This is a genomic window from Stenotrophomonas sp. TWI1151 (genome assembly GCF_039673135.1).
Taxonomy (GTDB): domain Bacteria; phylum Pseudomonadota; class Gammaproteobacteria; order Xanthomonadales; family Xanthomonadaceae; genus Stenotrophomonas.
This window is the reverse complement of sequence record NZ_JBDJLA010000008.1, coordinates 108940-163816: the sequence shown is the minus strand read 5'-3', so window position 1 is coordinate 163816 and position 54877 is coordinate 108940. Positions and strand designations below refer to the sequence as shown.

General features: G+C 66.3%; 59 protein-coding genes and 1 tRNA gene (2 of these 60 running past the window's edge). 13 read left to right on the top strand and 47 right to left on the bottom strand.

The features are described 5' to 3' along the window. The 15 genes from csrA to rlmE form a co-directional block, all read right to left on the bottom strand. Window positions 1–129 carry the 5' portion of a carbon storage regulator CsrA gene (csrA, locus tag ABE422_RS11890; protein ID WP_019183311.1) on the bottom strand. The gene continues 75 nt to the left of window position 1, outside the view, so 129 of the gene's 204 nt are visible here — the first part of the coding sequence; it begins with the start codon at window positions 127–129; its stop codon lies off the left edge, out of view. Between the two features lie 145 nt (window positions 130–274). Beyond that, window positions 275–2923: an alanine--tRNA ligase gene (gene alaS / locus ABE422_RS11885; protein WP_313212551.1), complete on the bottom strand. Its 2649-nt coding sequence runs from the start codon at window positions 2921–2923 to the stop codon at window positions 275–277. Window positions 2924–3030: 107 nt separating this feature from the next. Then, on the bottom strand, window positions 3031–3522 hold the full coding sequence (recX, locus tag ABE422_RS11880) for a recombination regulator RecX (RefSeq protein WP_123728918.1): 492 nt from the start codon (window positions 3520–3522) through the stop codon (window positions 3031–3033). 110 nt (window positions 3523–3632) lie between these two features. Continuing rightward, window positions 3633–4673, bottom strand: a complete 1041-nt coding sequence (gene recA, locus ABE422_RS11875; RefSeq protein WP_123728917.1) for a recombinase RecA — start codon at window positions 4671–4673, stop codon at window positions 3633–3635. A gap of 202 nt (window positions 4674–4875) precedes the next feature. Beyond that, window positions 4876–5526: a transcriptional repressor LexA gene (lexA, locus tag ABE422_RS11870; RefSeq protein WP_121041795.1), complete on the bottom strand. Its 651-nt coding sequence runs from the start codon at window positions 5524–5526 to the stop codon at window positions 4876–4878. Between the two features lie 392 nt (window positions 5527–5918). Next, the gene (gene ubiB, locus ABE422_RS11865) at window positions 5919–7598 is read right to left on the bottom strand and encodes a 2-polyprenylphenol 6-hydroxylase (protein WP_346483031.1); all 1680 of its coding nucleotides are present in this window, start codon (window positions 7596–7598) and stop codon (window positions 5919–5921) included. Between the two features lie 36 nt (window positions 7599–7634). Further along, entirely contained in the window at window positions 7635–8129 is a 495-nt protein-coding gene (locus tag ABE422_RS11860) for a CinA family protein (protein ID WP_019183317.1), read from the bottom strand. Window positions 8130–8269: 140 nt separating this feature from the next. Continuing rightward, the gene (gene hflX, locus ABE422_RS11855; RefSeq protein WP_313217881.1) at window positions 8270–9580 is read right to left on the bottom strand and encodes a ribosome rescue GTPase HflX; all 1311 of its coding nucleotides are present in this window, start codon (window positions 9578–9580) and stop codon (window positions 8270–8272) included. Between the two features lie 26 nt (window positions 9581–9606). Beyond that, on the bottom strand, window positions 9607–9888 hold the full coding sequence (gene hfq / locus ABE422_RS11850; RefSeq protein WP_123728913.1) for an RNA chaperone Hfq: 282 nt from the start codon (window positions 9886–9888) through the stop codon (window positions 9607–9609). A gap of 107 nt (window positions 9889–9995) precedes the next feature. Beyond that, window positions 9996–10949 (bottom strand): tRNA (adenosine(37)-N6)-dimethylallyltransferase MiaA, encoded by a 954-nt coding sequence (gene miaA, locus ABE422_RS11845; protein ID WP_346465505.1) that lies wholly within the window; start codon window positions 10947–10949, stop codon window positions 9996–9998. Continuing rightward, a complete protein-coding gene (folP, locus tag ABE422_RS11840; protein WP_346465503.1) occupies window positions 10949–11848 on the bottom strand; it encodes a dihydropteroate synthase in 900 nt (299 codons plus the stop codon). Before folP ends, miaA begins: the two co-directional genes overlap by 1 nt. 57 nt (window positions 11849–11905) lie before the next feature. Continuing rightward, window positions 11906–12397 (bottom strand): hypothetical protein, encoded by a 492-nt coding sequence (locus ABE422_RS11835; RefSeq protein WP_313217875.1) that lies wholly within the window; start codon window positions 12395–12397, stop codon window positions 11906–11908. A gap of 119 nt (window positions 12398–12516) precedes the next feature. Beyond that, window positions 12517–12702 (bottom strand): hypothetical protein, encoded by a 186-nt coding sequence (locus tag ABE422_RS11830; RefSeq protein ID WP_019183322.1) that lies wholly within the window; start codon window positions 12700–12702, stop codon window positions 12517–12519. Between the two features lie 103 nt (window positions 12703–12805). Then, window positions 12806–14752 carry an ATP-dependent zinc metalloprotease FtsH gene (gene ftsH, locus ABE422_RS11825; RefSeq protein ID WP_313211994.1) on the bottom strand — a complete coding sequence of 649 codons (1947 nt, stop codon included), beginning with the start codon at window positions 14750–14752 and terminating at the stop codon, window positions 12806–12808. Window positions 14753–14805: 53 nt separating this feature from the next. Continuing rightward, entirely contained in the window at window positions 14806–15438 is a 633-nt protein-coding gene (rlmE, locus tag ABE422_RS11820; RefSeq protein WP_346483030.1) for a 23S rRNA (uridine(2552)-2'-O)-methyltransferase RlmE, read from the bottom strand. A 65-nt stretch (window positions 15439–15503) separates the two neighbouring features. Here rlmE and yhbY point away from each other — a divergent pair, with 65 nt between their 5' ends. Together yhbY and ABE422_RS11810 are read left to right on the top strand one after the other, a co-directional pair. Then, window positions 15504–15809 carry a ribosome assembly RNA-binding protein YhbY gene (yhbY, locus tag ABE422_RS11815; protein ID WP_019183325.1) on the top strand — a complete coding sequence of 102 codons (306 nt, stop codon included), beginning with the start codon at window positions 15504–15506 and terminating at the stop codon, window positions 15807–15809. 13 nt (window positions 15810–15822) lie between these two features. Further along, a complete protein-coding gene (locus ABE422_RS11810) occupies window positions 15823–16197 on the top strand; it encodes an Mth938-like domain-containing protein (protein ID WP_123728906.1) in 375 nt (124 codons plus the stop codon). Window positions 16198–16249: 52 nt separating this feature from the next. Here the strand turns inward: ABE422_RS11810 and ABE422_RS11805 are convergent, their stop codons facing one another. Genes ABE422_RS11805 through surE form a run of 4 tightly spaced genes read right to left on the bottom strand, consistent with a single transcriptional unit; the run spans window position 16250 to window position 19113 of the window. Then, window positions 16250–17029, bottom strand: a complete 780-nt coding sequence (locus ABE422_RS11805; RefSeq protein WP_313211998.1) for a peptidoglycan DD-metalloendopeptidase family protein — start codon at window positions 17027–17029, stop codon at window positions 16250–16252. Continuing rightward, a complete protein-coding gene (locus ABE422_RS11800; RefSeq protein ID WP_121041774.1) occupies window positions 17026–17640 on the bottom strand; it encodes a YqaA family protein in 615 nt (204 codons plus the stop codon). Before ABE422_RS11800 ends, ABE422_RS11805 begins: the two co-directional genes overlap by 4 nt. Window positions 17641–17659: 19 nt before the next feature. After that, entirely contained in the window at window positions 17660–18337 is a 678-nt protein-coding gene (locus tag ABE422_RS11795) for a protein-L-isoaspartate(D-aspartate) O-methyltransferase (protein WP_121041772.1), read from the bottom strand. After that, a complete protein-coding gene (gene surE / locus ABE422_RS11790; RefSeq protein WP_313217870.1) occupies window positions 18334–19113 on the bottom strand; it encodes a 5'/3'-nucleotidase SurE in 780 nt (259 codons plus the stop codon). Before surE ends, ABE422_RS11795 begins: the two co-directional genes overlap by 4 nt. Before the next feature lie 186 nt (window positions 19114–19299). Between surE and ABE422_RS11785 the strand changes: the two genes are divergently transcribed. Beyond that, window positions 19300–19839: a Smr/MutS family protein gene (locus ABE422_RS11785; protein WP_346465499.1), complete on the top strand. Its 540-nt coding sequence runs from the start codon at window positions 19300–19302 to the stop codon at window positions 19837–19839. A gap of 250 nt (window positions 19840–20089) precedes the next feature. Here the strand turns inward: ABE422_RS11785 and truD are convergent, their stop codons facing one another. From truD to ABE422_RS11735, 10 genes are all read right to left on the bottom strand, one after another. Then, entirely contained in the window at window positions 20090–21127 is a 1038-nt protein-coding gene (truD, locus tag ABE422_RS11780; RefSeq protein ID WP_313217866.1) for a tRNA pseudouridine(13) synthase TruD, read from the bottom strand. Further along, window positions 21124–21621 carry a 2-C-methyl-D-erythritol 2,4-cyclodiphosphate synthase gene (gene ispF, locus ABE422_RS11775; RefSeq protein ID WP_123728899.1) on the bottom strand — a complete coding sequence of 166 codons (498 nt, stop codon included), beginning with the start codon at window positions 21619–21621 and terminating at the stop codon, window positions 21124–21126. Before ispF ends, truD begins: the two co-directional genes overlap by 4 nt. Before the next feature lie 37 nt (window positions 21622–21658). Next, complete coding sequence (gene ispD / locus ABE422_RS11770; RefSeq protein ID WP_313212036.1) at window positions 21659–22357, bottom strand: 2-C-methyl-D-erythritol 4-phosphate cytidylyltransferase; 699 nt, start codon at window positions 22355–22357, stop codon at window positions 21659–21661. Further along, on the bottom strand, window positions 22354–22704 hold the full coding sequence (gene ftsB / locus ABE422_RS11765) for a cell division protein FtsB (protein ID WP_121041759.1): 351 nt from the start codon (window positions 22702–22704) through the stop codon (window positions 22354–22356). Before ftsB ends, ispD begins: the two co-directional genes overlap by 4 nt. Window positions 22705–22708: 4 nt before the next feature. Next, complete coding sequence (eno, locus tag ABE422_RS11760) at window positions 22709–23995, bottom strand: phosphopyruvate hydratase (RefSeq protein ID WP_121041757.1); 1287 nt, start codon at window positions 23993–23995, stop codon at window positions 22709–22711. A 71-nt stretch (window positions 23996–24066) separates the two neighbouring features. Beyond that, window positions 24067–24483 (bottom strand): hypothetical protein, encoded by a 417-nt coding sequence (locus ABE422_RS11755; protein WP_346483029.1) that lies wholly within the window; start codon window positions 24481–24483, stop codon window positions 24067–24069. Further along, window positions 24480–25310, bottom strand: coding sequence for a 3-deoxy-8-phosphooctulonate synthase (gene kdsA / locus ABE422_RS11750; protein WP_088433181.1), 831 nt, complete (start codon window positions 25308–25310; stop codon window positions 24480–24482). The genes ABE422_RS11755 and kdsA overlap by 4 nt, the downstream gene beginning before the upstream one ends. Before the next feature lie 105 nt (window positions 25311–25415). Then, entirely contained in the window at window positions 25416–27080 is a 1665-nt protein-coding gene (locus tag ABE422_RS11745) for a CTP synthase (protein WP_313212006.1), read from the bottom strand. Continuing rightward, the gene (locus ABE422_RS11740) at window positions 27077–27337 is read right to left on the bottom strand and encodes a hypothetical protein (protein ID WP_313212007.1); all 261 of its coding nucleotides are present in this window, start codon (window positions 27335–27337) and stop codon (window positions 27077–27079) included. Before ABE422_RS11740 ends, ABE422_RS11745 begins: the two co-directional genes overlap by 4 nt. A 261-nt stretch (window positions 27338–27598) precedes the next feature. Then, window positions 27599–27838 (bottom strand): hypothetical protein, encoded by a 240-nt coding sequence (locus ABE422_RS11735; protein ID WP_313217859.1) that lies wholly within the window; start codon window positions 27836–27838, stop codon window positions 27599–27601. Between the two features lie 163 nt (window positions 27839–28001). On the opposite strand from ABE422_RS11735, the gene parE reads away from it, so the two are divergent. From parE to ABE422_RS11720, 3 genes are all read left to right on the top strand, one after another. Continuing rightward, a complete protein-coding gene (gene parE / locus ABE422_RS11730; protein ID WP_313212009.1) occupies window positions 28002–29891 on the top strand; it encodes a DNA topoisomerase IV subunit B in 1890 nt (629 codons plus the stop codon). A 107-nt stretch (window positions 29892–29998) separates the two neighbouring features. Further along, complete coding sequence (locus ABE422_RS11725; protein WP_346483028.1) at window positions 29999–30442, top strand: GNAT family N-acetyltransferase; 444 nt, start codon at window positions 29999–30001, stop codon at window positions 30440–30442. Between the two features lie 41 nt (window positions 30443–30483). Beyond that, on the top strand, window positions 30484–31056 hold the full coding sequence (locus tag ABE422_RS11720) for a GNAT family protein (protein ID WP_313212011.1): 573 nt from the start codon (window positions 30484–30486) through the stop codon (window positions 31054–31056). A 105-nt stretch (window positions 31057–31161) separates the two neighbouring features. Here ABE422_RS11720 and ABE422_RS11715 read toward each other — a convergent pair whose 3' ends face one another. Next, window positions 31162–32283 (bottom strand): inorganic phosphate transporter, encoded by a 1122-nt coding sequence (locus ABE422_RS11715; RefSeq protein WP_121041745.1) that lies wholly within the window; start codon window positions 32281–32283, stop codon window positions 31162–31164. 13 nt (window positions 32284–32296) lie between these two features. Beyond that, window positions 32297–32923: a DUF47 family protein gene (locus ABE422_RS11710; protein ID WP_121041743.1), complete on the bottom strand. Its 627-nt coding sequence runs from the start codon at window positions 32921–32923 to the stop codon at window positions 32297–32299. Window positions 32924–33205: 282 nt separating this feature from the next. Here ABE422_RS11710 and ABE422_RS11705 point away from each other — a divergent pair, with 282 nt between their 5' ends. Both ABE422_RS11705 and ABE422_RS11700 read left to right on the top strand, forming a co-directional pair. After that, a complete protein-coding gene (locus tag ABE422_RS11705) occupies window positions 33206–34516 on the top strand; it encodes a hemolysin family protein (RefSeq protein WP_346481855.1) in 1311 nt (436 codons plus the stop codon). Beyond that, entirely contained in the window at window positions 34500–35156 is a 657-nt protein-coding gene (locus ABE422_RS11700) for an exopolysaccharide biosynthesis protein (protein ID WP_313212015.1), read from the top strand. The genes ABE422_RS11705 and ABE422_RS11700 overlap by 17 nt, the downstream gene beginning before the upstream one ends. Window positions 35157–35318: 162 nt before the next feature. Here ABE422_RS11700 and ABE422_RS11695 read toward each other — a convergent pair whose 3' ends face one another. From ABE422_RS11695 to ABE422_RS11680, 4 genes are all read right to left on the bottom strand, one after another. Continuing rightward, window positions 35319–35828, bottom strand: a complete 510-nt coding sequence (locus ABE422_RS11695; RefSeq protein ID WP_121041737.1) for a pyridoxamine 5'-phosphate oxidase family protein — start codon at window positions 35826–35828, stop codon at window positions 35319–35321. A 97-nt stretch (window positions 35829–35925) separates the two neighbouring features. After that, the gene (locus tag ABE422_RS11690) at window positions 35926–36918 is read right to left on the bottom strand and encodes an LLM class flavin-dependent oxidoreductase (protein WP_346465493.1); all 993 of its coding nucleotides are present in this window, start codon (window positions 36916–36918) and stop codon (window positions 35926–35928) included. Window positions 36919–37056: 138 nt separating this feature from the next. Next, window positions 37057–37809 (bottom strand): sulfurtransferase, encoded by a 753-nt coding sequence (locus ABE422_RS11685; protein ID WP_346463723.1) that lies wholly within the window; start codon window positions 37807–37809, stop codon window positions 37057–37059. A 49-nt stretch (window positions 37810–37858) separates the two neighbouring features. Next, window positions 37859–38224, bottom strand: a complete 366-nt coding sequence (locus ABE422_RS11680) for a DUF6164 family protein (RefSeq protein WP_313212019.1) — start codon at window positions 38222–38224, stop codon at window positions 37859–37861. A 67-nt stretch (window positions 38225–38291) separates the two neighbouring features. Here ABE422_RS11680 and ABE422_RS11675 point away from each other — a divergent pair, with 67 nt between their 5' ends. Together ABE422_RS11675 and ABE422_RS11670 are read left to right on the top strand one after the other, a co-directional pair. Then, window positions 38292–38732 (top strand): FKBP-type peptidyl-prolyl cis-trans isomerase, encoded by a 441-nt coding sequence (locus tag ABE422_RS11675; protein WP_346463725.1) that lies wholly within the window; start codon window positions 38292–38294, stop codon window positions 38730–38732. Between the two features lie 10 nt (window positions 38733–38742). Further along, window positions 38743–39990, top strand: coding sequence for a TIGR03862 family flavoprotein (locus tag ABE422_RS11670; RefSeq protein ID WP_313217849.1), 1248 nt, complete (start codon window positions 38743–38745; stop codon window positions 39988–39990). 107 nt (window positions 39991–40097) lie between these two features. On the opposite strand, the gene ABE422_RS11665 is transcribed toward ABE422_RS11670, so the two are convergent. The 8 genes from ABE422_RS11665 to ABE422_RS11630 all read right to left on the bottom strand — a co-directional run bounded on the left by ABE422_RS11665 (window position 40098) and on the right by ABE422_RS11630 (window position 47551). Continuing rightward, window positions 40098–40577: a GNAT family N-acetyltransferase gene (locus ABE422_RS11665; RefSeq protein WP_313217848.1), complete on the bottom strand. Its 480-nt coding sequence runs from the start codon at window positions 40575–40577 to the stop codon at window positions 40098–40100. Then, complete coding sequence (locus tag ABE422_RS11660) at window positions 40574–42196, bottom strand: FMN-binding glutamate synthase family protein (protein ID WP_346483027.1); 1623 nt, start codon at window positions 42194–42196, stop codon at window positions 40574–40576. Before ABE422_RS11660 ends, ABE422_RS11665 begins: the two co-directional genes overlap by 4 nt. A gap of 31 nt (window positions 42197–42227) precedes the next feature. Then, entirely contained in the window at window positions 42228–43514 is a 1287-nt protein-coding gene (locus tag ABE422_RS11655) for a nucleotide sugar dehydrogenase (protein ID WP_313212025.1), read from the bottom strand. A 303-nt stretch (window positions 43515–43817) separates the two neighbouring features. Beyond that, window positions 43818–44273 (bottom strand): BLUF domain-containing protein, encoded by a 456-nt coding sequence (locus tag ABE422_RS11650; RefSeq protein WP_313212027.1) that lies wholly within the window; start codon window positions 44271–44273, stop codon window positions 43818–43820. 107 nt (window positions 44274–44380) lie between these two features. Then, on the bottom strand, window positions 44381–45412 hold the full coding sequence (locus tag ABE422_RS11645; protein ID WP_346483026.1) for a TraB/GumN family protein: 1032 nt from the start codon (window positions 45410–45412) through the stop codon (window positions 44381–44383). Window positions 45413–45508: 96 nt separating this feature from the next. Continuing rightward, a tRNA-Leu gene (locus ABE422_RS11640) sits at window positions 45509–45595 on the bottom strand. A gap of 64 nt (window positions 45596–45659) precedes the next feature. Further along, on the bottom strand, window positions 45660–47069 hold the full coding sequence (hemN, locus tag ABE422_RS11635; protein ID WP_313217843.1) for an oxygen-independent coproporphyrinogen III oxidase: 1410 nt from the start codon (window positions 47067–47069) through the stop codon (window positions 45660–45662). Between the two features lie 44 nt (window positions 47070–47113). Continuing rightward, complete coding sequence (locus ABE422_RS11630; protein ID WP_313212030.1) at window positions 47114–47551, bottom strand: group III truncated hemoglobin; 438 nt, start codon at window positions 47549–47551, stop codon at window positions 47114–47116. Window positions 47552–47739: 188 nt separating this feature from the next. On the opposite strand from ABE422_RS11630, the gene ABE422_RS11625 reads away from it, so the two are divergent. Then, window positions 47740–48033, top strand: a complete 294-nt coding sequence (locus ABE422_RS11625; protein ID WP_121041710.1) for a hypothetical protein — start codon at window positions 47740–47742, stop codon at window positions 48031–48033. A gap of 2 nt (window positions 48034–48035) precedes the next feature. Beyond that, the gene (locus ABE422_RS11620) at window positions 48036–49124 is read left to right on the top strand and encodes a 4Fe-4S dicluster domain-containing protein (protein WP_346483025.1); all 1089 of its coding nucleotides are present in this window, start codon (window positions 48036–48038) and stop codon (window positions 49122–49124) included. Between the two features lie 55 nt (window positions 49125–49179). Here ABE422_RS11620 and ABE422_RS11615 read toward each other — a convergent pair whose 3' ends face one another. From ABE422_RS11615 to ABE422_RS11600, 4 genes are all read right to left on the bottom strand, one after another. Then, entirely contained in the window at window positions 49180–49428 is a 249-nt protein-coding gene (locus ABE422_RS11615; protein WP_019183363.1) for a hypothetical protein, read from the bottom strand. Window positions 49429–49698: 270 nt separating this feature from the next. Then, on the bottom strand, window positions 49699–50160 hold the full coding sequence (locus ABE422_RS11610) for a BLUF domain-containing protein (protein ID WP_313217838.1): 462 nt from the start codon (window positions 50158–50160) through the stop codon (window positions 49699–49701). A gap of 149 nt (window positions 50161–50309) precedes the next feature. Then, a complete protein-coding gene (locus ABE422_RS11605; RefSeq protein ID WP_313212034.1) occupies window positions 50310–52364 on the bottom strand; it encodes an ATP-binding protein in 2055 nt (684 codons plus the stop codon). After that, a complete protein-coding gene (locus ABE422_RS11600) occupies window positions 52354–53943 on the bottom strand; it encodes an ATPase domain-containing protein (protein WP_346481859.1) in 1590 nt (529 codons plus the stop codon). Before ABE422_RS11600 ends, ABE422_RS11605 begins: the two co-directional genes overlap by 11 nt. A 432-nt stretch (window positions 53944–54375) precedes the next feature. On the opposite strand from ABE422_RS11600, the gene ABE422_RS11595 reads away from it, so the two are divergent. Next, window positions 54376–54877: the 5' portion of a hypothetical protein gene (locus ABE422_RS11595; protein WP_346483024.1), read on the top strand. Its footprint extends 20 nt past the window's final position; only the first 502 of its 522 coding nucleotides appear in the window; it begins with the start codon at window positions 54376–54378; its stop codon lies beyond the right edge, outside the window.

Here is a 54877-nt window from a genome sequence, read left to right as displayed (position 1 = left end):
GTGCACGGCCACGTCCTTCGGAGCGGTGATACCGATACGCACCTGGTTGCCCTTGACGCCGAGCACGGTCACGCTGACCGAGTCACCGATCATCAGGGTTTCGCCTACACGGCGAGTCAGGATCAACATTTGTTCAAGTCTCCAGGGGAACCGGTGGTGGCATTTCCCCACCGGCTTGGCGCCCCGGCAAGAGCGCCCCACGACAACGGGAAAAGATTCGCCATAGTACCGTCAGGCCTCCCGACCCATCAAGGAGCAGGAGGCTTCAGGCTGTTCAGATACGGGGGGTGACCCAGTCGACGACGGCGGCCAGTGCAGAAGCAAGGGCGGGCCCGTCCTCACCACCACCCTGGGCGAGGTCCGGGCGGCCGCCGCCCTTGCCCCCGATCTGACTGGCGATATGGGCCAACAGTTCCCCGGCCTTGACCTTGCCCATTGCGCTGCCGTTCACACCGGCGACCAGGGCCGCCTTGCCGTCCTGGGTGCCGGCCAGCACGATCACCGCATCGCCGAGCTGCTGCTTGAGCCGGTCGATCGCATCGCGCAGCGCCTTGGCATCGAAGCCTTCCAGACGCGCGGCCAGGATCTTGATGCCGTTGACCTCGACCGCGGCGCCACCAAGATCGGCGGTCGCACCGGCCGCCTGCTTGGCCTTGAGCGCCTCGAGCTCGCGCTCGAGCTTCTTCTGGCGCTCGCCGAGCTGGCGGATCTTGTCGACCACGTCGCCGGCGTTGCCGCCGAGCAGTGCCGCCGCTTCGCTCAGCTGGGCTTCTTCATGGGCCACATAATCCAACGCGCCCTGCCCGGTCACCGCTTCGATACGGCGCACGCCCGAGGACACGCCACCTTCGGACGTGATCTTGAACAGACCAATGTCGCCGGTGCGCGAGACATGCGTACCGCCACACAGTTCGGTGGAGTAGTCGCCCATCTTCAGCACGCGCACGTGCTCGCCGTACTTCTCGCCGAACAGCGCCATCGCGCCGAAGTCGAGCGCTTCCTGCATGCCCATGTTGTGGACTTCAGCGGCGTTGTTGGCACGCACCTGCTCGTTGACCTTGCGCTCGATGATCGCCAGGTCCTCGGCGCTGATCGGCGCGAAGTGCGAGAAATCGAAGCGCAGGCGATCGGGGGCGACCAGCGAGCCCTTCTGCTGCACATGGGTGCCCAGTACTTCGCGCAGGGCGGCGTGCAGCAGATGGGTGGCCGAGTGGTTGAGGATGGTCGCGCCACGGCGCTGGCCATCGACCTGACCGGACAGCACGTCGCCGACCTTCAGGCTGCCCGCGGTGAGCTTGCCCACGTGCCCATGGAACTGGCCCGCGAACTTCTGGGTATCGCTGACGTCCACCTGCACGCCGGCGCCAGACAGGGTGCCGTTGTCGCCGACCTGGCCACCGGATTCGGCATAGAACGGGGTCTGGTTGGTCAGCACGATGACGTCGTCGCCGGCCTTGGCGCTCTCCACCGGGCGGCCGTCCTTGAGGATGGCGACCACGGTGAGATCGTCGGCCTGCAGGCGGTCATACCCGAGGAACACGGTCGGCTTGAGCGTGGCGACCAGATCGGCCGACAGGGTCACGCCGCCGCCGAACTTGCCGGCCGCGCGCGCGGTCTCGCGCTGGGTGTCCATCGCGGCGTTGAAGCCCTCGATGTCCACGATCAGGTCACGCTCGCGCGCGATGTCCTGGGTGAGATCGAGCGGGAAGCCGTAGGTGTCGTAGAGGCGGAACGCATCCACGCCCGGGATCACGCCGTTGCTGACCTTTGCGGCCACGTCGTCGAAGATCTTCATGCCCGAATCCAGCGTTTCCGCGAAACGCTCTTCTTCGGCCTGCAGCGCGCGCACCACCGTGTCTGCCTGCGCCGGCAGTTCCGGATAGGCCACGCCCATCTGCTCGACCAGGGTCGGCACCAGCTTGCTGAAGAACGGCTGGCGCACGCCCAGCATCCAGCCATGGCGCAGGGCGCGGCGGATGATCCGGCGCAGCACGTAGCCGCGGCCTTCGTTGGACGGCAGCACGCCATCGACGATCAGGAACGAGCAGGCGCGGATGTGATCGGCGATCACGCGCAGCGACTTGTTCTCCAGATCGGCCATGCCGGTCAGCTCGCTGGCCTTGCGGATCAGCGCCTGGAACAGGTCGATTTCGTAATTGGTGTGGACGTGCTGCAGGATCGCGGCCAGACGCTCCAGACCCATGCCGGTATCCACGCACGGGGCCGGCAGCGGCACCAGGGTGCCATCGGGCTGGCGGTCGAACTGCATGAAGACCAGGTTCCAGATCTCGATGAAACGGTCACCGTCTTCATCCGGCGAGCCCGGCGGGCCACCGGCGATGTGGTCACCATGGTCATAGAAGATTTCGGTACACGGGCCGCACGGACCGGTCTCGGCCATCTGCCAGAAATTGTCCGACGCGAACGGCGCACCCTTGTTGTCGCCGATGCGCACGATCCGCTCTTCCGGAATGCCCACCATGTCGCGCCACAGCGCGTAGGCCTCGTCATCGGTCTGGTAGACGGTGACGAGCAGGCGCTCGGCCGGCAGCTTCCAGACCTGGGTCAGCAGCTCCCAGGCCCAAGCGATGGCGTCCTTCTTGAAGTAATCGCCGAACGACCAGTTGCCCAGCATTTCAAAGAAGGTGTGGTGGCGGGCGGTGTAACCGACCTGGTCCAGATCGTTGTGCTTGCCACCGGCGCGCAGGCAGCGCTGGACGTCGGCCGCGCGCACGTAGCTGCGCTTCTCGGCGCCAAGGAACACGTCCTTGAACTGCACCATGCCGGAGTTGGTGAACAGCAGGGTCGGATCATTGCCCGGCACCAGGGGCGCCGACGGCACGATCGTGTGGCCTTTGCCCTTGAAGAACTCAAGGAAATCGCTGCGGATCTGGGAGGTAGTGAATTTGACGGATGCGTTCATGGGGGGCTGGCTTTGTGCGGGCCGGTCAGTCCCTGGCACGCAGCCCCAATGGCCGGGTGTCAACTGCAGGACCGCCGAAACCACAAAGGGTATCAGGCCCGGGCCGCTCAGTCCTCAGGGTCGTACCGGGTGGCCTGGCGGATGCTGTCGCCGGGGAACCCCCGGCGGGCCAGAAGATCGGCGGCTTTACGCCGTGCAGGCAGTTCCTGCGGGCCGGCCTCGCCAAAACGGCGGCAGACCAGGTCGCGGGCATTCTCGGTCCAATCGCCTTCGAAGGTGTCCATGGCCGCAGCGATCTGGTCGCTGTCCAGGCCATGCGTGCCCAGTTCGGCGCGGATATGGATCGGTCCATAGCCGGTGTTGGCCCGGATCCGGACCAGATTCTCGGCAAAGCGGGTGTCATCCTGCCAGCCGGCCTCGGCCAGCTTGCTGACCGCGGCTTCGGCGGCCTCGTTCTCGATGCCGCGGGCCTGCAGTTTGCGGGTCAGCTCTTTACGCGAGTGTTCGCGGCGCACCAGCAGCCCCAACGCCCGCTGGACCGGCGTCTGTTCCTGGACACGGCGCTTGCGCCGGGGTGCGGGGGCTTCGGAGTCTTGCATGGCAGCGGTCCATTACAGTGCGCCATCCTTGGCGCCATCCCGTCGGGGATTCTTGAAACTGCAGGACAGGGCGAGCGTCACTGACGGCGCTGCCCTGCCCCGCAGGAAACTCACTCGGCGTCGTCTTCAGCCTCGTCGCCGCCTTCACGCACGGCTTCTTCCGGCTGGAACTTCTCGCGCAGCTCGGCTTCCAGACGCTGGGCGATCTGCGGGTTGTCGCGCAGGTAGCCGCGGGCGTTGTCCTTGCCCTGGCCGATGCGCTCTTCGCCGTAGCTGTACCAGGCGCCGGCCTTCTCGACCAGCTTGGCTTCCACGCCCATGTCGATCAGTTCGCCTTCGCGGCTGATGCCTTCGCCGTACAGGATCTCGGTGATGACCTGCTTGAACGGGGGCGCCAGCTTGTTCTTGACCACCTTGATCTTGGTCTGGTTGCCGATGATCTCGTCGCCCTTCTTGATGGCGCCGATACGGCGGATGTCCAGGCGGACCGAGGCGTAGAACTTCAGCGCGTTGCCGCCGGTGGTCACTTCCGGGCTCTGGCCCGGCATCATCACGCCGATCTTGTGGCGCAGCTGGTTGATGAAGACCACCAGGGTGTTGGAGCGCTTGATGTTGCCGGTCAGCTTGCGCAGCGCCTGGCTCATCAGGCGAGCCTGCAGGCCCGGCAGCTGGTCGCCCATTTCGCCTTCGATTTCGGCCTTCGGGGTCAGCGCGGCGACCGAGTCGACCACCACGATGTCCACCGAGCTGGAGCGCACCAGCATGTCGGCGATTTCCAGCGCCTGCTCACCGGTATCGGGCTGCGAGAGCAGCAGGTCGTCCACGTTGACGCCCAGCTTGGCGGCATAGATCGGATCCAGCGCGTGCTCGGCATCGATGAAGGCCGCGGTACCGCCCTTCTTCTGGCACTCGGCGATCGCCTGCAGGGTCAGGGTGGTCTTGCCCGAGGATTCCGGACCGTAGATCTCCACGACGCGACCCTTGGGCAGGCCACCGATACCGAGGGCGATATCCAGCATCAGCGAACCGGTGGGGATGACCTCGACCGCTTCGACGACGCGGTCGCCCATGCGCATCACGGCGCCCTTGCCGAACTGCTTTTCGATCTGGCTCAGCGCGGCGGTGAGGGCGCGCTTTTTGTTTTCGTCCATCGGAGTGGTCCTTGCAGAGGTCGTATCGGTGGAGGTGCTGTCTTTGGAAGTCTTCTTGGCCATGGGTTCACTTTAAGGCTGGCGTATCGCACGGGCTGAGATTCTGCCCGGCGTTCGGAAAAAATTATCGGACATCCGTACCAACCTCAGCAAAACCAGAGATGTGCCACAAAAGACCGCGCGTGATTCAATGGGGAACAGGTCAGCGGTTGGGCCGCAGCAACCCGCAATAGAGGCCTTCGATGGCGAAGTCCTGGTCGGGCAGCACTTCGATCGGCTTGTAATCGGGGTTGCGCGGCAGCAGGCGGATCCGGTCCTTGCCCATCTTCAGCAGCTTGACCGTGATCTCGTCATCGATGCGGGCCACCACGATCTGCCCGGAGCGGGCGTCGCGGGTGCGGTGCACACCGATCAGGTCGCCGTCGAAGATGCCCTCGTCGATCATCGAGTCGCCCTGCACCTTCAGCAGGTAGTCCGGCGCGGGCGAGAAGAACACCCGGTCCAGCACCACGAAATCATCCGAGCCGATATCCGCGCCGATCGGCAGACCGGCCGCGACCCGGCCCAGCACCGGCAGGCGCAGGACGTGGTCCGGCAACGCCGACGCAGGCAGTGATTCGGGCAGGCCGTTCTGCAGCGCCGGCGCCTGGACCAGCCGGATGCCGCGGGCCTGGCCCGGGATGCGACGGATCGCCCCGGCCTGCTCCAGCGCTTCCAGATGGTACTGGGCTGCGCGGACGCCCTTGAAGCCGAACGCGCGGGCGATTTCCGTCTGCGACGGCGGTGCGCCATCGGTCTCTATACGCTCGGCGATCAACTGCAGGATCGCCTGCTGGGTATCGGTCAGGTCCATGGTTAGTAGTATTACTACTAACGATGCGGGCACGCAAGTGCCCGCAGAGGAAGAGCCGATAGAAGAAGGGCTGTCCCGCACCGGCCGAAGCCTCCAGTAATGCCTGTAGCCACCGACCGTTGGTCGGTGACCGCGCGAACGCGCGGCGATGTCTGACGGCGCGGGTGCGTATCGCTTGCGGCCAGCTCTCCGGCGTTTAGCCTCTGCAATCTGTTGGGTCAGGCATTCGTGGGGGCCGGATGAGGAGCAGCCACGCATGGCGTGGCTCTACCGGTGGGCAAATAGTGACGGGTCGGTCAGGCAGGAGCGTCCGACCAACGGTCGGACCTACACGTAATCCCCCGCTTGCGCGGGAGATTCCGGGGATCCTGCGGATCCCAGCGGTAAGAACCCTACGGGTTCTTGCCGCTGCGCCAGATCGAAAACAGGATCCACACGCCACAGAAGCCGGCACCGATGAAGCCGGCCACGCCAAGCGCGAGCAGCCAGCGGCTGGAGATGCCGCCGACACTGTGCATGACGATCGAGGAGCCGATGATCAGCGCGGCGGTCACGATGCCCATCACCAGCCGGTTCGCCGCGCGGTTGACCTGGTCGCCGAAGCCCTGCAGCGCCGTGGTTTCAATCTTGAGCTGGAGCCGGCCGCGGCGCGCCATCTGCAGCAGGCGGCGGACATCGCGCGGCAGATCGCCGACCAGATCCATCACCCCGACCAGGCTGCGCTTGCCGCGCTTGAGCATCGCGCCGGGCGAGTAGCGTTGCCACATCACCCGCTCCAGATACGGGCGCGCGGCGCTGGCCATATCGAACTGCGGGTCCAGCTGGCGGCCCATGCCTTCCAGGGTGAGGAAGGTCTTGATCATCAGCGCCAGATCGGCCGGCAGGGTCAGCGCGTACTGGCGCAGCAGCTGGGTGATGTTGCCCAGCATCAGGCCCATGTGCAGGTCCTTCAGCGGGACCCCGCGGTACTGGTCCACGAAGGTGCTGATGTCCTGCTGCAGGCGCGACTCGTCCACTTCCACGCCACCGGCCCAGTCCAGCAGCACGTCGGCCACCTGCTCCGGCTCCTGGGTGACCAGGCCATGCAGGAGCTGGGCAACCTGGAAGCGGCGCTGCTCGGAGATCGCCCCGACCATGCCGAAATCGATCACGCCGATGCGGCCATCCCGCAGGTAGATGATGTTGCCCGGGTGCGGATCAGCGTGGAAACAGCCGTCCTCCAGCACCATCTTCAGCACGATGCGCGCGCCGGTGCGGGCCAGCTGCACGCGGTCCAGACCGGCCGCATCGACGCCGACCAGATCGCGGCCGGGAATGCCGTCCACGAAGTCCTGCACGTTGAGGCTCTCGCAGGTCCACTGCCAGTGCACGTTGGGGATCAGGATGTCGTCGCGGCCCTGGAAATTGCGCGCGATGCGCTCGGCATTGCGGCATTCGGCGGCAAAATCCAGCTCGCGGCGCAGCGACACCTGGAACTGCTGCACCACCTCGGCCGGGCGATACCGCTGCAGATCGGGCAGGCGCGCCTCCATGATCTCGGCCAGCCGCGCCAGCAGGCGCAGGTCGGCTTCGATGACGTCACGGATGCCCGGACGACGGATCTTCAGCACCACGGCGGTGCCGTCATGCAGCGTTGCGCGATGCGCCTGTGCCAGCGAGGCCGCGGCCATGGGCGTTTCATCGAGCCACGCGAACACCTCGGTGGCCGGTGCGCCGAGATCACGTTCGAGCTGCTCACGCACCTGCGCATACGGCAGCGCGGGCACGGCGTTCTGCAGTTCGGAGAACTCGGCGATCCAATCCGGCGGGAACAGGTCCACGCGGGTGGCCAGCACCTGGCCGAGTTTGACGAAGGTGGGGCCCAGGTCTTCCATCGCGCGGCGCACGCGCACAGGCGCGGTCATCCGCAGCATCTGCTGGGTATCGTTCCAGTGCAGCAGGCGGCCAGCGCGTTCGAGCACATCGGCCAGGCCGATGCGGCGCACGAGGTCGCCGAAGCCATAGCGGATCAGGACCGACGCGATTTCCTGCAATCGCCCCAGGTCACGCACGGTACCCAGCGTTTCCCACATCGGCCCACTCTCCTGTCAGCACACCCGGTCAGGATGTCACAACAGCGGGAAGATTCCCGTCAGCGCCTGCTGCACGGTCTGCCGCCGTATGGCTTCGCGGTCGCCATCGAACTGGAACAGCTGCGCACGCGCGTAGCCGCCACGGCCCTTCCAGCCGATCCAGACGCTGCCGACCGGCTTGTCCTCGCTGCCACCGCCCGGCCCGGCAATGCCGGTCACCGCCACGGCGATGCCGGCACCGGAATTGATCAGCGCACCGGAGACCATTTCCAGCACGGTCTCGCGGCTGACCGCGCCGAACTGTTCCAGCGTCTGCGCGCGCACGCCCAGCAGGCGTTGCTTGGCTTCGTAGCTGTAGACCACCATGCCGCAATCGAAGAACGCCGAGGAGCCGGCGATATCGGTCATCGCCTTGGCGATCCAGCCGCCACTGCAGCTTTCGGCAGTCACCAGCTGCAGCGAGGCCTGCTGCAGGCGCTGGCCCACGTCACTGGCGAGGGCGCCCAGCTCGGCGTCGGAAGGAACGGTCATGGGAAGTCCTGGATCAACGGGGGGACGAACGCCCCCTGTTTTAGCCGAAATCGTGAGTGATGTCGTGTGTTGCCGGGTGCGACGGAGGGCGAAGCCCCGCCGGGAGAATCATGGGCGCCAGCCGGCGGCCGGCACCCGCATCACCATTCCGGAAGCTTTTCCGGAAGCATCGCGCGGATCGGTTCGCCGCCCTCGCCAGCTGCCAGCTTCTCGGCCTCGGCGATCGGGATCTCGACCTGCAGCAGCCAACCGTCTTCGTCGGTGGCTTCGCTGCGCACGACCTCCAGCTGATGCAGGCGCGAACGCAGGCGACCGGCACTCGGCGGCAGCCGCAGCTCGCCACTGACGTGCTGCAGGCCCAGGCGCTTGCCCAGCACGGACTGCAGCAGCGGCAGGCCAACGTTGTCGCGGGCGGAAATCCAGACCCGCTCGCGGCGCGCGTTGTCGGGGATGCCGTCCTGGGCATCGTGACGCACGTCGGCCCCGTCGATGCGGTCGATCTTGTTGAACACCAGCAACTGCGGCAGATCGCCCGCGCCGATGGCGGTCAGCACTTCATCCACCTGTGCGATGCGCTCCTCACGGTGCGGATCGGCCGCATCGACGAGGTGCAGCAGGAAGTCCGCTTCGCGGGCTTCGGACAGGGTCGACCGGAACGCGGCCACCAGATCATGCGGCAGGTCGCGGACGAAGCCGACGGTATCGGCGAGCACCACGCTGCCGCCCGGCAGCGCGATGCGGCGCACGGTCGGGTCCAACGTCGCGAACAACTGGTCCGCAGCGAAGGCCTCGGCGCCAGTCAATGCGTTGAACAGGGTCGACTTGCCGGCGTTGGTGTAGCCCACCAGCGCCACGCGCGGCAGCTCGCTGCGCAGGCGGGCACGACGCATCTGGGTGCGCTGCACTTCCACCTTTTCCAGCTTCTTCTGCAGCTGCTCCACCCGCTTCTGCAGCAGGCGGCGATCGGTTTCCAGCTGGGTTTCACCCGGGCCGCGCAGGCCGATGGAACCACCACGCTGGCGCTCCAGATGGGTCCAGCCGCGGATCAGCCGCGTGGACATGTGGCGCAGCTGCGCCAGCTCCACCTGCAGCTTGCCTTCGTGGCTGCGCGCACGCTGGGCGAAGATATCCAGGATCAGCCCGGTGCGGTCGATCACGCGCCGTTCCAGGAACCGCTCCAGGTTGCGCTCCTGCCCCGGCGACAGCGCATGGTTGACCAGGATCAGGTCGGCGCCGGTGGCATCGGCCGCGGCCTTGACCTCGTCCAGCTTGCCGCTGCCGATCAGGATCGACGGATTGGGCCGATCGATGCGCGCGGTCAGCGTGGCCGCGATGCTGGCCCCGGCGGAGCGGGCCAGATCGGTGAACTCTTCAAGCACGTCATCTTCGAGCCGGCCGGCATGCGGCTGGATCAGGAGTGCGTGTTCGCCTCGCTTGGAACGGTCAAACACGCAGTTCTCCAGAATTCTTCACGCAGTCACTCAACGTCGTCATCACCTTGGACGCCATCGGCGCCATCATTGGATTGCACATAACCACCTCCGGGCCCGACCTTCACGTTGCGCGCGGGCACCACGGTCGAGATGGCGTGCTTGTACACCATCTGGCTCACCGTATTGCGCAGCAGCACCACGAACTGGTCGAACGATTCAATCGTTCCCTGCAGCTTGATGCCATTGACCAGATACACCGACACCGGCACGCGTTCGCGCCGAAGTGCATTCAGAAACGGATCCTGCAGCGATTGCCCCTTGGACATTGCACACTCCTGATTATTGTTTTTATGGTCTTCCGGCAGTTACCACGGCCCCCGCCGCCCGCCGGAACCCTTGATGGTACACGGGGTGGGCGAATGAAGGCGTGGACTCAGCGTGCGACGAAGGTCGACACCGCATCCGCCAGGGAAGCCCTGTCTAGATGGGGATCGAACCAGCGCGCATCAAGCTCCCCGCGCAGCCAGGTCAGCTGGCGCTTGGCGAGCTGGCGGGTGGCCTGGATGCCGCGCTCACGGAACGCCTCGGCCGTGCCCTGCCCGTCCAGATACTCCCAGGCCTGCCGGTAGCCCACCGCCCGCACGGCCGGCAGATCCAGCGGCGCGGCCACCTCGGCCATCGCCGGCAGGGCCCGCAGGGCGTGGACTTCGTCCAGGAAGCCGTGATCCAGCATCGCGTCGAAACGGGTTTCGATGCGCTGGTGCAGCACCGTGCGCTCGCGCGGCGCGAGAATCAGTTTGAGCGGCCGTACCGGCAGCCGGTCGACGCCGGGCAGCTTCTGCCATTCGCTGATCGGGGTACCGGTCAGCCGATGGACTTCCAGTGCCCGCTGGATGCGCTGCGGGTCGGTGGCGTGAATGCGCTTTGCCGCGGCCGGATCGATGCCGGCCAGTTGGGCATGCATTGCCGCCCAGCCCTGCTCGGCCGCCTCGGCGGCAATCTGTGCGCGCACCGCCGGATCGGCCTCGGGCATCGGCGACAGGCCCTGTAGCAACGCGCGGAAATACAGCCCGGTGCCACCGGCGAGGATCGGCATGCGACCCCGCGCGATGATGTCGCGGACGGCCCGCGCCGCGTCGCTGGCGAACTCCGCCGCCGAATAGGTCTGCCACGGGTCGCGCACATCGAGCAGATGGTGCGGCGCCTGTGCGCGCTCGGCCGCATCGGGCTTGGCCGAGCCGATATCCAGCCCGCGATAGACCAGCGCCGAATCGACGCTGACGATCTCACCGTCCAGCTGCTGGGCCAGTGCGATCGCGGTGGCGGTCTTGCCTGACGCGGTCGGGCCCATCACCGCGATCGCCAGCGGGCGCTGATCGACGGCCATCAGTCCTCGTCCGGCCAGCGCGGCATCGCCGGGGCGGCGGACACCCGCGGCATCGGCACGGCATCGACTGCGGCCCACACCTTCAGCGCATCGACCGTGGCGGCGACATCGTGCACACGCAGCAGCATCGCGCCACGCTGGGCCGCGATCAGGTGCGCGGCGACCGAACCGGCCACGCGGTCACGCGGCTGCTCACGACCGGTCAGTTCACCGATGCTGCGCTTGCGCGACAGGCCGGCCAGCATTGGCACGCCCAGCTCGAGGAAGCGCTCCGAACGCGCTAGCAGGATCATGTTGTGTTCGGTGGTCTTGCCGAAGCCGAAGCCCAGATCGATGATCAGATGCTTCTTGGCCACGCCGGCCATCTCGGCCTGGAACATGCGCTCGGTCAGGAAGCGATGCACCTCGGCGACCACGTCATCGTAGTGCGGGGTGTCCTGCATGCTGCCCGGCTCGCCCTGCATGTGCATCAGCACCACCGGCACGCCGAGTTCGGCGGCGGCGTCCAGCGCACCGGGCTGGCGCAACGCATGGATGTCATTGATCAGGCCGGCACCGGCCGCGACCGCTGCGCGCATCACCTCGGGCTTGAAGGTGTCGATGCTGATCGGCACGGTGGTTTCGCGTGCCAACCGCTCGATCACCGGGATGACCCGGCGGAGTTCTTCATCCAACGGCACCGGCGCACTGCCTGGCCGGGTCGATTCGCCGCCGATGTCGAGCAGGTCCGCGCCCTCGGCCACCAGTTGCAGGCCGCGCGCGACCGCAGCCTCCACGCTGTCGTGGTCACCGCCGTCGGAGAAGGAATCCGGGGTGACGTTGACGATGCCCATGACCCGCGGGCGATCCAGCCGCAGCAGCCGGCCGCCGCAATCGAGCTGGGGGGAGATATCGAACATGGGCAGATCCACGAAGTACGCCAGCGCGTAGTTTACGCTGGCGCACCGGACCGGCTGTCAGAGGTCGCCGAGGCGGGCCCCATCGACCGGCTTGGCCAGCCAGATCGCCAGATCGTTGCCGATCGCATTGACGGTGCGTTCAAGCACGTCGCAGGAGCCCTTGAAGCCGGCAAACGCGCCACCGCGCGACACGCGGCGTGCGGTGACCGTGGCCACCTGCTGGCCGTTCTCGAACAGCACGCCGCGCACGGCCGCCGACTTGAAGTGGCCGGTGAACGCATTGCCTGCGCTCTGCGCTTCCACCAGCTCCAGCTTCAACGCGTGCCCGCTGCCGGTGTTCACCGGATCACTGCCGAAGACGATGGTGTTGCCATGCGCCGGGGCATTCTTGCCCAGCGCGGTCGCCAGCTGCGCGCCCATCCGGCACTCGGCCTTGATGTTCTCGGCAATGATCGCCGACTCGTTGAACGGCACCGGATCCTGCACGTGGATCTCGGCCGCCATGACCGGCGTGGCACAGCACAGCAGCGCAGCAACGGCTGCGCGCATCGAATGACGCATGAACATCCCCCTGGAAAGTGTGTCGGCCGATCCCCCGGCCATGCCCGACCGCGGCATGCGGCGCGGGCACGCGCATCGTGCCCACTGCCGGCCGCGCACGCAAGCATTCAGCGCTGGCGGCGCTTGCGCTCCACGTAGACGGTCTTGGCGATGCTCATCAACACGCCAACCGCGATGCCGATGCCGGCGCCGAGCAGGAAGTTGTCGCGGGTCAGGCCGATGGCCACGCCAATGATCGTGGCGATCACCATTTCAGTGGTGTGCGAGATCGGCTGCGGCGGGGGTGCGGACATGACGACTCCAGAACGAGGGGCGAAAACGGACCGTCATTATGACCTGCCCGAAACGACGAAGGCCGGGTTTCCCCGGCCTTCGTCACTTACGTGGGCAACACCCTCAGATCTGCTCGGCAGGACCGGCGATCGGCGACACGGGACGGGCATCGCCCCCCTTGTCGTTGTTGTTGCCGCCATCCTTGTTGCTGGCGGACTTGTCCCAGCCCATCGGCGGCGGCGGATCACGGCCTTCCATCACGGCATTGATCTGCGGCGCATCGATGGTCTCGTACTGCAGCAGCAGCTGCGACATCGTGTGCAGCTTGTCGAGATTGGCCGTCAGCAGTTCGGTGGTACGGGCGTACGCCTTGTCCAGGATGCTGCGGACCACTTCGTCGATGCGGCGCGCGGTGTCATCCGACACGCTCTTGTGCTGCGTCACCGAACGGCCGAGGAACACTTCATCGTCCTCTTCACCGTAGGCGATCGGGCCGAGCTCATCGGACAGGCCCCACTTGGTGACCATGTTGCGGGCCATCTTGGTGGCGCGCTCGATGTCGTTGGAGGCACCGGTGGTGACCTTGTCGGTGCCGAAGATCAGCTCTTCGGCCACACGACCGCCGTACAGCGAGCACAGCTGCGATTCGATCGCCACCCGGTTCATCGAGTACTTGTCGCCTTCCGGCAGGTACATCGTCACGCCCAGCGCACGACCGCGGGGAATGATGGTGACCTTGTAGACCGGATCGTGCTCGGGCACCAGGCGACCGACGATGGCGTGGCCAGCTTCGTGATAGGCGGTGAGCGTCTTTTCTTCTTCGCTCATCGCCATTGAACGACGTTCGGCACCCATCAGGATCTTGTCGCGGGCACGGTCGAAGTGGTCCATGCGGACTTCCTTCTCACCGCCGCGCGCGGCGAACAGTGCTGCTTCGTTGGCCAGGTTGGCCAGGTCCGCACCGGAGAAGCCCGGGGTACCGCGCGCGATCACCATCGGCTCGACATCGTCGGCCAGCGGCAGCTTGCGCATATGCACCTTGAGGATCTGCTCGCGGCCCTTGACGTCCGGCAGGCCGACCACGACCTGGCGGTCGAAACGGCCCGGGCGCAGCAGCGCCGGATCCAGCACGTCGGGACGGTTGGTGGCGGCGATGACGATCACGCCCTCGCCTCCCTCGAAGCCGTCCATCTCGACCAGCAGCTGGTTCAGGGTCTGCTCGCGCTCGTCATGACCGCCGCCGAGACCGGCGCCACGGTGGCGACCGACGGCGTCGATTTCATCGATGAAGATGATGCACGGCGCCTGCTTCTTGGCCTGCTCGAACATGTCGCGCACGCGGCTTGCGCCGACGCCGACGAACATTTCTACGAAGTCCGAACCGGAGATCGAGAAGAACGGGACCTTGGCTTCACCGGCGATCGCGCGGGCCAGCAGCGTCTTGCCGGTACCCGGCGGACCCACCATCAGCACGCCGCGCGGAATCTTGCCGCCCAGCTTGGTGAACTTGGTCGGGTCGCGCAGGAAATCGACCAGTTCGCCGACTTCTTCCTTGGCCTCGTCGCACCCGGCAACGTCGGCGAAGGTGACCTTGATCTGGTCCTCGCCCTGCAGCTTGGCCCGCGACTTGCCGAAGGACATTGCGCCCTTGGCCCCGCCGCCACCGCCCTGCATCTGGCGCATGATGAATATCCAGAAGCCGATGATCAGGATCACCGGGAGGAAGTTCATCAGGATCGCGCCCAGCGAGATGCCACTGGAGGGCTCCTCCTGGACGATTTCCACGTTCTTGCCGCGCAGCACGTTGATCAGGTCGCGATCGAACGGGGCGGTGATGGTGGCCGACTGGCCGCCACGGGTGGTGTAGGAAATCTGATTGGTGCCGCCACGCATGTCACCGCTGAAGGTCACCTTCTGGACGTTGCCGCTGTCCACCTGGTCCAGGAACTGCGAGTACGTCGCGCCCTGTGCGCCGGCTCCGCTGCTCTTCGGCGAGAAGCTCTGGAAGACCACCATCAGCACGACGGCGACGACCACCCATAGCAGGAGGTTCTTGGTCAAGTCGTTCATCCTCATTGGCTCCGGTGTTCCTCTAATTCCTGACGCGATTCGTATGGTTGAGCTTACTTGATCTGCGCGCGTTTTCCCTGCCCCAAGGCGTACACCTCGGGCGAGCGCTTCCGGGAGGCTTCAGGCTTGCGGATCACTACTTTGTCGTACCGGCGGCGCATTTCGCGCACGTAGTCGTCAAAGCCCACGCCCTGGAACAGCTTGATCAGGAACGCGCCACCCGGCTTGAGATGGTTGTCGGCAAAATCCAACCCCAACTCCGCCAGGTGCATCATCCGCGCTTGGTCCACCGCATCCATTCCACTCTTATTGGGGGCCATATCCGAGAGCACAAGGTCTACCGGCTGATCCCCCAGCATGGCTTCGAACTCCGATAGGACGGCTTGCTCCCTGAAGTCACCGTGAAGGAACTCCACGCCGGCCAGCGGCGGCATCTCCAGGATGTCCAGCGCCAGCACCCGGCCGGTATCGCCGATCTGGCGGCGGACCTGCTGGGACCAGCCACCCGGGGCGGCGCCCAGATCGACCACGACCATGTGCGGCTTCAGCAGCCGATCGCGCTGCAGCAACTCCTCCAGCTTGTAGGCCGCGCGCGAGCGCATGCCCTCGGCCTGGGCCTTCTTCACGAAGGGGTCGGCGAAGTGCTCTTTCAACCAGCGTTGACTGCTTTTGCTACGGGTTGCCATTGAGATGCGGGTCGGATGGGGAGGTCATGATACCCTGATCGCCCCAGTTAACCGCTTGTTCCTGAATGGCTATCGCCCTGACTTCTTCCCAAACCCGTTTCCTCCGCGGCCACGCGCATGATCTGAAAGCCCTGCTCCAGATCGGCGGCAAGGGGGTGACACCGGCCTTCCTGGCTGAACTGGAAGAGGTGCTGGAGCGCCACGAGCTGATCAAGGTCAAGGTTGCCGCCGAAGACCGCGAGGCCCGCGACGCCCTCATCGCCGAGCTGGTCAGTGCCAGCGAAAGCGCGCTGGTGCAGCGTATCGGCCACGTGGCCGTGCTGTACCGCCCGAGCAAGGAACAGCGCCAGATCGTCCTGCCGCGCGGCTGATCCCGGAACGCCCATGCAGCTGAGCCACGAAATCCCCGACTACGCCTACGCCCTGCGTGCCGCCGATGGCCGCAGTGCGAAAGTGAATGACCGGACCCTGGCCGCGAGTTTCATCCTCGCCCCGGACACGTTGATCGAAGCGTGGCCGGTGGCCGATATCGCCCAGTTGACCCCGGAAGACCTGCAGCCGGTGCTGGCACTGAACCCCGCGCTGGTGGTGCTGGGCACGGGCGATACCCAGGTGTTCCCGCCGGCCGCGGTCATGGCCGCGTGCCTGACCCGCGGGATCGGCCTGGAAGTGATGAACAACCCGGCGGCGGCACGGACCTTCAACATCCTTGCCAGCGAGGGCCGCAAGGTGGCCGCGGCGTTCATCCTGAAGGGGTGAGACCGGGATTTCCGTTCAGAAAAGGCCGCCCTTGAGGCGGCCTTTTTCGTGCTTACTTCGGCGGCAGGTACAGCAGCGGGTCGACCGGCTTGCCGTTGTAGCGGATCTCGAAGTGCAGCATGTCGCGTGCGGCGCCGGTGCGGCCCATCTCCGCGATCTGCTCGCCTGCCTTCACGCTCTGGCCTTCGTTGACCAGGCGCTTGCGGTTGTGGCCATACGCTGACAGCCACTGATCGCTGTGCTTGATGATGATCAGCTCACCGAAACCGACCAGGCCGGCACCGGAGTAGACCACCACGCCGGCGGCGGTCGCGCGGACCGGCTGGCCACTGGTGCCGGCAATGTCCACGCCCTGCTTGGTCGCTTCACCGGCGACGAAACGGCCGACGATCGCGCCATCGGCCGGCCAGCGCCAGCTGATGTTGCTCTTGATCGCGGTGGTCGGCGACGGGGTGGCGGCCGGCGCGGTGCTGCCCGGCCGCGGCGCGGTGACCACGGTGGTCGGCGCGCGGGCCGGACTGCCACCACTGCCGCCCGGGAACAGCCGCAGCGACTGCCCCGGATAGATCGTGTAGGGCTCGGCCAGCCCGTTCCAGGCGGCCAGATCGCGCGGGGTGATGTTGTGGATGCGCGCGAGTGCATACAACGTGTCGCCACGACGGACGACAGCGGTCTGGCCGGGCTTGGCCACCGAGGTCTGCGGGGTGCTGTGGGCCACACCGCCCGAGCCCGAAGGCCGCACCACGGTGGCGGTGCCACAGGCGCTCAGCGCCGACACCACCAGCAGCAGCGCGCCGGTGCGCACTCCCTTGCTCAAACGATCAGCACTCATGCGAACTTCGCTCTCCATACAAGCCAGGCCACCAGCACGACCACCAGCGCGGTCGCGATCCAGCCCAGCGGTTCAATCCAACGGCGCAGCGCAGCTTCCGCGCGCGGCCCGCCAATACGAATGACCGCCGCCAGCACGTACACGCGCTTGCCACGGCCGATCAACATGCTCAGGAAATACTGCGGCAACGGCACGCCGACGATACCCGATGCCCATGTGAAGACCTTCATCGGGATCGGCATGAAGCCGCCCAGCACCAGGAAGGTGAACACCGCCCAGGGCGACTCGGCCATCTTGGCCTGCACGATGGCGATGCCGCCTTCGATGCTGGTCAACATGCCCAGCGCGGCGAACACCGGCTTGAGCGCTTCAAAGGCGAAGTGGCCCAGCGCATAGCCGACCAGCGCACCGGCCATCGAACCGGCCAGGCTGAGCGTGGCGAACCACCAGCCGCGCTTGGGCTGGGCCACGCACATCGGGGCGAGCATCACCTCGGGCATCACCGGGAAGATGATCGCCTCGATGAAGCTCAACACCGTCAGATAGGTCGGCGCGCGCTCGTGCGCGGCCCACTTCATTGCCCGCTCGTACAGCGGACCAAAAATCTTCATGACGCAACGCTCCTTGGAATCAGTCCAGCATGCCAGACAGCAGCGGTACGAACGTGACCGGCGCCAGTACCTGCTGTTCAACACTGCCGTCATCGCGACGGGTCAACTGGATCAGCGACTGCGCGCCCGGGCCGCCGACCGGCGCGACCAGGCGGCCACCCACGGCAAGCTGTTCGACCAGCGCATCGACCAGCGCCGGTGCGGCCGCGGTCACCACGATCGCATCGTAAGGACCGTGCTCGGCCCAGCCGATGCGGCCATCGTCATGTTTGCTGCGGATGTTCATGCCAAGCGCACGGAAGCGCTTGCGCGCCTGGCGCAGCAGATCACCGATACGCTCGACCGTGTAGACCTCCAGCCCGATCGCGCCCAGCACAGCGGCCTGGTAGCCCGAGCCGGTGCCGACTTCCAGCACCTTCTTCGGCGCCGACTGCAGCACCGCTTCGGTCATGCGCGCGACCACCCAGGGCTGGGAAATGGTCTGCCCGTGCCCGATCGGCAGCGCGGTGTCTTCGTAGGCACGCGACGCCAGCGCTTCATCGATGAACAGATGGCGCGGCACCACGCGGATGGCATTGAGGGTGGCTTCGTCGGCGATGCCGGCATCGCGCAGGCGATCCACCAGGCGATCACGGACCCGCTGCGAGGTCATGCCGATGCCGACGGCTTCGGGCTGCAGGCGCAGGCGCGGGGTCATGCCGGCCGGTCCAGCGCGTCGGTCAGCCCCGCCACCCAGCTGGCCACTTTCTCCAAGGCCTGGTAACGGGTGAGATCGACCTGGATCGGGGTGATCGAGATGTAGCCGTTGCGGACCGCGTGGAAATCGGTACCGGGGCCGGAATCCTGCTCGCGCCCGGCCGGGCCGATCCAGAACACCTCATTGCCGCGCGGATCGCGCTGGGCAATGCAGCCTTCGGCGCGGTGGCGGTTGCCCAGGCGGGTCACTTCAAAGCCACGGACCTCGCTCCACGGCAGGTCCGGCACGTTGACGTTGAGGATGGTGTCGGCGGGCAGCGGGTCGGCCTTGAGCCGGGTGACGATCTCGACCGCGGCGCGGGCGGCGGTGTCGAAGTTACGCGGCTCGTGGTTGTGCGTGACCAGCGACATCGCCACGGCGGGCAGGCCGAGGAATCGCCCTTCCATCGCCGCCGAGACGGTACCGGAGTAGATGACGTCGTCGCCGAGGTTGGCGGCGTTGTTGATACCCGATACCACCATGTCCGGTTCGTACTCGAGCATGCCGGTCAGGGCCAGATGCACGCAATCGGTCGGGGTGCCGGCCACCGAGCAGGTGTAGTGGTCGATGCGCTTCATGCGGATCGGCAGGTCCAGGGTCAGCGAATTGCTGGCGCCGGAGCGATCACGATCGGGGGCGACCACGGTCACTTCATGACCGGCGTCACGTAAAACCGTGGCGAGCATCTTGATGCCCGGTGCATCGACACCGTCATCGTTGCTGACCAGAATCCGCATCTGCGATTTAACCGCTTGATTTTTCAAGACTTCGATTCCATCACTTCCCACTGTTGGCGGCGGTGGCCGTGCCCCCTTGGGAGCATGACGACCGCGCAAGTGCGTCCGCTATTGTGCCGCAAGCGGACAGATCGTCCTACCCCGATAACGGTAGGCATCGCCCTCCCCGCCCATTAGGCTGTACGCATGTCACATCCTGAAGACGAAGATCCTGCCGCGTTGTTCCGCGCCGCTATCGGCGAGGTCAAACCGCTGCGCAAGGTGGTCACCCCGCCGCCGGCCGCGCCGCGGCCGAAGCCGCGTGCACGGATGGCCGAGCAGGATGAACAGGACGCACGCGGGGAATTCGCCCGGCTGCTGCGCGACAGCAGCCCCCTGGAGGCTGGCGATACGGCCAGCTACCGGCGCGAGAACCTGCCGCCACGAATGTTCCAGCGACTCAAGCGCGGCCAGTACTCCGTGCAGGACGAACTGGACCTGCATGGTGCGACCGTGGCCCAGGCCGAGGCGCTGGTGCGGCAGTTCCTGGTGGAAGCGCATGCGCATGAGTACGGCTGCGTGCGCATCATCCACGGCAAGGGGCTGCAGTCCGATGGCGGCGCACCGGTGCTGAAGAATCTGGTCGATCGGCTGCTGCGCCTGCGCAACGATGTGCTGGCGTTTCATTCCGCGCCCGCCGGTCAAGGCGGGACGGGTGCGGTACTGGTGCTGCTGGCGAACCGGTAACGACGGGCCCGGAATCACCGCCATGCACCGCGCGCGGTAGAGCCGACCGTTGGTCGGCTGAGGTAGAGCCGACCGTTGGTCGGCTGAGGTAGAGCCGACCGTTGGTCGGCTGAGGTGGAGCCGACCGTTGGTCGGCTGAGCGGTGCAGGTTTTCCGGTGCAGGGACGGAAGGCAGCCGACCAACGGTCGGCTCTACACAATTTCCGGTGCCGGACGGGAGGCAGCCGACCAACGGTCGGCTCTACGCGGCTCAGGTATCGGACTGGCTGGCGTCTTCCACCGGGCCCAACTCGTGCAGCACCGCGGTGGCATAGCAGCCCGGCGGCAGCGCGAAGCTCAGTTCCAGCACATCTGCGGCCAGCCACTGATGCTGCAGCATGGCCGGACGCAGGCGCAGCGCACGGCGCTCCTGCTTCAGGCGGGCGCCTTCCAGGCCGGCGCGCAGCGCGAGCGATTGCTCGTCCGCGACCGCGCCCAGTTCCAGTTCGGCGGCGGCGCCGTTGCTGCGCAGCTCGCCTTCGCCCCACAACGGGCCGCTGGGGTGGATGTCGAAGCGGCCAAGGCGGTCGGCCAGCAAATCCGTCCACGGCTCCGGGCCGAAGACACTGCGGCTGCCATCGAGCATCCAGACCTCGCCGTCCAGCGGCGTGTCCCAGTTGCCCTGCTCCACGCGCGCCGCCAGCACCTGGTTGAACAGTGCCGAGCGCGCGGCCGAGAGCAGCAGCGAGCGCTGGTCCGGGCGCATGCGGCGGCCGCCGAACATGGCCAGCGCAGCCGGCACGTTGCCGCCGTCGCGGCCGAAGCGCTGCTCACCGAACCAGTTCGGCAGGCCGCGCGAGGCGATATGGGACAGGCGCTCTTCGATGGCCGCGGCATCGCCGCGCACATCGCGCAGTACCAGCTTGAAGCGGTTGCCAGCCAGAGCACCGCGCTGCAGCTTGCGGTTGTGCCAGGTCGACTCGACCACCTCGATCTCGTCCGAGGCCAGCAGCGCCGGATCCGGCGCCACGCGCTTGGGCAGGTGCACGCTGAAGCGCTGCGTGGTGACCGCGTGCCGATCTTTCATGCCCGCGTAGCTGACCGCCATGTCCGGCAGGCCAGCCCACCTGGCCAGCACCTTGGCCACGTGCACGGTGTTCGCCCCGCGCTTGCGGATCGTCAGCAGCAGGTGCTCGCCCTCACCGCTCGGCTCGAACGCCGGCAGTTCGTCGACCTGGAAATCCTCGGGCGTGGTGCGGATCTTCGCACTGAGCAGCGGCGCACCGAACGCCAGCGGCAACGGGATCACAGGGCCACCAACAGCACGCTGGCCTGGGCGGCGATGCCCTCGCTGCGGCCGGTGAAGCCCAGCTTCTCCGACGTGGTGGCCTTCACGCTCACGCAGTCCAATGCAATGCCGAGCACGCCAGCGATGCGCTCACGCATGGCCAGCGCGTGCGGACCGACCTTGGGCCGCTCGCAGATCACGGTGATGTCGGTATTCCCGACCTGCCAGCCGCGCTCGCGCAGCAGCCCGTTGCAATGATCCAGCAGGTGCGCGCTGTCCGCGCCTTTCCAGCGCATGTCGGTCGGCGGGAAATGCACGCCGATATCGCCCAGCGCCAGCGCACCGAGCATGGCATCGCACAGGGCGTGCAGGATCACATCGCCATCGCTGTGCGCGAGCACGCCGCAGCTGTGCGCGACGCGGATGCCGCCGAGCATGATGTGATCGCCCTCGCCAAAGGCATGGACGTCGTAGCCCTGTCCGATGCGGAAGGGAGGAAACTGGGGGGTGGTCATTGCAAGAACCTGCGGTTGGGTGTGGCGCGTGCGGACGTCAGGGTTCGCGACGCGACAACACAAATTCGAAACGGGACAGATCAGCCGGGGTGGTGACCTTGAAGTTGTCTTCGCTGCCTTCCACCAGCAGCGGGCGCAGCCCCTGGCGCTCCATGGCCATGGCCTCGTCGGTGACCTCCACGCCGGCGTCAGCCGCCTCCTGCAGCGCGCGCGCCAACTGGTGGCGGCGGAACAGCTGCGGGGTCAGCGCACGCCACAGCCGTTCGCGCGGCTCGGTGGCATCGATACCGCCGTCATCGCCGGCACGCTTGAGCGTGTCGCGCACGGGCGCGGCCAGGATCGCGCCGACCGGGTCGGCACGGCCGACTTCCAGCAGGCGACCGAGATCGGCAGCGGCCAGGTTCGGGCGTGCGGCGTCGTGCACCAGCACGAAATCGTCCGCGCGCACGTCATCGGGCAACGCATGCAGGCCGGCCAGCACCGAGCCGGCGCGGGTGGCACCGCCGATGCAGGTCAGAATGGGTTTGTCCGCCAGTGACTGCCAGCCCGGCCAGTCGGCGTCGTTCTCGGCGACCACCACCATCACTCCGGCCACGACCGGGTGCGAGAGCAGCGCCTCAAGGGTATGGGCCAGCAACACGCGGTCGCCGGCCAGCAGATACTGCTTGGGTGTGGGCCCACCGAAGCGGGTGCCACGGCCAGCAGCGGGAACCACCGCCCAGATGCCCGCCATCAGGGCACATCCTGGTGCGGCGCATCCGGATCGGTGACGGCCGTCGGCGCGCGCGGTGGCGGCACCGGCGCGTCTTCGACCACGCGGTAGAACTTCTCGCCGGGCTTGATCATGCCCAGCTCGCTGCGCGCGCGTTCTTCGATGGCGGCCTCGCCTTCCTTGAGGTCCTTGACCTCGGCAGCAAGCGCATCATTGCGCTGCTGCAGGCCGGCGTTGTCCCGCTTCTGGTTCTCGACCTGGGCCTCAAGCATCATCACTTCGCCCGAGTTGCCCGGCCCAAACCAGAAGCGGTACTGCAGCCATCCGAGCAGCAGCGCGAGCACCAGCAGCAGCCAGCGCCAGTCGCGCATGGGATCAGCGCTTCAGCGACACGAACGCGTCACGACCGGCGTAACGCGCGCCGGCACCGAGGGCTTCCTCGATACGCAGCAGCTGGTTGTACTTGGCCACGCGATCACTGCGGCACAGCGAGCCGGTCTTGATCTGGGTGGCGGTGGTGGCCACGGCGATGTCGGCGATGGTGGTGTCTTCGGTTTCGCCCGAACGGTGCGAGACGATCGAGGCATAGTTGGCCGCGTGCGCCATGGCGATCGCTTCCAGGGTCTCGGTCAGGGTGCCGATCTGGTTGACCTTGATCAGGATCGCGTTGGCGGTGCCGGACTCGATGCCTTCCTTGAAGATCTTCGGGTTGGTGACGAACAGATCGTCGCCCACCAGCTGGACCTTGTTGCCGATGCGGTCGGTCAGCAGCTTCCAGCCGGCCCAGTCGTTCTCGGCCAGGCCGTCTTCGATGGTCACGATCGGGTACTGCGCAGCCCAGTCGGCCAGGAAGTCGACGAACTGCTCGGAGGTCAGGCGCTTGTTCTCGCCGACCAGGTTGTACTTGCCGTTCTCGTAGAACTCGCTGGAGGCCACGTCCAGGCCCAGCAGCACGTCTTCACCGGCGGTGTAGCCGGCCTTGCCGATGGCTTCCAGGATGGTGTCCAGTGCTTCGACGTTGCTGCGGAAGTCCGGCGCGAAGCCGCCTTCGTCGCCCACCGCCGTGCTCAGGCCGTGGCCCTTGAGCACCGACTTGAGCGAATGGAAAATTTCGGTGCCGGCACGCAGCGACTCGGAGAACGAGGTGAAGCCGACCGGCAGCACCATGAATTCCTGGAAATCGACGTTGTTGTCGGCATGCGCGCCGCCGTTGATGATGTTCATCATCGGCACCGGCAGGGTGACGTCGCGGCCGTTGGCCAGGTGCTGCCACAGCGCCTGCTTCTTCGAGGCGGCCACGGCGTGGGCATTGGCCAGCGAAACCCCCAGCAGCGCGTTCGCGCCCAGGCGGCCCTTGTTCTCGGTGCCGTCCAGATCGATCAGGCGGCGGTCGAGGCCTTCCTGGTCGGCGGCGTCGAAGCCCTTCAGCGCCGTGGCAATCGTGGTGTTGACGTTGGACACGGCGTTGCGCACGCCCTTGCCCAGGTAACGGGTCTTGTCGCCGTCACGCAGTTCCACGGCTTCCTTGGTGCCGGTCGAGGCGCCGGACGGCACCGCGGCACGACCGAACGAGCCGTCCTCGAGGATGACTTCGGCTTCCAGCGTGGGGTTGCCACGGCTGTCGAGGATTTCACGGGCGTGGATGCTGCGGATCGTGGTCATAGCGGGCCGGTTACCAGTCAGAGAGGGGGAGGCGCCGCCAACGCAGCGCCAAAAAAAAACATGCCGCGTGATTATCCCTGCACACCCGTCACTTGCCAAATCGGCAGGGTGGCGGGCGGCACCCCGGCCACGCTGGCGTGGCGCGAGGTCAGCGACGGGATCAACAACACCAGCATCAACAACGCCAGCAGGGCCAGCGCCACGCCGCCGCCGGCCGGTTGCCGGCGCAGCCGGAACGCGAGCACGCTGGCGGTCACGCAGGCCAGTGCGGCGGTGCCGGTCAGCGACAGCGTCGCCAACAGCATGGGCATCACCGCGCGCAGTGCGTTGTCGCCATCACCGGGCGAGCCCATGCTGGTGAACATCAGCACCACCAGCACGAACACCCCGCACCAGGTGGCGATCGCCGCGCCCAGCGCGATCCAGCCCCAGGTCCAGCCGCGCCAGCCGCGGCGCACCGCGGGGGACGCCGGAACGTCGGCCATCATGCGAAGCGCGAAAACCCGTGCTTCTTGGTGACCGCGTCGAGTTCCATCAGGGTTTCGAGCAGTTCTTCCATGCGGTCCAGCGGCCACGCGTTGGGGCCGTCGGACAGCGCCTTGGACGGATCCGGGTGGGTCTCGGCGAACAGGCCCGACACACCGACAGCGACCGCCGCACGCGCCAGCACCGGCACGAACTCGCGCTGGCCGCCGGAGCTGTTGCCCTGCCCGCCCGGCAGCTGCACCGAATGGGTGGCGTCGAACACGACCGGGCACCCGGTATCGCGCATCACCGACAGCGAGCGCATGTCGCTGACCAGGTTGTTGTAGCCGAAGCTGGCACCGCGCTCGCAGACCATGATGTCCTGGTTGCCTGTAGCCTTGGCCTTCTCCACGACAGGTTTCATGTCCCACGGGGACAGGAACTGACCCTTCTTGATGTTGACCGGCTTGCCGGTCGCGCACACCTTGGTGATGAAATCGGTCTGGCGGACCAGGAACGCCGGGGTCTGCAGCACGTCCACCACCGAGGCCACTTCGTCCATCGGGGTGTATTCGTGCACGTCGGTCAGCACCGGCACGCCGATCTGCTTCTTCACTTCGGCCAGGACCTTCAGGCCCTCCTCCATGCCCGGGCCGCGGAAGGCGGTGCCCGAGGTGCGGTTGGCCTTGTCGAAGCTCGACTTGAAGATGAAGTTGATGCCGAGGCGATCGGTGATTTCCTTCAACTTGCCAGCCACGTCCAGCTGCAGCTGCATCGACTCGATCACACACGGGCCGGCGATCAGGAACAGGGGCTGGTCCAGCCCGACGTCGAATCCACACAGTTTCATGGCGTTTCCTTGTTGTCCGGCGAACACTGGCCAGGCCAGCCGCCGTGGGTGATTAGCGCTCTGCAATGGGGGCACGCGGCCCCCACTGCAAGTGCGGCATGCCGATCAGGCGGCTGCGTCCTGTGCCAGCTTGCCACCGGCCTTGCGCTCGCGCGCGGCACGGATGAAGCCGATGAACAGCGGGTGGCCTTCGCGCGGCGTGGACAGGAACTCCGGGTGCGCCTGGCAGGCCAGGAACCACGGGTGCTGGTCACGCGGCAGCTCGATGACTTCCACCAGGGTGTCATCCATCGACTTGCCGGCGATCACCAGGCCCGCATCTTCCAGCTGGGTGCGGTAGCGGTTGTTGAACTCGTAGCGGTGACGGTGACGCTCGGAGACCACGTCCTTGCCGTACAGCTCGCGGGCCAGCGTGCCCGGCTTCAGGCGCTGTTCCTGCAGGCCCAGGCGCATGGTGCCGCCCAGATCGCTCTTGTCGTCGCGCTTTTCCACATCGCCGGTGGCGGTGCGCCATTCGGTGATCAGGCCGATCACCGGGTTCGGCGACTGGCGGTCGTTCTCGGTGCTGTTGGCACCTTCCAGGCCGGCCACATGGCGGGCGAAATCGACCACTGCGGCCTGCATGCCGTAGCAGATGCCGAAGTACGGCACATTCTGCTCACGGGCGAACTGCGAGGTCAGCACCTTGCCTTCGAAGCCACGGTCGCCGAAGCCGCCCGGCACCAGGATGCCGTCGACATCCTTCAGCGCGGCCAGGTCACTGTCTTCCAGCTCCTGCGCTTCGAGCCACTTCAGGTTGACCTTGGTGCGCTGGCGCAGGCCACCGTGCTTGAGCGCCTCGCCGACCGACTTGTAGGCGTCCTGGTGATCGACGTACTTGCCGACCACCGCGATGGTGACCTCGTCCAGCGGGTGCAGCGTGGCATCCACCGCCGCTTCCCACTCGGCCAGATCGACCGGGCCGGCCTTGTCGCCGAGCTTGAGCTGGTTGACCACGATGTCGTCCAGACCCTGCGCGTGCAGGCCCATCGGGATGCGGTACAGCACGTCCACGTCCGGCACGCTGATCACGGCGCGCTCGGAGACGTTGGTGAACTGGGCGATCTTGCGGCGCTCCGAATCCGGCACCACCTGCTCGGAACGGCACAGCAGCACGTCCGGCTGGATGCCGATCGAGCGCAGTTCCTTGACCGAGTGCTGGGTCGGCTTGGTCTTCAGCTCGCCGGCCGCAGCAATGTACGGCACCAGGGTCAGGTGCATGAACAGCGCCTTCTCCGGGCCGCGCTCGGTGCGCACCTGGCGGATCGCCTCCAGGAACGGCAGCGACTCGATATCGCCCACGGTGCCACCGATCTCCACCAGCGCCACGTCGAAGCCTTCGGTGGCCTCGTCCATGCAGCGGCGGATTTCATCGGTGATGTGCGGAATGACCTGCACGGTGGCGCCCAGGTAGTCGCCGCGGCGCTCCTTGCGGATCACGTTCTCGTAGATGCGGCCGGTGGTGACCGAGTTCTTGCGGCTCAGGCGGGTGCGCACGAAGCGCTCGTAATGGCCCAGGTCCAGATCGGTCTCGGCGCCGTCATCGGTGACGTAGACCTCACCGTGCTGGAACGGGCTCATGGTGCCCGGGTCGACGTTGATGTACGGATCAAGCTTCATCATCGTCACCCGCAGGCCGCGGGCCTCGAGGATGGCGGCAAGCGACGCGGCGGCAATGCCTTTGCCGAGCGAGGACACTACGCCGCCGGTTACGAAGATCAAGGGAGTCATGGCTGGGGGTGTCCTGTCAGGAAGGGGGAAACGGCGCCGGCGCGCAGGGCGACGGACGACGTAAAGGGGGAAATCGAGGCGATCCGGCTGGCGGCGGCGTCTTCACGCGCCAGGACCGGGATCAGGGGGGATGCGGTGCGGGAGTGGGTCAGCGACGTCGGGTCAGCCGTGCCGGCCGCTGTCTGGACCGTCACCTCCTGCCTACCCTGCTGGCGATCGCGCACGATCAGGCCAGTCCATTCGCTGATGGATGACACGCACTACTCCCGGAAAGCCATAGTTTACAGATTGACGGCCTCCAGCCCAAGGGGCGGATGACGGTCTTCACATAAAAAGAAGAGCCCCGGCGCGATACCGGGGCTCATGTTGCGTACTTTTTCAGATCCCCAGGTCTCTCTCGTGGAGAGCCCCCTTGGCGTTCAAGGGGGCGCGCCGACAGGCGCGGGGATGTGGAAGACAGGGTGAGCGGGGCCCACGGTTTACCGCGCAAACCGTGGGGAAGCGTCAGCGCGAAGCGCTTATCGCTTCTTCCGCGCTTCTTCTTCCTCTTCCTTCTGCGGGGCCTGCTCGCCCTTGGCCTTCATTTCGGCCGTGGCGGCGGCGCGGCGCTTGGCCTTGGCGTCCGCTTCCGCCTGGGCCCTGTCGGCCTGTTCGCCCTGCTGCGGCGTGGGCTGGCCCTGTCCGGCGTTCTGGGCCAGTGCCATGGGCACGGCCACGACGGCGGCGGCGATGGCAACGATGGTCAGCAACTTCTTCATGGGGTGCTCCTCGCGGTATGGCATGGAATGGGGCGCCGGAGGCTCCGGTTTCCCATCCAGCACAGTCTATCGCGCCCCGGTCGGCCGCCCCCTGAACGTGTGGCGTGCAAAAAACCCGTCCAGACCGCAAACTTCGCCGTCGCATTGCGCTTTATGAAGACAGATGAACGCCCGCTATAACGCCGCCGATATTGAAGTCCTGTCCGGCCTGGACCCGGTCAAGCGCCGCCCCGGCATGTACACCGACACCGCGCGCCCGAACCATCTGGCGCAGGAAGTCATCGACAATGCCGTCGACGAAGCCTTGGCCGGACATGCCCACACGGTCGAAGTCACGCTGTTCAAGGACGGCAGCTGCGAAGTCAGCGATGACGGCCGCGGCATGCCCGTGGACATCCACCCCGAGGAGAAGATCCCCGGCGTCGAACTGATCCTGACCCGCCTGCACGCGGGCGGCAAGTTCAACAACAAGAACTACACCTTCTCCGGCGGCCTGCATGGCGTGGGCGTCAGCGTGGTCAACGCGTTGTCCACCCTGGTCGAAGTGCACATCAAGCGCGAGGGGAGCGAACACCGCATCACCTTCCGCAACGGCGACCGCGCCACCCCGCTGGAAGTGGTCGGCAGCGTCGGCAAGAAGAACACCGGTACCCGCGTGCGCTTCTGGGCCGACCCGAAGTACTTCGATACGCCCAAGTACAACCTGCGTGCGCTGCGCCACCTGCTGCGCGCCAAGGCCGTGCTGTGCCCCGGCCTGACCGTGAAGCTGCACGATGAAGCCACCGGCGAGCAGGACACCTGGTACTACGAAGATGGCCTGAGCGATTACCTCAAGGCCGAGCTCGGCGAGCGCGAGATGCTGCCGGCCGACCTGTTCGTGGGCCACCTGAAGAAAGAAAACGAGATCGTGGACTGGGCCCTGGCCTGGATTCCCGAAGGCGAGCTGGTCCAGGAAAGCTACGTCAACCTGATCCCGACCGCCCAGCACGGCACCCACGCCAACGGCCTTCGCACCGGGCTGACCGAGGCGCTGCGCGAGTTCTGCGACTTCCGCAACCTGCTGCCACGTGGCGTCAAGCTGGCCCCGGAAGACGTCTGGGACCGCGTGTCGTTCGTGCTGTCGCTGAAGATGACCGATCCGCAGTTCAGCGGCCAGACCAAGGAACGCCTGTCCTCGCGCCAGGCCGCAGGCTTCGTCGAGGGCGCAGCGCATGATGCCTTCAGCCTGCTGCTGAACCAGAACGTCGCATTGGGCGAACAGATCGCCCAGCTGGCCATCGAGCGCGCCAGTGCGCGTCTGAAGACCGAGAAGCTGGTGACCCGCAAGAAGGTCACCCAGGGCCCCGCCCTGCCCGGCAAGCTGGCCGACTGCATCAGCCAGGACCTGTCGCGCACCGAGCTGTTCCTGGTCGAAGGCGACTCCGCGGGCGGCAGTGCCAAGCAGGCCCGCGACAAGGACTTCCAGGCGATCCTGCCGCTGCGCGGCAAGATCCTCAACACCTGGGAAGTGTCCTCGGGCAGCGTGCTGGCCTCCGAAGAAGTGCACAACCTGGCCATCGCGATCGGCTGCGACCCGGGCAAGGACGACATCGCCGGCCTGCGCTACGGCAAGGTGGTCATCCTGGCCGACGCCGACTCGGACGGCCTGCACATCGCGACCCTGCTGACCGCCCTGTTCCTCAAGCACTTCCCGGCGCTGGTCGATGCCGGCCACGTGTTCGTGGCGATGCCGCCGCTGTTCCGTGTCGACGTGGGCAAGCAGGTGTTCTACGCCCTGGACGAGGAAGAAAAGCGCACGATGCTGGACAAGATCGAGCGCGAGAAGATCAAGGGCCAGATCAGCGTGACCCGCTTCAAGGGCCTGGGTGAAATGAACCCGCAGCAGCTGCGCGAGTCCACCATCCATCCCGATACCCGCCGCCTGGTACAGCTGACCATCGATGACGGCGAGCAGACCCATTCGCTGATGGACATGCTGCTGGCCAAGAAGCGCGCCAGCGACCGCAAGGGCTGGCTGGAGAAGAAGGGCGATCTGGCCTCGCTGGAAGTCTGATCGACCGGTTGTGACACTGGAAAAACCCGCCTTCCGGCGGGTTTTTTCCTGGGCGACGCCGCGCACTACCGGTGATAATCGGGGCAACCTGCATCAGGACGTCCCGCATGTACGATATCCAGCCTGCGCTGACCACCGATCACGACCGCATCACCGTCGTCTGGGAAGCCTCGGTACGCGCTACGCACGGCTTCCTGCCGGAGGCGGCGATCCACGCACTGCGTCCGCTCATCCGCGAGCAGTACCTGACGGCCGTGACGTTGCGCGTATGCAAGGATGCCGATGGCGTCATTCAGGGCTTCGTCGGCGTCGCCGATGATCGGATCGAAATGCTGTTCATCGAACCGCGCGCGAGGGGCACCGGAATCGGCAAGGCATTGCTGCGCCATGCCATCGAGGTACTCGGTGCCGATGCGCTGGACGTCAACGAACAAAATCACCAGGCGGTCGGCTTTTATCAACACCAAGGGTTCGTGGTGACCGGTCGCTCACCGCTGGACGGACAGGGCCAGCCCTACCCACTGCTGCACATGCGCCTGGCCCCTCACTGACCCATCATCACGGCAGCGCACTACATCCCCGGAGTTCAGTCATGCCGTTCGATCCCACCCTGCAACTGGAGAGCGCGCGCCTGGTGCTGACCCCGATCGGCGCGACGGACGCGCAGGCGATGTTCGCAATCCAGTCCGACCGTGCCGGCATGCGCTACTGGAACCATCCGGCGTGGACCGACCTCAAGCAGGCCTATGTGCAGATCCTCGACGATCTGGCCGCGCTCGATGCGGGCACGCAGTTGAAGCTGGCAATCCGGGAGCGTGTGGACGGGCCGCTGCTGGGGATCGTGGTGGTGTTCGCGATCGACGAGACGTCCCGGCGTGCGGAGATCGGGTATCACCTGGCGCCGTCGGCGCAGGGCAAGGGCTACATGCACGAGGCGCTGTCACGGTTCGTGGCGTATCTGTTCGATGTGCTGCGCCTGCGTCGCCTGGAAGCGGAGATTGATCCGCGCAACGTGCCCTCGGCGAAGGTCCTGGCGCGGCTCGGCTTCCAGCGCGAGGGACTGCTGCGGGAGCGCTGGCGGGTCGCCGGCGAAGTATCGGATTCGGCGGTGTATGGGTTGCTGGCACGGGAGTGGCAGAGGCCAGGCAGCGCAGTGTCGGGGTGACCGTCGCACGAAACACCCCCGGCCATTCCGGCCTCTGCATCCGCGGTGCCCCACGAAAAAGCCCGCCTTCCGGCGGGCTTTTCGATGTTCAACCGTGCTGACCGATCAGGCCCAGCCGAACAGTTCGAACAGACGCAGGATCAGGTACGCACAGCCGCCGGCGGCCGGGATCGTCAGGATCCACGCCCACACGATGCGCTCGATCACGCCGAAGCGCAGCGAACGCGGGTTCTTGGCGAAGCCCACGCCCATGATCGCGGTGGAGATGCTGTGGGTGGTCGAGACCGGCATGCCGAAGTGCGCCGCCACGGTCAGGATCGTGGCCGAGCTCGTTTCCGCGGCGAAGCCGTGGATCGGGTGCAGCTTGACCATCTTGTGGCCCAGGGTCTTGATGATCTTCCAGCCGCCCGAGGCAGTACCGGCGGCCATCACCACGGCGCAGGTCAGCACGATCCACATCGCGATGCCGTCACCGGCGGTTGCATCCGGGTGCATGAACGCCAGCCAGGACGGCAGGTCGTTCAGCGCACCGGTTGCCTCGGCGCCGATCAGGGTCATGGCGATGATGCCCATGGTCTTCTGCGCATCGTTGTGGCCGTGGGCGAAGCCCATGTAGGCCGCCGACACGATCTGCGCCTTGCCGAAGAACGCATTGACGATGCGCGGCCGGGCCAGACGGCCCAGGAAGCCACCGATCTTCGCCATGCCGGCGATCATGCCCCACAGCAGCAGCATCACCGCGATGCCGAGCAGGAAGCCGGCGATCGGCGAGGTGATCATCGGCAGGAACACCTTCCACAGCAGGCCCTTGTTCTGGGCCCAGGTGCCGATGCGCTCGGACCAGATCAGGGCATCCCAGTTGTTGTGGGCAGCGGCCAGGCCGGCGCCGCACAGGCCGCCGATCAGGGCGTGCGAGGACGAGGACGGCAGCCCCTTCCACCACGTGATCAGGTTCCAGATGATGCCGCCCAGCAGCGCGCACAGGATCACCTGCGGGGTCACATCGACCACGTTGGTGTTGAGCAGGCCCGAAGCGATGGTCAGCGCGACGGCGGTGCCGGTCAGCGCGCCGATCAAGTTCATGAACGCGGCGAGCATCACCGCCCAGCCGGGCGAGAGCACTTTGGTCGCCACCACGGTGGCGATGGAGTTGGCGGTGTCGTGGAAGCCGTTGATGAACTCGAAAACGAGCGCGGCCAGGATCACCACCAGGACAAGGGTCAGCATGCTGTGGCGTCCGTCAGCTGTTCTTCAAGACGATCTGGTACGCCACCACGCCGGCCTCGCGGCAACGATCGATGGCCTTTTCCAGGATCTCGAAGAATTCCTTGAGCAGGAACATCTGCAGGCTGTCCAGGCGGCCGGAGTAGATGTCGCGGTACAGCTCGAGCATCAGGCGGTCGGCTTCGTTTTCCAGCGAACGCAGCTTCTCGTTGAGCGCGGTCATCCGGTCCAGGTTCATGTGGCGCAGGTCGTTGACCATCTCCACCACCACGCTGGCGGCCTGTTCGAGCATCGCCGCGCGCGGCGCGAAATCGATGTGTTCCAGATGCTGGGTGGCCAGCGAATAGCGATCGGCGAACTTCTCGATCTGCTTGGGAATCTTGTACAGCGCCGAGCCCAGCGCTTCGATGTCTTCGCGCTCGATCGGGGTCATGAAGCTGTCAACCAGCGCCTGGCTGATCTTGTCCGAAGCCGCGCGCTCGCGCAGGCGGGCCAGCTTGAAGGCGTCCAGCGCCGGCTGGCGGTCCGCTTCGCGCAGCATGGAGTGCAGCGCCTTGGAACTGTCCTGGGCGGCCTGGGCAGCCTCGTCCAGCAGGGTATAGAACTGTTTGCCGGAGCCAAAAATGGTCTGCAGAGAGAACATTGAGAAACCTATTCGCCGTCGAGGAAGGACGGCACCGGGCGGAATTATGACGGTTTGATGTCTGTTCCGGGTACTCCCCCCCTTCTTCACACTGGGACGGCCCCGTCTGAACGACTCTGTTTGCACCCCTGCCCCGGCCTTTTGTTAAGATGCGCGGGCACCTTCGGGTGCACTCTATGGACGACGACCCTTACCCCCCGCCGCACCGCCGCGCTTACGCGCCCTCCGGTAGCCGACATCGCTTGAACACGCCCTCCCTGCCACCAACCGGGGAAGCCGCCCGTGTTTGAACTGATTATTGTCCTCGCCCTGATCCTGCTGAACGGTTTCTTCGCCATGTCCGAGATGTCGGTCATGACCTCGCGCAAGAGCCGGCTGAAGCAGATGGCAGGTTCCAGCAAGCGCGCCGAGCGCGCCCTGGCGCTCTCCGAGAAGCCCGAGAACTTCCTGTCCACGGTCCAGATCGGGATCACCCTGATCGGCATCCTGACCGGCCTGTTCGGTGGCGAGGCGATCGGCCTGACCATCGCCGAGTGGCTGCAGGGCATGTTCCCGGCGTTCGCGTATTCCGGCGTGGTCGGCAAGACCCTGGCCGTGGCCCTGATCACCTTCCTGACGCTGATCTTCGGCGAACTGGTGCCCAAGCGGCTGGCCCTGACCCGTTCGGAGGACATCGCCGGCCTGGTGGCGCTGCCCATGAGCTGGCTGGCGAAGATCGCCGCGCCCGGCGTCTGGCTGCTGTCCCACTCGACCCGACTGGTGTTGCGCGTGCTGGGCCTGGGCAAGGACGAATCGGCCTCGGTGACGGAAGAAGAGATCCGCATGCTGGTGGCCGAAAGCCACGAGGCCGGCGTGATCGACGCCCATGAGCGCGACATGATGAACCGCGTCATGCGCCTGGGCGACCGCACCGCCGACAGCCTGATGACCCCGCGCAACCGGATCGCCTGGCTGGATACGCTGGCCGAGCCGGAAAAGAACATCGCGACCATGCGCGAGAACGAATTCTCGCGTTATCCGGTGTTCCGCGGCAACGATCAGGACATCGTCGGTGTGCTGGAGGTCAAGAGCCTGGTGACGCGCCTGGTGCGCGATGACCATTCGCTGTTCCAGAACCTGCGCGAGCCGCTGTACGTCTCGGAGTCCACCCATGCGATGAAGCTGCTGGAGATCTTCCGCGAGGAACAGCAGTCGATGGCGCTGGTGGTGGACGAGTACGGCGAGATCCAGGGCCTGGTGACCATCAGCGACCTGATGGGCGCGGTGGTCGGCCGCCTGCAGTCGGTGGAGAACGTGGACGAGGACGCCCTGGTGGTGACCCGTGAGGACGGCTCCTACCTGGTCGATGGCTCGCTCTCGATCGAAGACCTGCGCGAACTGATGGGCAACGCCGAGCTGCCCGATGCCGATGATGGCGACTACTACACGCTGGCCGGCATGTGCATCCACTATTTCGGCCGCATCCCGCATGCGGGCGAGTACTTCGATTGGGCCGGCTGGCGCATCGAGATCGTCGATCTCGACGGTGCCCGTGTCGACAAGCTGCTGCTGCGCACCCTGAGCGAAGACGAAACCGATGACATCACCGGCTGAGCCGACGCCGCCGGATCCGACGCGGCCCCAGTACCGCAACGAGGGTATCCGTACCCTGCTGGCGATGTTCGACCACGGTGACCCGGAGCAACGGCTGCTGCTGGGCCAGATCCTGCAGGATCTGCAGCAGAGCGCGTTCGGTGTGTTCCTGTTCGTGGCGATCCTGCCGGCCTTCATCCCGATCCCCGGGCTGGGCGGTGCGGTCAGTGGACCGCTGGTGGTGCTGATCGGCGCGCAGATGCTGTGCGGCATGCGCCGCCCCTGGCTGCCCGGCTTCATCCGCAACCGCGGACCCAAGCGGGGCACCATGCATCGGTTCCTGGAGCGCATCGACCGTCCGCTGCGGCGGCTGGACCGCCTGCTCAAGCCGCGGATGCCCGGGCTGCTGGTACCGCTGCCCGCGCATGCCTTCAGTGGCCTGTTGCTGATCCTGATCGGGGTGCTGCTGTCGCTGCCGATCCCGCTCACCAATTATCTGTTCGGCTTCCAGCTGCTGCTGTTCGCGTTGGCACTGCTGGAACGCGATGGCGTGCTGATGCTGCTCAACTGGATCGGCGCGGTGGCCGCCGTGTTGTTCTTCGGCTTCAGTTCGGGGCAGCTGGTGGGCTATACGGTGGATCTGTTCCAGCGCTGGTTCTGAAGTACCGACCAAACGGTCGGTACCTACCGAATTACCGACCAACGGTCGGTACCTACCGAATTACCGACCAACGGTCGGTACCTACCGAAATATCGACCAACGGTCGGTACCTACCGAAGTACCGACCAGCGGTCGGTACCTGCCGAATTACCGAGTCGGCACCTACGCGCCGGGCTTGAGATCCACCGTGCCGGTGTCGGACATCGCGCCCGGATCATCGGTCACCGCCGACAGCACGAAGTACAGTGCCTTGCCGAGCAGGCCGCCGGGGCCATCCCAGTATTCGGCCGATTCGGCGCTGACGTGGATCAGACGCAGGTTCGGGTCGTCCTTGCCGCCGGGGAAGAAGATCTTCATCGCCGGCGACCAGAGTTCGTCGATCTTGGCGCGGTCATTGACCACCCGCGCGGTACCCGAGACCGAGACATAGGTATTGCCCGACGGCGATGCGTAGGCCACGTTGACGCGCGGGTTGGCGGTGATTTCCGCGATCTTCGGGCTGTCGGCGCCGGTGGCGAACCACAGGTCGCCATCGAACTCGACTTCCTGCGTGCCCAGCGGACGACTGAACAAGCGTCCATCCGCACCGACCGTGGTGAACATCGCGATGTCCACGCCGCGGATCAGTTCGGCCAGTTGTTTGATGTGCTGCTGACGATCGTGCTCGGCCATGGGGTGGCTCCTGTAAGGGGAGCCACCATCACAGCCGATCGGCGGCTACGGCGACGTGAACCGCACGGTCACGCCCTCTTCGCGCGCCGCACCGGTTTCAGACCTGCAGTGCGCGCCACGCCTGCATCGCCAGCCCGAACGAGCGCTTGCGCGCGGCGTGGTCGTAGATGTTGGCGGTGACCAGCACTTCATCCGGCTTGTGTCGCGCGACGAACGCGGCGAGGCCTTCCTGCACCTGCTGCACGTCACCGACCACCGCACAGGCCAGCGCGTTCTGCACGCCGGCCTTTTCGTGCGGCTGCCAGAACGCTTCGATGTCGTCGATCGGCGGCGGGATCAGACCCGGCAGGCCACGGCGAAGATTGACGAAGCTCTGCTGCTGGGTGGTGAACAAGCGCTTGGCCTCGGCTTCGGAATCGCTGGCGACCACGTTCAAGCCCAGCACCGCGTACGGCGCCTGCAGATACTGCGAGGCACGGAATTCGCGGCGGTAGACCGCCAGCGCTTCATCCATCGCGTCCGGGGCGAAGTGCGAGGCGAAGGCGAACGGCAGACCCATCGCCGCCGACAGCCGCGCACTGAACAGACTGGAGCCCAGCAGCCACACTGGCACCGGGATGCCCGCACCGGGCACGGCGCGCACGGCCTGGCCCTTCTGGGCCGGCTCGAAGTAATGCAGCAGCTCGCGTACGTCCTGCGGGAACTGGTCGGCGCTGTCGAAGTAGCGGCGCAGTGCGCGGGCGGTCGGCTGGTCGGTGCCGGGCGCGCGGCCCAGGCCGAGGTCGATGCGGTCCGGGTACAGCGAGGCCAGCGTGCCGAACTGCTCGGCCACCTGCAGCGGCGAGTGATTGGGCAGCATGATGCCGCCGGCACCGACGCGGATGCGCTTCGTGCCCCCGGCCACATGACCGATCAGCACCGCGGTGGCGGCGCTGGCGATGCCGGGCATGTTGTGGTGCTCGGCCAGCCAATAGCGGTGGAAGCCCCAACCTTCGGCGTGCTGGGCCAGGTCCAGCATGTTGGCGAAGGCCTGCGTGGTGTCGCTGCCTTCGCAGACCGGCGCCAGATCAAGAATCGACAGCTGCATCATGAATGCTCGTTCCAACCAGGAGATATCCCACTGAGATGGGGCTGGCCGGCCGGTTTGCCACCGCCCACAAGGCGCAGGTGGCAAGACGCTGATTTCCGTCTCGCGACGATTCAGGACAATCGAGGCCGTGAAGGCGGCTCAGGCGGTGCCGGCGTCCTGATCGACCAGTGGCTGCAGGGCCGCATCCAGCGCCACGCGCTCGTCGAAGACGAAGCAGCGGCCGTCATAGCCCTCACCGCCCACGGCCTCGAAATAGCCCAGGATGCCGCCGTCCAGCTGCAGGACGTTGTCCATGCCGTCGTTGCGCATCCACAGCGCCGCCTTCTCGCAGCGGATGCCGCCGGTGCAGAAGCTGACCACGGTGCTGTCCTTGAGCGCTTCGCGGTGTGGGGCCAGGGCCTCGGGCAGATCGGTGAACTTGGTGATCGGCAGCACCAGCGCGTCCTGGAAGGTGCCGTACTCGATCTCCTGGGTGTTGCGGGTGTCCAGCATCACCACCGGCTTGCCGGCGTCATCGTGCCCCTGGCGCAGCCAGCGCTGCACCGTGGCCGGATCGATCGAGGGCGCGCGCGGGTAGGCCAGCGGCTGGCCGTCGTCGATGCGGAAACTGATGATCTCCGGCTTGACCTTGGCCTTGAGCCGGGCGAACGGCTGCATCTGGCTGTAGCTGGTCTTCACGCGCAGCCCGGCAAACCGCGCATCGGCGCGCAGGGCGGCGTAGAAGCCGTCGATCTGCGGCTCCGCACCGGCGAGGAACAGATTGATGCCCTCGCCCGCCACCAGGATCGTGCCGCGCAGCTGCGCGGCGGTCGCCCGCTCCAGCAGGGTCGCGCACAGCGCGTCCGGGTCGGCGACGGGGGTGAAGTGGTAAGCGGCGGTATTGGCGATCATCCCGCCATTTTAGCCGCTGGGCAGGCGCTACGCCTGAGCGGCCCTGGAATCAGCCGCGCAGCAGCACGAACGGCAGCAGCACCAGCGCGGTCGCGACGGCCATGCCGAGCAGCACCGCCACCACGAACACCGGGCGGCGGCGGATCAGGCTGCCGAAGGTCTCGGCCGTCCCCTCACGCAGCGCGGCCTCACGCTCGCCACGCACGCGCTCGCCGCGTGCCTGCTGGTACTCGCCCATCAGCGCCTTGGCCCGAGGGTGATCGGCGTCATCGCGGACCCAGATCCCGCCAAAGGAGATCCCCCAGGGGCTGGGCTCGGTGCGGTAGTGGGCGATGCCCGCCTTGTCCAGCAGGGCGGTGACATCCTGGATTTCATCGTCTGCGACATTGCGCAGGTTGAGCAGCAGTTTCGACATGTGCCCATGATAGCGCCCGGCGATGCGCTACCCTTGCGTCCCCGTTTTTTGGATCCGGAGCCCGCCCATGCGCCGTCTGCCGCGTTACCTGCTCGCCCCCCTAATGTTGTCGCTGCTGGCCGCCTGCACCCCGCCCGGCCCGCCGCCCGGCGGCAGCATCGCGCAGTTCGAGAAGATCGATACCCAGCCGGGCACCGGCGCCGAGGCCACACCCGGCAGCAAGGTGACCGTGCACTACACGGGCTGGATCTACGACGAGCGCACCGCCGACAAGCACGGCGCCAAGTTCGACAGCTCGGTCGACCGCGGCGAGCCCTTCACCTTCAACCTCGGCCAGGGCCAGGTCATCAAGGGCTGGGACGAAGGCTTTGCCGGCATGAAGGTGGGTGGCAAGCGCACGCTGATGATTCCGGCCGAGTACGGCTACGGCACGCGTGGCGCCGGCCCGATCGCACCGAATTCCTCGCTGGTGTTCGATGTCGAACTGCTCGACGTCAAGCCGCGTTGATCCTGCCTGCATGAGCATTGCCGTGAACACCCCACGCCGGGTCGCGATCATCGGCGGCGGCCCCGCCGGCCTGATGGCGGCGGAAACCGTGCGCGCTGCCGGCCACACCGTCGATCTGTACGAAGCCAAGGGCTCGCCCGGGCGCAAGTTCCTGATCGCCGGCAAAGGCGGCCTCAATCTGACCCACTCCGATGCGCGTGAGGTGTTCATCTCGCGCTACCGCGAGCGCGCGGACGCGGTGGGCGGCTGGCTGGCCGATTTCGATGGCGAGGCGCTGCGTGCCTGGGCGCTGGCATTCGGCGTGGAGACCTATGTGGGCAGTTCGGGACGTGTGTTCCCGGTCGACCGCAAGGCCGCCCCGCTGCTGCGCGGCTGGGTGCGCCGGCTGAAGGAACAGGGGGTGCGCCTCCACGTGCAGCACCGCTGGACTGGCTGGGATGACGCAGGCGCGCTGCGCCTGGAAACCCCCGAGGGCACGACCACGATCACGGCCGATGCGGTGGTGTTCGCGCTCGGCGGTGGCAGCTGGCCGGAGCTCGGCTCGGACGGTGCGTGGGTGGCGCCGATGACCGCCAGCGGCATCGACATCGCCCCGCTGAAGCCGGCCAACTGTGGCTTCGACATCGGCTGGACGCCCTACTTCAGCGAGCGCCAGGCGGGTGCCCCGCTCAAGCCGGTGGTGGCGCACTGGACCGACCTGCAGGGTGAGCCGCGCTCGCTGCAGGGTGAATGCGTGATCACCGCGACCGGCATCGAAGGCAGCCTGATCTACGCGCTGTCGGCCGATCTGCGCGACAGCCTGGCCCGCGACGGGCAGGTGACCCTGCAGCTGGACCTGCTGCCGGGCCAGACCGAAGCGCAGGTCGCGGAAAAACTGCGCAAGCCGCGCCAGGGCCGCAGTTTCGGCGAGGTCCTGCGCCGCCAGCTGGGTCTGGGCGGGGTCAAATCCGCGCTGCTGTTCGAGGTACTGGGTCGCGAGGCCGGGCAACTGCCGCTGGACCAGATCGCGCATGCGCTGAAGCGGCTGCCATTGGCTCTGCAGCGAGCCCGTCCTATCGATGAAGTGATCAGCACCGCCGGCGGCGTGCGCCTGGAAGCACTGGATACGCAGCTGATGCTGCGCGGGCGCCCGGGCATCTTCTGTGCCGGCGAGATGCTGGACTGGGAAGCGCCGACCGGCGGCTATCTGCTGACGGCCTGCTATGCCAGCGGGCTGCGCGCCGGGCGTGGCGTGGTGGCGTGGTTGGCGCAGGCGTGAATCACGCGGTGCCGGCCAGCGGCCGGCACTACCGAGGTAGTGCGCACCGTGGCGTGCCGGACCGCCTGTCAGGACATGCAATCGGTAGTGCCGGCCGCTGGCCGGCATCAGCGCCTGCGCTGCATCCGCACCGAAGCGAGCGCTACCCCGCTGGGGTGTGGGTAGCTTTCCTCGCGCAACGCTTCAAAGCCACAGCGACGATAGAACGCGACCGCATTGAGCGAGGCTGAGAGCACCAACGGCCGCGCCGGATCCGACCGTGCTTGCATCGCCTGCATCAAGGTCAGGCCGATGCCACGGCCGCCGCAGTCGGGATCGACGAACAACGCATCGATTTCGTTGCCGGCCAGATCGATCACGCCATAGCCCAACAGCGCGCCGTCGGCATCTTCGGCAATCACGCAGCCACCGGCGGCGAGCAGCGCGCGGTAGTGGTCCGGTGGCGGTGAGGCCGACCACGGGGCGATCACCTCCGGCGGATAGGCCGCACTGCACAGTTCACGTACGCACCGCGTGCGCAGCAGCCACAGTCTGTCCGCCTCCTCGGCACGGCCAACGCGCAAGCGCAGGTCGCGCGCATCGGTCATCGCGATTTGCTTGTCCGCAGCGCCTGGATGCGCGCCGGCGGCTGGAACGAATCACTGCGCGCATCGGCCCAGTAGTCGTGGAAGACCGCATGGTCCGGCACTTTGCGCAGCAGCTCACCCGGGTCCAGATAGCGGTACAGCGAAGCCAGTGAGCGGATTTCCACCGGCGAGACGCGGCGCAGGATGTGCTCCGGGCCCAACTCGGAAGGATCGTTCAAGCCGGCCGCGCACAACAGGTCGCGCAGCGCGCGCAGGGTGTTCTCATGGTAGTTGTGCACGCGCGTGGCCTTGTCAGCGGCGTCCAGGTGACGCCAGCGATGCGGGTTCTGCGTGGCGATGCCGGTGGGGCATTTATCGCTGTGGCAGCTCAGCGACTGGATGCAGCCCAGCGCGAACATGAAGCCACGCCCGGCATTGCACCAGTCCGCGCCCAGCGCGATGGTGCGTGCGATCTCGAAGGCACTGGTGACCTTGCCCGCCGCACCGACGCGGATGCGATCGCGCAGGTCCAGGCCGACCAGCGTGTTGTGCACCAGCAACAGCGCCTCGTGCATCGGCACACCCACGTGATCGATGAACTCGGCCGGCGCCGCACCGGTACCGCCCTCGGCGCCATCGACCACGATGAAATCCGGCAGCAGCCCGGTTTCCTGCATCGCCTTGGCGATACCGAACCACTCCCAGGGGTGGCCGATGGCCAGCTTGAACCCGACCGGCTTGCCGCCGGACAACTCGCGCAGCCGCGCAACGAACTGCAGCAGTTCCACCGGCGTATTGAACGCGCTGTGCCTGGAGGGCGATACGCAATCCACGCCCATCGGCACGCCACGGGTGATCGAAATCTCCTCGCTCACCTTGGCCGCCGGCAGCACGCCGCCGTGGCCGGGCTTGGCGCCCTGCGACAGCTTGATCTCGATCATCTTGACCTGATCATGGGTGGCGTTGGCGACGAATTTCTCTTCGCTGAAACCACCGGCATCGTCACGGCACCCGAAGTAGCCCGAGCCGATTTCCCAGACCAGGTCGCCGCCCATTTCGCGGTGATAGGGCGAAATCGACCCTTCGCCGGTGTCGTGATAGAAGCTGCCACGGCGCGCGCCTTCGTTGAGGGCGCGGATCGCGTTCGCCGACAACGAACCGAAGCTCATCGCGGAGATGTTGAACACACTGGCCGAATACGGCTTGGCGCAGTTCGGGCCGATCTGGATGCGGAAATCGTGGTGGCCGATCTCGGTCGGCGCCAGCGAATGGTTGATCCACTCGTAGTCCACCGCATAGGTGCTGCGCAGCGTACCGAACGGCACCACGTCCATTTCATTCTTGGAGCGCTGGTAGATCAGCGCGCGCTGCTGGCGCGAGAACGGCACATCCTCCAGATCGCTCTGCACGAAGTACTGGCGGATCTCCGGCCCGATCGATTCCAGCCCGTAGCGGAAGTGGGCCATCACCGGATAGTTGCGCCGCAGCGTGCTGCGCTTCTGCAGCAGATCCCAGGTGCCCAGCACCACCAGCAACGCCGTCACGCCGACGCCCCAGTACCAGGCGGGCCAGATCGTGGCCAACCACAGGCAGACCGGGAACAACCCGATGGCGAGCAGGTACGCGAGATAGCGATGCATGGCTTTCCTCAATCAATAGCTGCCCCCGAGTCTACAGGCGGTCGTCCACCACTTCCCGGGGCCACACGGATTTGACGTCGTACACCACACCGCCCGGCGTGAGCAGCGCGCGCACCTGCGCGGCGTCGAAGGCACGGAAACGATCATGCGCCACCGCCAGTACGACGGCGTCATAGCCGGCCGCATCCGGGGCCTCGACCCAGCGCACGCCCGCATCGGCCAGTGCGGCCGGCCCCACCCACGGGTCCTGCACGTCCACCCGGGCGCCACTGACCTGCAGGCGCTGCGCCAGTTCCAACGCGCGGCTGTTGCGCAGGTCCGGGCAGTTCTCCTTGAAGGTCACGCCCAGTACCAGCACGCGTGCCTGCGCGACATCGATGCTGCGCGATGCCAGCAGCGCCAGCACGCGTTGTGCGACATGCTCGCCGACCCGGTTGTTGACCTGTCGCGCGGTGTGGATCAGGTCCGGGTGATACCCCACGCTTTCGGACTTGTGCAGCAGGTAGTACGGGTCCACGCCGATGCAGTGGCCGCCGACCAGGCCGGGGCGGAACGGGAGGAAGTTCCACTTGCTGCCGGCCGCATCCAGCACGTCCTGGGTATCGATGCCGAGCCGATCGAAGATCAACGCCAGCTCGTTGACCAACGCAATGTTGACGTCGCGCTGGATGTTCTCGATCACCTTGGCCGCTTCGGCCACGCGGATCGAGGGCGCCGGCCAGGTGCCGGCCGTAATGATGCGCTTGTACAAGGCATCGACCACGGCGGCGACTTCCGGCGTCGAGCCGGAGGTGATCTTGCGGATGTCCGGCAACCGTCGTTCGCGGTCACCCGGATTGATCCGCTCCGGGCTGTAACCGCAATAGAAATCGACGTTGAAGCGCAGCCCCGATCCGGCCTCCAGCAGCGGCACGCAGACTTCTTCTGTCGTGCCCGGGTAGACGGTGGATTCGTAGATCACGATGTCGCCCGGCGTGAGCAGGCCGGCGATCAGGGTGCTGGCACTGCGCAGCGGCCCGAGATCGGGCTGCTCATGCGCATCGATCGGGGTGGGCACGGTCACGATGTAGACGTTGCACCCGGCCAGCTCTGAAGGATCGGCGGTGTAGCGGGCATGCAACGCAGCAGCCAGTTCATCCGCGTCCAGTTCCAGGGTGTGATCCATGCCACGCTGCAGCTCGGCGACCCGCGCCTGATCGATGTCGTAGCCCACCGTGGCCTGGTGCCGGCCAAAGGTCACGGTCAACGGCAGCCCAACGTAGCCGAGCCCGATGACCCCGATGCGCGCGGACACCGCGGCGGAAATGGCGTGCGTCATCGAGCGGCTCCGCACCGCGGAACCGGGCCAGCCATCAGGCGGGGCATCATCAGGGAATACGTCATGCGATACGGAGCCGGGAGACAGGTGGTGCAAGACTAACGCGCCCGACCCTGCCCCACAAAGAACAAAGCCGCCGCCCGCGGAGAGTACGGACGACGGCCAAAGGAATAATGGTCCAGCTGCGGTTACTACCCTTTCAGACAGCCTCCAAGGGCAAACCCCGCAAGACTGGTCACAGCTGGTAGAAAGAGGATAGGCGTGCAACCGTGATCATTGTGTTACGGACAAGGTTGTTTTGCGTTACGACCCCAATGTCACTGCTGCCGGTTCCAACTCGCCGGACACACCGGTCCATGCCTCCAGCAGACGACCAAAACCTGCGGGCATATCATCTGGCTCGGAACACCGCTGTTGGAACCCCTGCCAGGGCGCCTCGACGATACGCGCAAGCGCATCCGGTTCGACCGCTGCTGATGCCATCGTCCAGCAGGGGAAATGGCGTTTCTCCACGAACCCTCGCGCGAGTTCGCGCAGATTCGTATGGATGCGTGCGTTGAACACGCGCTGGAACACCGAGTCGACACCGTCCTCCGGTCCCTCGAAGTACTGCAGGAAACACCGGCCGTCGAACATCAGCACGCCGGTCACGCCTGCCACTTTGTTGAACCCCATTGCTGCTCGCAGGATCTGATCGATATCAGACGTTTCGATTCCATCGATAGCGTCGCTGACATAAGCGACCGCATGCAGCGGCATGAAGGATTTCCGGAATGAACTGAAGCTGACTATGCCATGAAGTTTTCGCACTGGGTAGACACCGAATGTGCTCACGGTCTCGTTACGAATCGCCCGTTAGTCACGCCTTATTCCGGTGCCTGGACCTCATAGCCCCGGGCACGCAGTTGATCGGCATAGCCACCGGGCACCAGCAGCGAGGTGACCGGGACGGTCGCAAAGGTGACCGCATTGCGCGCCAACGCCTCGCCGGCCAGGGTCATCCATTTGCGCTGCGCCTGCGCATCGACATCGGTCAAGCCACGCCGCCGCCCGAAATCGCTGTTGGCCACGGCATCCACGCAGGCCAGGTACTGCCCCTTCACCGCCAGCCGCTCCAGCGCCTCGATATCACCGACCGACCAGGCGTTGGCGCGCTCGGCCAGCAGCGGCAGGCCGTGTTCGACCACATCCAGGGTACGGCGGAAGCACTCGACATCCTGCAAGGCGGTGCCACGCACTTCCTTCAACGCCTGCCGCGGGTCGGCGATCTTGATCGTGACCTGGGTCGGGACCGGCGTGAGACCGTGCGCCTTGCTGGCCTTCTGCACGATCCTGGACACCGGTGAGGAACGGCCGAGGTCGACATCCTTCAGTGCGGCGGCATACAGCTGGGTCGCGGCCACCAAGGGCCGGTCTTTCTCGATGCCTCCGTCGCGGCCGATGTGGCGTTGCTTGAGCACTTCCCAGCGCGCGTAGAGATCGGGCGGCAACACCTCGCGCAAGGTGCGTCCGTCGGGATCACGGGCAGCCTTCATCGCCGAGGGCACCAGGGTCAGCCCGCGGAAAAAGCCCACGTCGGCATCCAGTGTCCAGCCCGGCGAGCCGAGCACTTCCTGCGCGCTGGCGATCACCGCCTGCACCTCGTCGGCACGCCACGTCAGCTTGGCTGGCAGCGGCGAAACCGTCCCGAGAATCCACAGTGTGTGGCCCTGGGCATTTCGGACCTGCCACATGCCTGGCCCGGGCTGCTCACCCGAGACCACCACCGGGGCGAGATCGATCACCTCGCCTGCGGCCTGCGCCGGCACCTGCGTCTGGGCCTGCGCATGGGCCACGCCGCCGAACAGCAGCGCCACGCCCCACACCAGTGCTTTCCCTGCACGAACTGCGTTTGCCATGTGGCGTGTCCGAGGTGGGTTGCTGCGCAGCGTACGGTGGCACGCGGCCGGCTGCGTAAAGTTTGCGTTGCGCGGGCAACGCGTGAAACTGGCCGTTGGTGCCCGGGGCCGGAATCGAACCGGCATGGGGTTGCCCCCGGCGGATTTTAAGTCCGATGCGTCTACCAGTTTCGCCACCCGGGCAACGGCGCGCATAGGGTGCCTGATCGCGCCCGGTTTTGGAATGCACGCGTCACAGCGGCCCCGCTCAGATCGCGCGGGAATACCGCACGGGCTGGTCCGGCTGCGTCAGATAGCGGTCGAAGCACATCGCCAGCAGCCGCAGCAGTGGGCGCCCGCGCTCGCTCGCGCGCACCACGCCCTGCGCGTAATCGGCCAGGCCGTCTGCCTGCAGTGCCGCCAGCGCGCGCAGTCCCTCGGCGAAATACGTCTCGAAGTCCACGCCGTGCCGTGCCGCCACGGCTGCCCCGTCCACTTCTCCCTGGCACATCAACTGGCCGATCACTTCCGCGCGCAGCACATCGTCCTGGTCCAGGGTCAGGCCGCGCCAGACCGGCAACCGCCCTGCATCGACCGCCGCTTCCCAGGCCGGCAGTTCACGCGGGTTCTGGCTGTAGGTCTCGCCGATGTGGCTGATCGCGCTGGCCCCCAGGCCCACCAGATCGGTGTCGGCGTGCGTGGTATAGCCCATGAAGTTGCGGTGCAGTTGCCCCGCCCGTTGTGCCCGTGACAGGTCTTCCTCCGGCAACGCGAAATGATCCATGCCGATGTACTGATAGCCCGCGTCTGAGAGGCGCTGCACCGCCAAGCCCAGCAAGGCCAGCTTCTGCTCGGGGCTGGGCAGATCCGCATCGGCGATCTGGCGCTGCGCGCGGAACAGGTGCGGCAGGTGCGCGTACCCATACACCGCCAGGCGATCCGGTCGCTCGCGCAGCACGGTTTCCAGCGTCTGCGCGAAACCGGGGAGTGTCTGCTTCGGCAGGCCGTAGATCAGATCGACATTGACCGAGCGCAAGCCATGCTCGCGGCAGGCACGCAGGATATCCAGTGTGTCCTCCACGCCCTGCTCGCGGTTGATGGCCTTCTGTACATCCGGATCGAAATCCTGCACGCCGAGGCTGGCGCGGTTGAAGCCCAGCTCGGCGAGCACCGCGATATCGGCGCGTGTGACGAAGCGCGGGTCGAGCTCGATGGAGAAATCGCGCGCGGCCGCCGTGCTGAAGTTGAAGCGCTGGCGCAGCCCATCGATCAACTCGCGCATCTGTGCCGGCGCCAGGAAGTTGGGCGTGCCACCGCCGAGGTGCAGCTGGATCACTTCGCGCGCCGGATCGAACTGCGGCGCCATCAGGTCCGCCTCGCTCAGCACGCGGGCGACGTAGCTGATGCCTTTGCTGTGATCGCGGGTGATGACCCGGTTGCAGCCGCAGTAGAAACACGGGCTGCTGCAGTACGGCACATGCACGTACAGCGACAGCGCGCGGCCCCGGCGGTTGCTGTCCACGATGGCCTCGCGCAGGGCCAGCTCACCGTAGCCGTCATGGAAATGCGGGGCGGTGGGATAGGAGGTGTAGCGCGGGCCCGGCCGGTCGTGGCGACGCAGCAGCTCGGGATCGAAGTGCCAGGCGAGCCCGGCGGCGGCAGGCGAGAAGGTATCCATGCCGCCAGCTTGCGCATGCGCGGGTGCGCACGCATTGCGTCAGATCAATTCACGCCTGGGCGGCCCGCCATCGGCAGGCTCGGCCAGCGCAGCATCTGGAAGCGACGCCAGAAGGTATCGGCGATCCGCTCGGCGACATCATCGGCCAGCCGCTGCATCGGTGGATTGCCGCATTCGGCGGTGGTCTGCCGGAACAGGGCCAGCCAGCGGTCGAACAGATCGCGATCCAGCTCATCCATGGCCATGTGCTTGGGCATGGGCGCGCCTTTGAAGCGCCGCGTGCCGCGCAGCATCGCCGACCAGAAATCCACCAGCTGCGCCAGATGCGCATCCCAGTCGTGGATCCGCGCCGTGAACACCGGGCCCAGGCGCGGCTCCTCGCGGACACGCGCGTAGAAGTCGTGCACCAGGCGGGTGACGTCCTCTTCGCTGCACAGGTCCAGTGCCGGAAGAGGCAGCACGTTGTCGGTGGGATCGGACATGAACACCCTCGGGCAGCAACGCCCAGCATCGGCGGCAGGGGCTGCCGCTGCCTTGATCAGAATCAATGAAGCCGACGGCGAAGCCTTCTAGTCTGGGAGCTCGACAGGAAGCGCGCACTCGCGGTCCCGGCCCCCGGTCGGCGCGAAGTATAGCCGTGCCCTGCCCCCTCCTCCTGACCGTGGCCGCAATGAACGACCTGCACGACCCGCCCGACGGCAGCCGCCGACGGCTGATCCAGCAATGGGGCGCCATCCTGTGGCCCAGCTTCGTCGCAGCGGGCCTGGCCAGCGTGGTGTTCTTCGCCTTTGTGGACCCGCTGCGCCTGCGCGACATCAGTTTCCCGCAGCACGAGATCAGCCGCGAGCTGGGCTACACGTTGGGGTTCTTCATGTTCTGGGCGGTCACCGCCGCCGCCAGCGCGATCACCTGGTACCTGCTGCGGCCGATGCCCAGCGACGATGACGACCTGCCACTGGGGTGACCATGACAGACCGCCTCACCCTGCATCTGGTCGATCCCTCGCCTCCGTCCCCGGCCCCGGGCCGGCGCGCGCCGCTGCGCTGGCGGCCACTGCTCTCGGTCATCCTGCTGGCCGGCTTCTATCTCCTGCCGTGGCTGCGCTGGGAGGGTCGCCAGGCGCTGTTGTTCGACCTCACCGCGCGCCGCTTCGATCTGTTCGGCTGGACCCTCTGGCCGCACGACGTCGGCATCCTGCTGGGCCTGGCCGCCGTGCTGGCCACCGCGTTGGTACTGCTCACTCACCTGGCCGGCCGGGTGTGGTGCGGCTACGGCTGTCCGCAGACCTTGTGGAGCCGGTTGTTCCGGTGGATGGATCAAGGCACCGCACGCTGGCTGCCGGCCACCGGCGCAGCGCGTGCGGTCAAGCATCTGCTGTGGCTGCTGGTGGCCGCGTGGACGGGCATCACCTTCGTGGGCTTTTTCAGCCCGATCCACGGTCTGGTCGGTACGCCGTGGCCACCGGTCTGGAGTGGCTGGGAAACGTTCTGGATCGTCTTCTATGCGGCAGCCACCTGGGGCAATGCCGGCTTCCTGCGCGAACATGTCTGCCGCGAGCTGTGTCCGTATGCGCGCATCCACGGCATGTTCTGCGACAACAACACGCCGCGCATGCAGTACCACGCACGCCGCGGCGAACCGCGCGGCCCACGCGTGGCTGGGCTGGGCGGTGTCCAGGCGCGGGGACGCGGGCTGCTTGATCCCACCAGCGCCAGCGACTATGCCTTCCGCGCCGCACATGAAGACATCGCTGGCCCGATGCCGCACTTCAGCGCCGATCGCCTCGGCGATTGTCTGGATTGCGGCGCCTGCGCCAACGTGTGCCCGATGGCGCTGGACGTGCGTGCCGGACCGAACGCTGATTGCATCAGTTGTGGCGACTGCCAGGATGCCTGCGATGAACGCATGCGTGCCTGGCAGTTCCCGACCGGGTTGATCCGCTATGCACGTCCATCGGCCATGCAGCACCACCCGACCCGGTGGATTCGTCCGCGCACGCTCGCCGCCGCCGGCACGCTGCTGGCGCTGCTGGCCATCGGTCTTCATCACCTGTAACGGCGCCGCGTTGGCGGTTGTCCCCCGTACCGGTTCCCGGTCCCCCGACCCGGTCTCAGCGCGCGCGCGGGCGTGCGCTGCGCGGCGGCACCAACTGGGCGCGCCGCACGATCCCCAACTGTTCAATGATCAACGCCAGCTCATTGGTGACACGGGTTCGCGCGGTGCCCTGCGCGGGTGGGACCAGACGCTCGAGCACGCGCTGGTAGGTGGACCAGAATTCCGGGCCGCAGCCATGTTTCACGTAGCTGGCTTCCAGCTCAGTTCGCACTCCATCAGCCAAGTCATGTTCGCCGTATTCCATACGACCTCCGTGGGACTTGCTTGCTTCAGGGACGACAAAACCCCCTCAGGGGCGGATTCACTTCGGGTTCACCTAAAATTTGCACGGTCATCGCATTAAGTCAATTACCCGAAGGGTAAAGGCCACGCCCCTGATGAACCGTTCATACAACGTCCGAACCCGTGCCTGCATCATGCAGGCCGGGCATTGACAGCAATATGTCAGGGCAGCGCTTCGGATACTCCGCGCCTGGCCGCCCCGCCCCGGGAAGCTGCACAGGGGCGCGCCACCTCACTCGGCCGCCGAGCGGCTCTCCTGCATACCCGCGCGCGCGGGCAGGTGCGGCGCGACGAACTGCATCAGACGTTCCATGGCACTGCCTGCCGGCGGTCCGCCCGCGGCGCGATCGGCAAACGCCTCCCATTCTCCGGCAGACAAGATCTCGACCAGGGTCGGCTCCACGCCCAGCCAGCGCATGCTCCAGTAAGGAAAATAGCGCGCAGGCACGCGGGCGTGACCGAGTTTGCGAATGTTCCGATGACTGCGGGCCTGCAGTACGCGCTCGTGTACTGCCGACACCCCATCATCCGGGCCTTCGAAGTACTGCAGGAAACGACTGCCGTCGCAGAGAAGCACACCGGTGACCCCGGCCAGGCTGTTGAAGCGGATGGCATCTTCGACAAGGGCGTCGAGATGCTCCGCAGACAGCGGGCCTGCAACGTCGCTGACATACGCGATCGCGCAAAGGGGCATGGGTAAACTCCGACGATTTCAAAGCACTATGCTGTCACTTTCAGGTATCTAAATAAAGCCGTTGCCTGAAGCGTTCAGAACACTTTCAAAACGAATGCTCCTTGTCGCGCACGCTTTCGCCGGACAGGCACACGCCGGGTGCCGCGGGACTACCGATGTCCCGCCATCGAGCTTCTTACCGCCTCACTGAACGCATCGAGCAGAAACGGCTTGGCGATCATCGCCATGCCGTTGTCGAGGAATGCCGAGCGTTCCTGTGCTTTCTCTGCGTAGCCGGTCATGAACAGCACCGGCAACGACGGCCGCGATTGCCTCGCGATTTCGGCCAGCTGGCGTCCGTTGAGGCCGGGCAATCCAACGTCGGTGATCAGCAGGTCGATCTTCTTCGATGAGCCGAGGATCGGAATGGCGCCATCGGCATCACCCACGACTTCGGCGGTATACCCGAGGTCTTCCAGCACCACGGTGACCAGCATGCGCACCTGCTCGTCATCCTCCACCACCAGGATCGACTGCCCGGCGCCGAGCGACACCGGCTGTGCGCTCGGTGCACCGTCGTCCTCGGCGGCGTCGTGCACCACCGGCATGAACAGCGCTACCGTGGTGCCCTGCCCTGGCGTGGAATCCACCGTGATGTGGCCGCCGGACTGCTGCATGAAGCCGTAGATCATCGACATGCCCAAGCCCGTGCCCTTGCCGATCGGCTTGGTGGTGAAGAACGGCTCGAAGATCCGCTCGACCACCTCCGGTGGCATGCCGGTGCCGGAATCGGAGACCGATACCACGGCGTACTCGCCTGCCGGAATGGTCGGCACCTCGCCCTCGGCGGCAAAGACGTGCGAGGTCCGCAGGATCAACTCACCCCCTTCAGGCATCGCGTCACGTGCATTGATCGCCAGATTCAGCAGCGCGCTTTCGAACTGGTTGCTGTCCAGGTTGGCGCGCAGCGGCGCGTCACTGGTCGCCATCTGGATGCGGATCTTCTCGCCCAGCGTGCTGCGCAGCAGGTGCTGGACCGAGCCCACCAGCGCATTGAGTTCCACGGTCTTCGAATCCAGCGACTGACGTCGCGAAAACGCCAGCAGACGCTGGGTCAAGGCCGCCGCGCGCTGGCTGGAGGCGGTGGCCGCATCCAGGAAGCGCTCCATCCCTTCCATGCGCCCCATGTCCAGGCGCATGCGCATGATGTCCAGCGAGGACAGGATGCCGGTCAGCATGTTGTTGAAGTCGTGCGCGATGCCGCCGGTCAACTGCCCGATCGCATCCATCTTCTGCGACTGGCGCAGGGCCGCTTCGCTGGCCTCGCGCGCGACCATCTGCCGCTCCAGCTCCGCCGTGCGCTCGGCCACCATCGCCTCCAGGTCCGAGGCATGTTGCTGACTCGTTTCCAGGGCCAGCTTGGAGGCAGTGATATCGGTGACGAAGACGTGGAACCCGTCCGGCGCGCCGTCGGCATCGAAGCGCGGCGAATAACGGATCTCACTGTCGCGCCGGCGGCCGTCACTGAACGGCCAGTTGGCCTCGAACACGATGTGCTCGCCCGCCAGCGCACGTTCGATCAACGGGCGGCGGCTGCTCCATACCTCCTGCCCGAATACCTCCGGCACGCGTTTGCCGATCACGGCCGATACCGGACGCTCGAACCAGGCCTCATACGCCTTGTTGGCGAAGCGGTAACACAGGTCGCGGTCGATGAAGGCGATCAGCACCGGCATCGCATCGGCCACCAGGCGCAGCTCTGCTTCGCTGCGCTCCAGTGCGGCACGGCCATCGGCCAGCGCCCGCATCTGATCGCGGACCAGGAACTGCTTGTCGCGCGCCCGCAGCGCACTGCGCACGGAGCTGAGCAGCGAGCTGCTGCCCAGCGGCCGGTCCAGCTCGATGATGTTGATCGACAACTGCAGGCCAGGATCGGCCAAGGGGCGCTTCTGCGAGCGCGGCGAACGCAGCAGAATGAAGGGAATATCCGACCAGGACGGTTGCCTGGCCAAGGGCTCCAGCAACGCGGCGGTGCCCTTGGCGACCGCCTCTTCGGTGACGACCACCGCGCCAACGTCATCATCAAGCGCGTCGGCCAGCCGTGGCAGGCTCTCCTGGATCGCGGTCCGCAGCCCGGCGGCATTGAGTACGCCGGCAATGCTCTGCGCATCGCGCCCGAACGGCGCAACGATATGCACCACACCGGAAACGGAGTCACTCTGCACGGGTGTGGCCGAGCAGATGCGCCGTATTGCCCACGAATTCCGGCGTGCCGGTCAGAATGCCCTTGAACTCGTTGAGCGGGGCACTCAGCGAAATCCCCTTGCCGTCGATCTTCAGCTCGCGGATCGTATTCTCGTGCGCACCGCCCCGATTCTTGATCACCGAGATCGCCTTGCGGATGCGCCCCTGCGATTCGAAGAACCGGAACAACACGACCGAATCGGCGATGTAGGAAACGTTGAGGTTGCCGGTCGACATGGTGCCGACCAACCCGTGTTGCGGATTGATCAGGATGGTCGCCACGCCCTTCTGGTTGAGGTAGGACAGCATCTCGTGCAGCTGAAGCATCAACTGCTTTTCCTGGGGCATCGCGGTGACGTAGCCGTTGAGGCTATCGATCACCAGCAGGCGGCAGTGGCGCTCCTCGACCGCACGCTGCATGTTCCAGGCGAACTCGCCCGGTGAGATCTCGGCCGGATCGACCTGGAGGATTTCCAGCAGGCCCGACGCCAGGTGTTTGCTCAGATCGATATCCAGCGACTCGGCGCGGGCGAGCAAGGTGCCGATGCGCTCATCGAATTCGAAGATGCAGCAGTGTTCACCGCGCTCGCAGGCCGCCCAGACGTACTGCAGCGCCACATTCGTCTTGCCGCTGCCAGCCGGGCCGGTCAACAGCGTGCTGGTGCCCCGCAGCGGACCGCCGCCGAGCAGACTGTCGATCTCGCCGACCCCGCTGCTGATGGGCGTGCCGTTGAACGTGGCGTGGTGGTCCGAGGCGATCAACCGCGGGAAGACCTCCAGGCCCCCTTCGCGGATGGTCATGTCATGGTAGCCAGCGGTGAAGTTCACTCCGCGCAGTTTCTGGACATGCATCCGGCGGCGCGCCGGGCCGAAATCCAGTGTCAGGCGCTCCAGCGACACCACACCATGGCAGAGGCTGTGCAGCTGACCATCGCGCTCCTCACCGGAGGCCGTCATGTCATCGACCAGCACCACGGTCGCGCTCTTGGGCGCGAAGAACTGCTTGAGCGAGAGGATCTGGCGGCGATAACGCAGCGGATCCTGCGACAGCAATCGCAGCTCGGACAGCGAATCAAACACCACCCGATGCGGCTTGATGCGCTCCACCTCGCCGAGGATCAGCTTGACCGTTTCGTCCAGCTCGACTTCCCAGGAGTGCAGTACCGACTGCATCCGTCCGTCGCCCAGCGCTTCCTCGGCCGAGGCCAGCTCGAACAACTCCAGCCCATCCAGGGACCAGCCGTGCGCATTGGCAACTTCTCGCAGCTCGTCAGCTGTCTCGGAGAGCGTGATGTAGAGGCAGCGCTCGCCCTTGCTCAGCCCATGCAGCAGAAACTGCAGGGACAGCGTGGTCTTGCCGGAGCCTGGGGGTCCTTCCAGCAGGTACAGCCGTCCCTGCGGGAAGCCCCCGCCGAGGATGCTGTCGAGGCCTTCGATACCCGTCGCTACGCGTGCTTTTTGTGTCTGCATAAGGCTGCCAAAGTGGACGGCCGCAGCATACGAAGCGCGTTGTGTAGGCCCTGTCGGCTCTGGCCTCCGAAACTGAATGGAGGCCCACAACGCACAAAGCCCGCTTTCGCGGGCTCTGGGCTACTTTCTATTTGGAGGCCTGGGTCGGAATTGAACCGGCGTACGCGGATTTGCAGTCCTGACACATATCTATATGTATCAACGGCTGCCCCGTCGATTCCGTTCCGCAAACGGCCCCTAAGTCGGGCGTTAGAGACCTACTCCCGCAAGGGGGTGTCCCCGATTGCGGAACGGCAGCGGGGTGCTCTGGGCACCCGGGATGCTGGGATTGAAAATCCCCGTGTCGGCGGTTCGATTCCGTCCCCGGCCACCACTTTTAACGGCTCGCAGCGATGCGGGCCTTTTTCTTTTTGCGGGTTGCACGGAATTTGCACGGACGCTGCGGCGGTGGACCAACTCGCCTCGCAACTACATCGTCGTGGAATAATTGAATGCAATCTCCCTGCCCGGCCTGGTGCTCCCATGATCTTTGCCGCCGTAACCCAGGCATCTAGCCCGCAGGCCATTGTTGCCGTGTGCAGCACGATCATCGCCTTACTTGCCTTAGGAACGTCCTTCTACTTCGGCTGCCTACAACGGAAGCACTTCCGCCTCAGCTCAAGGCCAATTCTGGATATTGAGGTGGGGTGCGTGGATGAGATCCTTGGCCTTGGCAATCCAGGCGTCGGACCTGCATTCGTTGAACGCTTCACCGCGACAGTGGATGGTGTGGAGATCGATCTGCTTTCGGGAGACGGAATCAATGCCCTGATGTCTGAGCTGCTTTTCGGAGACCCGAACCCGCCCCACTTGCGCGTCCGTGGCCTCCTGAGCGGGTCGGTGATCGCAGCAGGCGGCACGGTTCGCATCGTCTATTCAGACGTACCACTCTCAGATGATCATCGAAACCGCATAAGGCTCAACTACGAGCGAGTGCGGCTGCACGTGGCATATCGATGCATCTACAGCGAACAGTACGTTGTTT

Bases quoted from the DNA above. Each gene is read 5' to 3' on its own strand.
- ABE422_RS11645 (WP_346483026.1), bottom strand. From the start codon at position 45,412: ATGGCAAACGCAGTTCGTGCAGGGAAAGCACTGGTGTGGGGCGTGGCG.
- miaA (WP_346465505.1), bottom strand. From the start codon at position 10,949: ATGGCCGTCGATCAGCGCCCGCTGGCGATCGCGGTGATGGGCCCGACC.
- ABE422_RS11700 (WP_313212015.1), top strand. From the start codon at position 34,500: ATGACATCACCGGCTGAGCCGACGCCGCCGGATCCGACGCGGCCCCAG.
- ABE422_RS11715 (WP_121041745.1), bottom strand. From the start codon at position 32,283: ATGCTGACCCTTGTCCTGGTGGTGATCCTGGCCGCGCTCGTTTTCGAG.
- surE (WP_313217870.1), bottom strand. From the start codon at position 19,113: ATGCGGATTCTGGTCAGCAACGATGACGGTGTCGATGCACCGGGCATC.
- rlmE (WP_346483030.1), bottom strand. From the start codon at position 15,438: ATGGCAACCCGTAGCAAAAGCAGTCAACGCTGGTTGAAAGAGCACTTC.
- ABE422_RS11690 (WP_346465493.1), bottom strand. From the start codon at position 36,918: ATGATGCAGCTGTCGATTCTTGATCTGGCGCCGGTCTGCGAAGGCAGC.
- ABE422_RS11620 (WP_346483025.1), top strand. From the start codon at position 48,036: ATGACAGACCGCCTCACCCTGCATCTGGTCGATCCCTCGCCTCCGTCC.
- ABE422_RS11670 (WP_313217849.1), top strand. From the start codon at position 38,743: ATGAGCATTGCCGTGAACACCCCACGCCGGGTCGCGATCATCGGCGGC.
- ABE422_RS11650 (WP_313212027.1), bottom strand. From the start codon at position 44,273: ATGCCGCTGCATGCGGTCGCTTATGTCAGCGACGCTATCGATGGAATC.
- ABE422_RS11685 (WP_346463723.1), bottom strand. From the start codon at position 37,809: ATGATCGCCAATACCGCCGCTTACCACTTCACCCCCGTCGCCGACCCG.
- lexA (WP_121041795.1), bottom strand. From the start codon at position 5,526: ATGGACCTGACCGATACCCAGCAGGCGATCCTGCAGTTGATCGCCGAG.
- recX (WP_123728918.1), bottom strand. From the start codon at position 3,522: ATGCAAGACTCCGAAGCCCCCGCACCCCGGCGCAAGCGCCGTGTCCAG.
- ABE422_RS11800 (WP_121041774.1), bottom strand. From the start codon at position 17,640: ATGAAGATTTTTGGTCCGCTGTACGAGCGGGCAATGAAGTGGGCCGCG.
- ABE422_RS11835 (WP_313217875.1), bottom strand. From the start codon at position 12,397: ATGCGCGCAGCCGTTGCTGCGCTGCTGTGCTGTGCCACGCCGGTCATG.
- ftsB (WP_121041759.1), bottom strand. From the start codon at position 22,704: ATGCGCGACTGGCGCTGGCTGCTGCTGGTGCTCGCGCTGCTGCTCGGA.
- ispF (WP_123728899.1), bottom strand. From the start codon at position 21,621: ATGACCACCCCCCAGTTTCCTCCCTTCCGCATCGGACAGGGCTACGAC.
- ABE422_RS11830 (WP_019183322.1), bottom strand. From the start codon at position 12,702: ATGTCCGCACCCCCGCCGCAGCCGATCTCGCACACCACTGAAATGGTG.
- ubiB (WP_346483031.1), bottom strand. From the start codon at position 7,598: ATGTGGGAAACGCTGGGTACCGTGCGTGACCTGGGGCGATTGCAGGAA.
- ABE422_RS11695 (WP_121041737.1), bottom strand. From the start codon at position 35,828: ATGGCCGAGCACGATCGTCAGCAGCACATCAAACAACTGGCCGAACTG.
- ABE422_RS11680 (WP_313212019.1), bottom strand. From the start codon at position 38,224: ATGTCGAAACTGCTGCTCAACCTGCGCAATGTCGCAGACGATGAAATC.
- ABE422_RS11810 (WP_123728906.1), top strand. From the start codon at position 15,823: ATGCAGCTGAGCCACGAAATCCCCGACTACGCCTACGCCCTGCGTGCC.
- ABE422_RS11660 (WP_346483027.1), bottom strand. From the start codon at position 42,196: ATGCATCGCTATCTCGCGTACCTGCTCGCCATCGGGTTGTTCCCGGTC.
- ABE422_RS11610 (WP_313217838.1), bottom strand. From the start codon at position 50,160: ATGCCCCTTTGCGCGATCGCGTATGTCAGCGACGTTGCAGGCCCGCTG.
- hemN (WP_313217843.1), bottom strand. From the start codon at position 47,069: ATGGATACCTTCTCGCCTGCCGCCGCCGGGCTCGCCTGGCACTTCGAT.
- yhbY (WP_019183325.1), top strand. From the start codon at position 15,504: ATGGCTATCGCCCTGACTTCTTCCCAAACCCGTTTCCTCCGCGGCCAC.
- ABE422_RS11675 (WP_346463725.1), top strand. From the start codon at position 38,292: ATGCGCCGTCTGCCGCGTTACCTGCTCGCCCCCCTAATGTTGTCGCTG.
- hfq (WP_123728913.1), bottom strand. From the start codon at position 9,888: ATGTCCAAGGGGCAATCGCTGCAGGATCCGTTTCTGAATGCACTTCGG.
- ABE422_RS11745 (WP_313212006.1), bottom strand. From the start codon at position 27,080: ATGACTCCCTTGATCTTCGTAACCGGCGGCGTAGTGTCCTCGCTCGGC.
- ABE422_RS11860 (WP_019183317.1), bottom strand. From the start codon at position 8,129: ATGACCGTTCCTTCCGACGCCGAGCTGGGCGCCCTCGCCAGTGACGTG.
- ABE422_RS11785 (WP_346465499.1), top strand. From the start codon at position 19,300: ATGTCACATCCTGAAGACGAAGATCCTGCCGCGTTGTTCCGCGCCGCT.
- ABE422_RS11720 (WP_313212011.1), top strand. From the start codon at position 30,484: ATGCCGTTCGATCCCACCCTGCAACTGGAGAGCGCGCGCCTGGTGCTG.
- ABE422_RS11615 (WP_019183363.1), bottom strand. From the start codon at position 49,428: ATGGAATACGGCGAACATGACTTGGCTGATGGAGTGCGAACTGAGCTG.
- ABE422_RS11805 (WP_313211998.1), bottom strand. From the start codon at position 17,029: ATGAGTGCTGATCGTTTGAGCAAGGGAGTGCGCACCGGCGCGCTGCTG.
- recA (WP_123728917.1), bottom strand. From the start codon at position 4,673: ATGGACGAAAACAAAAAGCGCGCCCTCACCGCCGCGCTGAGCCAGATC.
- ABE422_RS11795 (WP_121041772.1), bottom strand. From the start codon at position 18,337: ATGACCCCGCGCCTGCGCCTGCAGCCCGAAGCCGTCGGCATCGGCATG.
- kdsA (WP_088433181.1), bottom strand. From the start codon at position 25,310: ATGAAACTGTGTGGATTCGACGTCGGGCTGGACCAGCCCCTGTTCCTG.
- ftsH (WP_313211994.1), bottom strand. From the start codon at position 14,752: ATGAACGACTTGACCAAGAACCTCCTGCTATGGGTGGTCGTCGCCGTC.
- folP (WP_346465503.1), bottom strand. From the start codon at position 11,848: ATGTTCGATATCTCCCCCCAGCTCGATTGCGGCGGCCGGCTGCTGCGG.
- ABE422_RS11735 (WP_313217859.1), bottom strand. From the start codon at position 27,838: ATGAAGAAGTTGCTGACCATCGTTGCCATCGCCGCCGCCGTCGTGGCC.
- parE (WP_313212009.1), top strand. From the start codon at position 28,002: ATGAACGCCCGCTATAACGCCGCCGATATTGAAGTCCTGTCCGGCCTG.
- eno (WP_121041757.1), bottom strand. From the start codon at position 23,995: ATGACCACGATCCGCAGCATCCACGCCCGTGAAATCCTCGACAGCCGT.
- ABE422_RS11655 (WP_313212025.1), bottom strand. From the start codon at position 43,514: ATGACGCACGCCATTTCCGCCGCGGTGTCCGCGCGCATCGGGGTCATC.
- ABE422_RS11725 (WP_346483028.1), top strand. From the start codon at position 29,999: ATGTACGATATCCAGCCTGCGCTGACCACCGATCACGACCGCATCACC.
- alaS (WP_313212551.1), bottom strand. From the start codon at position 2,923: ATGAACGCATCCGTCAAATTCACTACCTCCCAGATCCGCAGCGATTTC.
- ABE422_RS11625 (WP_121041710.1), top strand. From the start codon at position 47,740: ATGAACGACCTGCACGACCCGCCCGACGGCAGCCGCCGACGGCTGATC.
- ABE422_RS11755 (WP_346483029.1), bottom strand. From the start codon at position 24,483: ATGATGGCCGACGTTCCGGCGTCCCCCGCGGTGCGCCGCGGCTGGCGC.
- ABE422_RS11630 (WP_313212030.1), bottom strand. From the start codon at position 47,551: ATGTCCGATCCCACCGACAACGTGCTGCCTCTTCCGGCACTGGACCTG.
- ABE422_RS11710 (WP_121041743.1), bottom strand. From the start codon at position 32,923: ATGTTCTCTCTGCAGACCATTTTTGGCTCCGGCAAACAGTTCTATACC.
- ABE422_RS11665 (WP_313217848.1), bottom strand. From the start codon at position 40,577: ATGACCGATGCGCGCGACCTGCGCTTGCGCGTTGGCCGTGCCGAGGAG.